The organism is Thiomicrospira cyclica ALM1, from assembly GCF_000214825.1.
GTDB classification, from domain to species: Bacteria; Pseudomonadota; Gammaproteobacteria; order Thiomicrospirales; family Thiomicrospiraceae; genus Thiomicrospira; species Thiomicrospira cyclica.
This window is the reverse complement of record NC_015581.1, coordinates 1-57,671: the sequence shown is the minus strand read 5'-3', so window position 1 is coordinate 57,671 and position 57,671 is coordinate 1. Positions and strand designations below refer to the sequence as shown.

Sequence of the window (57,671 nt, the reverse complement as noted above, 5' to 3'; positions counted from 1 at the left end):
CTGCTGCTCGGCCAAGGCTTGTGCCCAATGGGTCGCCAAATACACATGACTGCCGCGATTATCTAACTCACCCACCTTGCGCCCGGGTGAGCGGTTTTCCTGCAAGAAACGGCTGGTTGCTTGATTTAAGCTATCCACCAACACATTAATACGAGAGTTTTTGGTTTGTTGCGCTAGGTGCTCGAGTGACACCGCCAAGGCCAGGAACTCACCTAAAGAATCCCAGCGCAAAAAGTTTTCTTGCACCAGTTGCTGCACATGCTTGGGTGCTGAACCGCCGGCGCCGGTTTCAAATAATCCGCCACCAGCCAGCAAGGGCACAATAGATAGCATCTTCGCACTAGTGCCAAGCTCTAAAATCGGGAACAGATCGGTTAAGTAATCACGCAGCACGTTGCCGGTAACCGAAATAGTATCCATGCCGGCCTTGGCCCGTGCGAGCGTTTTGGCGGTGGCATCGACCGGGCTTAAGATTTCTAAATCCAGGCCTTCAATATCCAACATACCTAGGGCATTTTCGACCTTTTTAATCAAGTTAGCATCATGCGGACGTTGCGCATCGAGCCAAAAAATAGCAGGGGTATTGGTTAAACGTGCTCGTGTTACGGCTAATTTCACCCAATCTTGAATGGCAATATCTTTGGTTTGGCACATGCGCCAGATATCGCCTTTGGCTACTTGATGCGCAAAAATCACCACACCGGCTTCGTTAATGACTTGCACCGAACCGGCGCTCGGCATCTCAAAGGTTTTATCGTGCGAACCATATTCTTCGGCCTTTTGAGCCATTAAACCGACGTTAGGTACCGTACCCATAGTCGCTGGATCAAAGGCGCCATTAGCCTTACAAAACTCAATGGTTTGTTGATAAACCCCGGCATAACAGCGGTCCGGAATAATCGCTTTCATATCTTGGAGCTGACCTTGTGCATTCCACATTTGCCCAGAACTGCGAATCGCTGCGGGCATTGATGCATCAATAATCACATCACTGGGTACATGTAAATTGCTAATACCTTTATCAGAGTCAACCATCGCCAAAGCGGGTCCTTGCGCCATCGCATCGGCTAAAGCTTGATCAATCTCAACTCGTTCAGCGGCCGGCAGTGCTTGAATTTTTTGATACACATCGCCTAAGCCATTGCGGGTAGATACTCCCAATTTGCTGAAGGTATCGGAAAAGCGTTCAAATACCTGCGCAAAATAGACTTCAACAGCATGACCAAACATAATCGGGTCGGATACTTTCATCATGGTGGCTTTTAGATGCAATGAAAACAACACACCTTGTGCCTTGGCGTCGGCGACTTGTTCGGCCAAGAATGCCCGCAAAGCTGCGACACGCATGACCGAGGCATCAATCACCTCACCTGCTTGCAAGCGGGTTTTTGCTTTTAATACTGTAATTTGTCCATCTTCACCATGAAATTCAATGCGAACCGAATCCTCGGTAGGCGAAACATAAGAGAGCTCTGAACCATAAAAGTCATCGGCTTGCATATGCGCTACATGAGATTTAGAGTCTTTTGACCAAACCCCCATGCTATGCGGATGAGCTTTGGCATAAGCTTTAACAGGTCCTGCAACACGACGGTCCGAATTACCCTCACGCAATACGGGATTCACGGCAGAACCCAACACCTTTGCATAACGGGCTTTTATATCGCGCTCTTGATCATTCTGAGGAGTAGCGGGATAGTTTGGAATTGCATAACCCTGGGCTTGTAGCTCAGCAATAGCACCGGTCAACTGCGGAATTGAGGCTGAAATATTCGGCAGCTTAATAATATTGGCTGCGGGCTTTTTCGCCAACTCACCAAGTTCGGTTAAAGCATCAACGGTTTGCTGTTCAGCGGTTAGATATTCGTTAAAATTCGCCAAAATGCGGCCAGCCAAAGAAATGTCACGAGTAGTCACTTCCACTCCAGCAGCCGCTGTAAAGGCTTGAATAATAGGAAGAAATGAATAGGTAGCTAAAGCGGGCGCTTCATCAGTATGCGTATAGATTAGAGTAGACGATTGGGTCATTGCAGATCCTTTTTAAATTTTTATAAATTCGGCTAGAAACTAGACTCATAGGCGCTAGATTAGATAATACAGACGCGGTTACAAGCACAATGGGATTACTCTTCAAAACTGCAAGCACCGGATTCTGCCGTTAATAAATCGGATCCATCGGCTAGGTTCCCGTTAATTCAATCTTGGTCTGCGTGATTGCGATGACTCACTAGCAGATCCTCAAACACTTGGGGATTTTTAATCATGGTCATTTCCCCTTTTCTTGGCATGATGGCATCTTTTAAGCGTGACAAATAAAAACGCAACGCCGCCATCCGCAATGCCGCTGGCCAGCAGGCTAATTCTTGCGGTGTTAATTGACGTATCTGCTGGTAGGCAAATAACGTCTTGCTCACAAACTCTGGCTTCAACTGATGCATTTCATCTCGACACCAATCATTAACCATAACCGCCAAGTCATACAAGCAGGCTCCTTGACAAGCATAATATAAATCAATGATACCAGTAAGGGTTTCGCCGTCAAACATAGCATTATCGGTAAACAGGTCAGCATGAATGACACTTTGCGGAAGTGCCTGCCAATCAATGGCTTGTTGGTACGCTATTTCATCGGCAATCAAGCTATATTGATCTGCTGTCAACCGTTGGCTGATGAGTTTGAAAGTTTCTTCTGCCCAAAGAATGTCTCGATCGTTAGGTCTAAATTCGGCAAATTTTGATCCCACCTTATGAAATCTTGCCAAGGTTGCTGCCATAACTTGGCACTGTGGTAAGGTGGGAAACGTGAGCGTCTGACCCGATAGGCGTGCGACTAAGGTGGCCGGCTTGCCACACAGCTCACCAAGAAAGCCGCCTGAATTATTGGGTTGAGGCAAGGCTGTTGGTATACCATTATCCGCCATAAACGCCATAATATTCAGGAAATACCCTAGCTCGCTGGGCTGGTGGTGTTCAAAAATCGTTAACACAAAGCGAGACTGATCCGTATCAACAAAATAGTTGGTATTCTCAATACCGGCACTAATTCCTTTGTAACTAACTAACTGACCTACCGAGTAGTGTTTTAAAAACTCGACCAGCTGCTCCGACGCAACCTTTGTATAAACAGACATTGACAGGCTATTCCTAAACACGAATTAGCATTATTTTAGCACAGTTGTTTGACAGGGTTATTAGCAGGGGAAGGCTATTACAAAAGAAAAGCCCGCTGTTCGGGGCGGGCTTTCTTGCTAGAGAGGTGTTATAAAATATAACGATATTACGTAAGAATGTTGCTATTACATTCCGTGATGACCAACACCTGGTGCATCAACACCAATACGTTGTTCAACGTTGTACTGTGGCGTACCATCAGGTAGACGGTTAGCTGTACGGTAACTGGTGATATCACCTCTACCATCACCCACCATATAATCTGGGCAGTCACTCATACAACGATCGTTCGCGATTACTGGACGGTGATCACAGAAGAAGTTACCTGCATTAGGCATATACTTGTTAGCCTGCATTAACATTTCTGCATTAAAGAAATCATCGTCTTCAATACGCGTACCTTGGTCATCTAATGGAATATCGTTCATTTGAAGGATATAACCGGTGATACCCATATAACCTGCGTCACCAATAGCTGGCATATTAGGCGTCCAGAATGGCATAGCACGACGGTTGTAATCAAACAAAGTTGTGGCATATGGCCAGTAGTTACCTACAGTTTTGATTGGAGCTGGATCGTTGAAGTCAGAAGTTACCAATGGTAACGGATCCCCTTCAGACAATGGCAAGTAACCGCGAGCACCTTCACCGAACTCACCATGACATACCGCACAGAACTGGATGTACATATCACCACCCTGCTGTACTGTCATACCTACATCAAGTGATGGCAAGCCATTACCACTGGCATCAACATGGATTTTCCACACATCTAAAGCGTCTTCAGCGATCGGCGTACCAAAGCCATAAGCTACGAACGTCGTATCATTGTAATAATTCTCTTCAGCACGCGCCCAAACGTCTACGAATGCTTCAGGAATCTTACACTGCATGTTACCGTGCGGACCACCATCGATTGAGTCATCAACTTCAAACGAGTAAGGGTTGGCAGGGTCCATTTTCTCAACCAAACGCTGTCGTGTGTTTTCACCTAAGATAGTACGAACAACTTGTGCGTCAAGGTAACGACCATCAGCCTCGTCTACAATCTCACGCCAGTTTTCTGGGAAACCACGAACACTCGTCAATTCTGGATTAGCGTTTGCGTCAGGAGTAACAAAAGCACCAACTTGAGCACCTTCGCCTGGCTTGTCAGACATGGCAATTGCCACGCCTGACATTAATAAAGCACCAGTAACCGCTGATGCAACAAGGGTCTTTTTAGAATTGAACATTTTCAATCATGCCTCCAAATTCGCTGTTATGGGCGTGGATTTTCCAAGTAACCATCGCAGTACGGTGGTAAACGTTGTTAGTACCTTCAATTTCACGCATTTGCGGCATGTTTGGCTGTACATAACCTGTTTCATCCGTAGTACGACTCATCATGAGCAACTCACTACCATCCCAGTCAAACTCAAGCTCAAAACGTGTCCAAGCTTTTGGTAGAACTGCTGAAGTTAATTTCGCCTCAGTCCAGTTACGACCACCGTCGAAGGTGATGTCAACGTGATCAACTTTACCACGACCTGACCATGCAATACCTTTCGCTACATAACGACCTGGGCCTTGCATTTTGAAGTCTGGCGATGGGTAAGTAATTACCGAGTTCGCTTCCATGTAGAAAGACATATTCTGAACGGTACCGTCAGGCATCAACTCAGTGTACTTAGAGGTTTCTTCACGGTGCTGTAATGGCTTGTCAGTTACCTGGATACGACGAATGTGTTTAACCCACATGTTGGCTTCACAACCAGGAACCACTAAACGAATTGGATAACCGTTTTCTGGACGTAGCGCTTCACCGTTCTGAGCATAAGCAATCATACAGTCGTCCATGCCTAGTTCTACTGGAATAGAACGAGCCATACCAGATGCATCAGCACCCTCTGGAATCAACCAAGTACCTTCAGGACGGATACCCGCTTCTTTCAATAGCGTTGATAGACGTACACCAGTCCACTCAACACATGACATCATACCGTGGGTCCACTGAACAGAGTTCAACTGCACACCTTTCCATTCCATCGCGCCATTAGCAGGACACTCAGCGAATAGAACACGTGACTCAGCTGGGAAACGCTTTAGGTCATCCATAGTGAAAATCAATGGACGCTCAACCAAACCATGAATAACTAAACGGTGCTCATCTGGGTTGATGTTGATACCGCCACCATGGTAACGTTCGAAGTGAAGACCGTTTGGCGTGATCATACCGTGCAAGCTTTGTAGCGGCGTCATAGTGATCGAAGCCATTGAGTCAGGCGTTAACCACTCAAGCGTACGACGCTGTACTTCTTTTTCAAATGGCGAAGGCATACCGTATGGGTATTGACGTACACCCCAACCTAATGCTTTACGCGCGCTTTGATCTTGTAAAACAGTGGTAATTTCTTCACGACCCGCGTAAGGTGCCACAGCACGCTTTGGATCAAATTGGATTTCACGAGCGCTAGCAGCTTGGGTAAATAAAACACCCCCTGCAACAGCAGCACCCCCTTTTAAGAAAGCACGACGGCTTTGTGAACGACTTTCTTCAGTCTGAACCGCGACTTTTTCTACTACTTTATCTGTCATTTTATATGCTCCTTGATTGGCATTTCTAAATGTAACAACACCACAGATTCAAGAGTTATTGTTATTCCAATTGTTAGTTTAAATCGAGCAAGATGACCAACAACGAAAAAATATTGTATTTGACCGCTACCGACTGCTCAAACTTACAATGTTGGTCAGCTATAATAAACCCGTTTGCTTTGCAACATCAAGCAAAAGCGTCGCATAAATTAGTCTTTTCTTATATAAATTTTTTATAACGCTCACTAAATTTTCTATGTAGCATCCATCTGGAGTGAAACTATTTATTTTTAAGTCATGAAGACGTATCATCAATACACATTCAATGGAACATCGCCAATGCGTTATTTTATGCATGGTTTCAGCACGAGGTTTTACATGATTTCACGCCAATTCCCGATTACCCGTATGCGTCGTATGCGGGCCGATAACTTTTCGCGCCGCCTGATGAGAGAAAACACCCTGACCACCAACGATTTAATCTACCCGATGTTTGTGATTGAGGGTTTTAACCTGCGTGAACCGGTTGAGTCGATGCCGGGTGTTGAACGCCTGACCATTGATCTATTGGTTGAAGAAGCCGAAGAGTTGGTTGAACTCGGTATTCCGATGATCGCGATTTTTCCGGTAGTGCCACAAGAAGGCAAAAGCCTCGATGCGGCCGAAGCCTATAATCCCGAAGGCTTGGCGCAACGTGCCGTGCGCGCGGTGAAAGCCGCTTACCCCGAATTGGGGGTCATGACCGATGTGGCGCTTGACCCTTTTACCACTCACGGTCAAGACGGCATTATTGACGACAAGGGTTATGTGCTGAATGACGACACAATTGATGTGCTAATGAAACAAGCCTTGTCGCACGCCGAAGCCGGTGCCGATGTGATTGGGCCATCCGATATGATGGACGGACGGATTATAGAAATTCGTGAGCTGCTTGAAGAACAAGGTCATATCAATACCCGCATTATGGCCTATTCGGCTAAGTATGCTTCCGCCTATTACGGGCCATTCCGTGATGCCGTCGGTTCCGCCGCCAATCTGGGCAAAAGCGACAAAGCTAACTATCAAATGGATCCGGCCAATTCAAATGAAGCTTTACATGAAGTCGCACTGGATATTAACGAAGGTGCTGATATGGTGATGGTTAAGCCCGGTCTGCCTTATTTAGATGTTGTGCAGCGGATTAAAAGTGAATTTAAAGTCCCTACCTATGCTTACCATGTCAGTGGTGAATACGCGATGCTCAAGGCGGCCGCCCAAAATGGCTGGCTGGATGAACGTAAAGTGGCGATGGAAACCCTGCTGTGTTTTAAACGTGCCGGGGCGGATGGCATTTTGACCTACTATGCCAAACAGGTTGCCCTTTGGCTTGCAGAAGATGCCGCATTATGACCCTAGACCGCTACGCCGTGGTCGGCGACCCGATTAGTCATTCTAAATCACCGCTGATCCACCAACTCTTTGCCGAACAAACTGGTCAAACGATGCAGTATGAAGCCATTCGTATTGACGCGGAGGACGCCAATTTTGTCGATGAAATCCGCGCCATTCAGCAGGCCGGTTATAAAGGCTTAAACATTACCGTGCCCTATAAACTCGATGCGTTTGAATTAACTGACCAGCTGACACCCCGCGCCGAGGTCGCCCATGCCGTCAATACCTTTGAGTTTTTGGAGAATGACCAAATTCTAGGTGACAATACTGATGGCGCAGGCCTGGTGATGGATATTGAACTCAATGGCCAATGCCCTTTTATAGATAAAAAGGTGCTGATTATTGGCGCCGGCGGTGCGGTGCAAGGCATCCTACAACCTCTACTTGCCAAACAACCGGGCCTGGTGCATATCGCCAACCGCACCGCCAAACGCGCGCAGGTATTAGGCCAGCGTTTTGATACCCAAGTGCCGATTCACGGCAGTGGTTGGGATGAGATCCCACTCGAACCCTTTGACATTATTATTAACGGCACGTCAGCCAGCTTAGAAGGTAAATTACCGCCGGTATCCGCTGAGGTCATCGGGCCAAACAGCTTGGTCTATGACATGATGTATGGGGCTGAACCCACGGTGTTTTTAAACTGGGCCCAACAGCATCAGCCGCAATGCCAACGTATGGATGGTTTGGGGATGCTGGTCGGCCAAGCAGCGGAAAGTTTTTATCTCTGGCGCGGTGTGATGCCAAAAACTAAATCGGTGATTGAACAGGTACGACACTTGATTCAGCAGCAAACTCATTTTTGAGTTTGACATAGTGCGCCGCGGAATATTTAAAAAAGGCCTTCTCGTCATCAGTTAGCGGACGAATCTGCTTAACCGGTGACCCTAAATACAAATAGCCACTATCCAACACCTTGCCGGCAGGCACTAAACTATTGGCACCCACCAACACATGCTTTTGCACCACGGCATTATCAAGCACTATCGCACCCATACCGATTAAGCATTCATCTTCTAAAATGCAACCATGCAAAACCACGTTATGCCCCACGGTAACATCACAACCGACTCGCGTCATCGAGCCACGCGTACGCTCAGACACATGGGTCGCATGAACCACGGCACCATCCTGAATATTGGAACGCGCGCCAATCTCAATCGCACTGACATCACCACGCAGCACGGCGCAGGGCCAAATACTGACATCCTCAGCTAAATGACAAGGTCCAATAACCTGAGCCGACGGATCAACCCAAGCCGACTTGGCCAACTCAGGCCCTATGCCCTTATAACTGCGCAGGGTCATTTTGAAGCCTCGCTTACCAATTCAGCTGAAGCGAGCGGCGCCGCGGTGGCCTGAATATGCACATCCATCTGCGGATAAGGAATCACAATACCTTGTTCGTCAAAGGTGAGCTTAACCTTTTCGATAAAATCAAAGCGAACCGGCCAATAATCGCCGGCATCCGCCCAGATACGCACGGTGAAGTTCACACTACTATCGGCTAATTCAGACACCACAACCAATGGCGCTGGATCGGTGTGCGCGCGAGGCTCGGCGACAATTAAATCGAGCAGAATTTGTTTGGCTTTGCGTAAATCACTGTCATAACTGATACCAAACACCAAATCAATACGACGTGTCGGGCGCGCCGAATAGTTAACCAATTTATCGCGATAAATTTGTCCGTTAGGGACGGTAATTTCACGATTATCACCGGTGCGCATCACGGTATTTAACAGGGTGATTTTTTCAGCTACCCCCATTTGACCGGCTACTTCAACAAAATCACCCACCTTAAACGGCTGGGTAAGAATCAACATCACCCCAGAGGCAAAATTATTCAACGAATCTTTTAAGGCTAAACCAACCGCCAGGCCTGCTGCCGCCAATAACGCAATCACCGAGGTCGTATCAAAGCCTAAATAGCCCAATACCGCTAAAGTCAGCAGAACATACAATAAAACCCGCGCCACCGACTTCACAAACTCTAGCAAAATCAGTTCTACCTTGAAGGTCTCCAGCGTTTTTTGCAGCAATTGCATCGCGTATTTAATCAACTTATGACCAATATAAAACGCAATCAACGCTACTAAAATTTTGATACTAAACGGCACGACATATTGATAAATGAGTAACTCTAAATCCATTTTTCCCCCAGCTAGGGTGGTTAACATACAAAGTAAATCTAATATACCTTATAATATGTTGTTATGTTTTTACTAAATACTTAAAAAGGATACTACTATGGCTCGCGTAACTGTCGAAGACTGCTTACAAAATGTTGAAAACCGCTTTGAACTTGTTTTAGTTAGCGCTAAACGTGCTCGTCAACTGGGCAATGGTGCCGATGCTTGTGTGGCATGGGAAAATGACAAGCCAACCGTTGTCGCTTTACGTGAGCTGGCTGAAAATCTGGTAGAACCCGCTGTGATCCTAGCCGACCCAGATACCCCACCCTTCTTCAGCTAATCGTAGGGTTTTATGGCCACACCTCGCTCGCTCGATGGGCTGATTAGTAAAGCGGAAGCCTACCTCAAACCGGCACAAGTTAAGCAAATTATTGCTGCGTTTGAGTTTGGTGATTTGGCGCATGCTGGGCAAACCCGTAAAGCTGGCGGTGCCTATATTTGGCATCCTGTTGCGGTGGCTGAAATCCTCGCTGAAATCCAACTCGACCACGAAAGTTTGATTGCAGCAATTCTGCACGACGTGATCGAAGACACACCCTATACCAAACAAGACATCATTGATCGCTTTGGTGAAAAAGTCGCCGATATTATTGATGGCGTAACCAAGCTGGGCAAAATCGCCTTCGACAACCCGCAAGAAGCCCAAGCCGAAAGCTTTCGCAAAATGATGCTAGCCATGTCACGCGATATTCGGGTGATCTTAATCAAACTTGCTGACCGTTTGCATAACATGCGAACACTAGGGGTGATGCGTCCAGATAAACAACGCCGCATCGCTCGAGAAACGCTCGATATTTACGCGCCCATCGCCGCACGTTTAGGCATTAACTCCTTTCGTATTGAACTTGAAGATCTTGGCTTTAAAGCCATGTATCCCAAACGCTATGCCGCACTGGAAAAGGCGATTAAAAAGGCCCGCGGCAATCGTAAAGAAGTCGTTGAACAAATCAGTGATGCACTGACTGCTCGCCTAAATCAAGAGGGCTATGAGGCTGAAGTTATTGGACGCGAAAAACATCTATTTAGTCTTTATAAGAAAATGCGCCAAAAACGCCTGACTTTTGTTGAAGTGCTGGATATTTTTGCCTTCCGCATTATCGTCAAAAGTGTTGATGAATGTTATCGCGCCCTCGGGTTAGTTCATTCATTGTACAAGCCCTTACCAGGCAAATTTAAAGACTATATCGCGATCCCCAAAGGTAATGGCTACCAATCACTCCACACGCTGTTGTTCGGCCCTTATGGTGTGCACATTGAAGTGCAAATTCGGACCGAAGCCATGCATGAAGTCTCCGAACATGGCATTGCCGCACATTGGCACTATAAACTCAGCGGTGACGGTGCCAACCAAACCCATGCCATTGACGAACGCGCACAAGAATGGGTGCGTAACCTGCTTGAAATACAACAAAGTGCGGGAAACTCTTTGGATTTCTTGGAAAACGTAAAAATCGACCTTTTCCCAGACGTAACCTATGTGTTTACCCCTCAAGGCGATATCGTCACCTTGCCACGCAACGCAACTGCTGTGGATTTCGCCTATGCCGTGCACACCAATCTGGGCCATGCCTGTGTCGGCTGTCGTATTGATCGCCAGTTGGTGCCATTACGGACGCCGCTAGAAAGTGGCCAAACGGTTGAAATCATCAAATCGAAAGAAACCCAGCCCAACCCGAATTGGCTCAACTTTGTGACTACGGCCAAAGCTCGCGCGCAAATCCGCTCATTCCTTAAGAATCAGCATGATCAATCAGCTGAAGAATTAGGTCAAAAACTGCTTACTAAAGCATTGCTCACCCACGGCCTGAGCTACAATCAGTTAACCGAACAACATTTGATTACTTTAAAAGTGCAACTGCACCTCGAAAATTGGTCACAACTGCTTAATGACATTGGGCTAGGTCGTCGCATGGCTGGCCTGGTGGCAAAACAAATTGCCGACAGCTTGCCGGTCAAAACAGACGCTGACCTCAAGCCGGACAATGAAACCAAGCAGGCAATTCATGCATCAGCCGGCGCGCAACAACCCTTAGCAATTTCCGGCACCGAAGGTCTGGTCGTAAACTACGCGCAATGTTGCCACCCGATTCCGGGTGATGACATTATTGGTTTTATGTCATCCGGTAAAGGCTTAGTGATTCATCGTCAAGACTGTAAAAATGTGCGCCACTATCAAAATCAGCCAGACAAATGGCTTGATGTGGAATGGTCACCCGCATCCGAGCAACTCTTTTCGGTCGACGTGCAAATTGAAGCGAAGAACCAACGCGGCACATTGGCAATGGTCGCCTCTGAAATTGCCAATACTAAAACCGATATTCAGCGTGTACGCTCCGAGGATAAGGACGAAACTTACAGTGTGATGCACTTTGTATTGAGCGTGCGTAACCGCGAACATCTTGATGACTTGTTGCGCCACTTACGCCGGATTCCGCTGATCGAAAAGGCCTTTAGGGTCGATTCTCACTAAATTATTGACTGCTTATTATAAAGGGAAAGACCATGCGCCAAACCATTCATACCGATAAAGCCCCAGCCGCGATTGGCACCTATTCACAAGCGATTCGTGTTGCTGATACCGTTTATTTATCGGGTCAAATTGGCTTGATTCCAGACACCATGACCCTCGCTGAAGGCGATATCAGTAATCGCATTCACCAAGTGTTTAAAAACCTCAGTGCGGTTTGTGAAGCGGCCGGCGGCAATTTACAAGATATTGCCAAACTCAATATCTTCCTAACCGATATGAGCCATTTTGCGACCGTTAATGACATTATGGCGCAGTACTTCCAACAACCTTACCCCGCGCGCGCCGCTGTTGCCGTCAAACAACTACCGAAAGACACGGATGTTGAAATGGACGGCGTGATGGTTCTGTCGCACTACTAAGTCAAAGGGAAATCATGTCCGCCCCACTCAGTGAACTCAAAGTTAGTGGTTTAAAAGGGGTGGGACCCAAGCTGGCCGAGAAACTGGCCAAACTGCATTTGCATAGCCTGCTTGACCTGTTGTTGCATTTACCGCTGCGCTATCAAGACAAAACCCAACTGACCGAACTAAGCCAGTGCTTGCCTGGCACCGAAGCCTTGATTGAGGCTGATATTCTGCAAAGCCGCTTTGTTGGCGGACGCGCTCCCGGTCTTTGGGTGGATTGTTTAAGCCACGACCAAACCCCCATTAGCCTGCGTTTTTTTCATGTCAACGCCAACCAAGCACGCTTCTATCAACGCGGCAAACGCCTACGCGCCTTTGGCGAATGTCGCCTGGGTATGCAGGGCTGGGAAATGATGCACCCGGATTGCGAGGTATTTAGTGCCGCAGCACCGGCCTTATCCCCGTTTCTGACGCCGATTTATCCCACCACAGAAGGACTGGGGCAAAAGACGTTACAAAAACTCATTAACCAGGCCTGCGTGCAACTCGAACAGTATCCACTAGACGAACACCTACCCCTAGCCTTGCGTGAACAATGGCAACTGCCGGGGATTAATCAGGCACTGCGCACCTTGCATCAGCCACCTGCCGGCAGTGACATCGGTGCCCTAAGCCGTTTTGAAACACCGGCGCAACAGCGCCTGATTGTTGAAGAGCTGTTTACCCATCAACTGAGTCTGCAGCGCTTGCGTCAAAGCCAACAAGCCACACCGGCACCCGCTTTTAATGCGGCACAGAGCCGGGGCTTAACCCAGTTAATTTATAGCCTGCCTTTTCAGCTAACCCAGGCACAACAGCGAGTTTGGCAAGAAATTAGCCAAGATTTAGCCCAACCCAAACCGATGCAGCGCTTAGTACAAGGTGATGTTGGCTCAGGTAAAACCGTGATTGCGGCCATGGCGGCGCAGATCTGTGCCGAACAAGGCTATCAAGTCGCGATTATGGCTCCTACCGAAATCCTCGCCGAACAACACCGTCAAGCGATGCAGGACTGGTTAAGTCCGCTCGGATTACAACTTACTAGCCTGAGTGGTCGACACAAGCCCAGCGAACGCCAACAAATTCTGGCGGCGATTGCATCAGGTGAATCACAAGTGATTGTCGGCACTCATGCGCTCTTCCAAGACAGTGTGACCTTCAAACAACTCGGCTTAGTGATTATTGATGAGCAACATCGATTTGGGGTGCATCAACGCCTGGCGCTGACCCAAAAAGTGAACGCCGCAAACACAGCGCAAACCTGGCAACCCCATCAACTCACCATGACCGCCACGCCGATTCCACGTACCCTCGCGATGGCCGCTTATGGTGATTTAGATTTATCGGTCATTGATGAACTGCCACCCGGACGACAAGCGATTGACACCGCGGTGTTAAGCAATGCCAAACGCTATGAGGTGATGGACCATCTCTACCAGGCCTGCCAAAATGGCGTACAAGCCTACTGGGTTTGCCCGCTAATTGAAGAATCCGAACAACTTAACGCCCAAGCGGCGGCCAGTACCCTCGCTGAATTTCAACAACAATGGTCCGATTTAAAGGTCGGTTTAATCCACGGCAAACTCAAACCCGCCGAAAAAGAACAACTGATGGCTGATTTTAAGGCCCAAAAACTACAAGTATTAGTAGCCACAACCGTGATTGAAGTTGGGGTGAACGTGCCGAATGCTAGCTTAATGATTATTGAGAACGCGGAACGACTAGGATTAGCACAATTGCATCAGCTACGAGGGCGTGTTGGACGAGGCAGTAAAAAAAGCCACTGTGTTCTGCTTTACCAAGCGCCCTTATCCGAAACTGCTAAAGCAAGGCTAAAAATAATGCGAGAAAGCCAAGACGGCTTTGTCATTGCCGAAGAAGACTTAAAAATTCGTGGTCCCGGTGAGGTGCTTGGTACCCGCCAAACCGGCGGATTGAGTTTTCGGATTGCCGATATTAGTCGTGACCAAGTCTGGTTAACCGAATTGCAACCCGCCGCCCACGACTGGCTAACCAGCCTACAACAAAGTGGTGATCTAGCCGGGCTCGAGGCACGCTGGCTTGCTCATCGATTGGACTATCATCATGCCTAATGCTCGCCTTGCCCAACGGCTGTACGAGGCCGTTGACATCTCGCGTTTGACCCAAAACCTGCCGCAGCAGGCCTGGCTATTCGATCGTGCCTCTCTTACCGAAAAATTGCAAGCCCGCTGCCCAACGCTACAAGTCGTGCCTTTATACGAAGGCTGGGGTCATCCCTATCCTTTTGAACAGGCCGCCCTCGCTAGGACGTTCGCTGGCTCGACATCAGATTCAGCATCGAGATTACCATCAGGGTCGCGCGTTTGGATTCGAGAAGTGATACTCGAGTGCCAAGGGCAGGCTTGGATTTTTGCACGCAGTGTGAGCCCAGCTGTTGGCGCCAGACAACCCTGGGCTTTTTTGCGCCAACAAGGTCAGCAACCGCTTGGGCAACGACTGTTTCAAGACCCATCCATAGAACGCGACGCTTTCTTATTTAGCCGCTGGCACTGGCCATCCCCGGTCATAGCGCACAAAATAGCTCATCAGCCAATGCTCGCCCGCCACTGCCTATACCAAAAACACCAAGCACCGCTGTTACTTAGCGAAATCTTTTTAGCCGATTTTTGGGCAAAAAAAACCCCGAATTGAACCTACAATTCGGGGTAGCGGCCCAACGATGGGGCCTAACCTCAACCTACGTTGCGACATCGCTTAACTTGTCACAATAAAATACTACACAGAAGCTATACACCCAGCCAATTAAATATTTATAACCTATTGATAAATCTAAACTATTAATTAATTATTTGCATTATTTGTTACACAATCGCAAACCAAACACTCATCATATAATGTTGCTTCTAATCGAAGATAAAACCAGCTTCGGACTTTCCATCATGCCCAATTTACTCAAACGTCTTTTATTATTGGCTAGCACCAGCACTCTAGCCTTAATAACCGCCTGCGGTGGGGGCGGGGGCGGCGGCAATAATGTACGCCCGGATGCTGAGGATGATTTATTAGCACGCATTATACCGTCAGCAGAAGAACTAGGCGTTATTGACAGCAGTAGCGATAACGGAACTAAAACATTTTTTTCCGCACCCATCAACCCTGTGCCAACTTCAGGCGATTTCTTTTCCTCTCAACAACTTCGGCTCGACATGAACCAGTGGTATAAAAATGATTGGGACGGTCGAGGTCAAACCATTGCGGTGCTAGATACAGGTATCTCGCCAGATGACAATGAAACAATCAGTTATCACCTAGTTGCTCAAGCAAACCTGAGACACGCTATTCAACAAGGTCGTATCATTAAAACAAATGGTGACTCGCTGCGTCTCGGAACACATGGTCATAATGTTGCTCAACTGGCCGCCGGTCAATTAGGCATTGCAATTAATGCCAATATTGCTCATGGGGTTATTACCGACACAGCGGGTTCTGCTAACCGCGCCTCCTTGTTCAAGGGAATTGAATGGGCTACCGATTTAAACACTACAGCACTAAACATGGCCCTTATCAACTTGTCTTTTACCTATGGTGGACTAACGATAGCCAAAGATGAAGTGCGAAATAATCGACTCTCGCTGGCCGAGCGTGAAATCAGACGAATCAGTAACACTGCTATTGAGCAAAATATCGCTATTGTGCATGCAGCAGGAAATGATTCCAATGAAAACTTATCAGAAAAAAATAATTAACGAGCCCAGCTTTGTGGACGCTAGTGCCCATCGTCTTGGCCAACAACTTATTATTGTCGGCTCAACAACTGACAATTTAACTTTGCAATCATCAAGCTTTCCAGGCGCAGACTCGAACATTCAAAACCGTTTTATCGTCGGCCCAGGTGTCAGCCAAATTGACAAGAAGACCTTTGCGGGCACATCAGCTCAATCACTTACAATCTCAACACAACCAACTGGGCTTTAATCAATTTGCCCAATCGCAACAACTCAATCTGCTTATTAGGGCTGTACGAAGGCAATAATGGCTGGCAGGCCAGCGTGGCGCAATCTAACCAAACCCATCAGCAGGCCTGCTTAGTGGCGCGTCAACAAGGTCAGTGGCAAGTCGGTGGTTATCAAACCCATGGAGATAGTTTATTAAATTGGGTAGGATTACAAGAGCGCTCGCAATACGGTGCTTTTGCCATTTGGCAACCTGCTGTTACCCAAAACTGGCTTAGCCTAGGCTATAACTGGCAACAAGGCCAAGAAGATGGCACACAACTGCTCACCCATGTTACCGAAACCCATAGCACCCAATGGGCAAGCCTGCATAATCCGACACGCTGGCTCGGGTTTCAGGCGCAGCTGGACTTGTTTCAACAACAACGCCAGCTCGACTTCACCGCCAATATTGCCGAATCCATTGGCGATGGACGCTTGCGCTTTGGCCAACAGCGCCTAAGCAGCGGGTTTCAAAACCAAGGCGTCAGCCTACAATTACAGCATCCCAACTGGCAAATCAGCTGGCTGCAGGACCGCTTTGACCAGGCCTGGTTAGTTCGCTATCGACAGAATTTCTAATCCTGTGAGAGCAGACCTCGCCACTCTCACCCTTTTTGCACGCTTTTGCGTTAAAATACAAAACTTTTCTTTGAATCCCTTTTTGACACCAATTGATACCAAGTGATGGATAGCTTATGACCCGTGTAGAACGCATTGCCCAATTAAAACAACTTCTTACCGAACGGGTCGTCGTCCTCGACGGTGCAATGGGTACGATGATTCAGGGCCTGCAACTCACTGAAGACGATTTTCGTGGCGAGCTATTTGCCGACTATCACATGGATATCAAAGGCAATAACGATATTTTGGTGATGACTAAGCCAGAGGTCATTCGCGACATCCACCTGGGCTTTTTGCGCCAAGGCGTCGATATTCTCGAGACCAACTCGTTTAACGCCACCACCATCGCCCAAGCCGATTACGATATGCAAGACCAGGTGCGCGCGATTAATATTTGCGCTGCCAAAGTAGCCCGTGAAGCTTGTGATATTGCCGCAGCGGAAGACGGCAAACCCCGTTTTGTAGCTGGCGTGCTTGGCCCAACCAATCGTACCGCGTCGATTTCACCGGATGTCAATGATCCTGGCTTTCGAAATACCAGTTTTGATGAGCTGGTTGGCGCTTATGTGCAGGCCACTGAAGCCCTATTAGAAGGCGGCGCGGATGTCATTTTAATTGAAACCATTTTCGACACCCTCAACGCGAAAGCCGCGATATTTGCGGTCAAACAGGTTGAAGATGCGCTGGGTGAAGAGTTGCCGATTATGATTTCTGGCACCATCACCGACGCTTCCGGTCGTACTTTATCCGGTCAAACCACCGAAGCTTTTTATAATGCGATACGTCACGCCAAGCCTTTATCCGTTGGCCTGAACTGTGCGCTCGGCCCCAAAGAATTACGCCCTTATGTTGAAGAGCTCAGCCGCATTGCCGAATGTTATGTGTCGGTGCATCCGAATGCCGGCCTGCCGAATGAGTTTGGCGAATACGATGAAACCCCTGAGCAAATGGCGGCTGAAGTGCAAACTTGGGCGCAAGCCGGTTGGTTAAACATTATCGGCGGTTGCTGTGGCACCACACCGGATCATGTTGAAGCGATGGCCAAAGCCGCGCTCGCCCATCCGCAACGCATCATACCAACCATTAAAAAAGCCTGTCGTTTGTCTGGCTTAGAGCCGATGACGATTGATGACACCACCTTGTTTGTCAATGTTGGTGAGCGTAACAACGTCACCGGTTCGGCACTGTTTAAACGCTTGATTATCGAAGATAACTACGAACAAGCCGTTGAAATCGCGGTTAAGCAGGTGAATGACGGCGCACAGATTATTGATGTGAACATGGACGAAGGCATGTTGGATGCCAAAGCCTGTATGTCGCGCTTTTTAAATATGATGGCGGGTGAGCCGGATGCCGCGCGGGTACCGGTGATGATTGACTCGTCGAAATGGGAAGCGATTGAAGCCGGGCTCAAATGTATCCAAGGCAAGGGCATTGTGAATTCGATTTCACTAAAAGAGGGCGAAGAAAACTTCCTCGCCCAAGCCAAACTCATTCAACGTTATGGCGCGGCGACCATTGTGATGGCTTTTGATGAGGACGGTCAGGCCGATACCTTTGCACGCAAAAAAGAAATCTGTCAGCGTTCGTATGATTTGTTAGTGGCGAATGGTTTCCCCCCAGAAGACATTATTTTCGACCCTAACATTTTTGCGGTCGCTACTGGTATTGAAGAGCACAACAACTACGCGGTCGATTTTATTGAAGCCACCGGTTGGATAAAACAAAATCTGCCTTACGCCATGATTTCTGGCGGCGTGTCGAACGTATCCTTTTCCTTCCGTGGCAATAATCCGGTACGTGAAGCGATTCACTCGGTATTTTTGTATTACGCGATTCAGCAAGGCATGGACATGGGGATTGTTAACGCTGGTCAAATGGCGATTTATGACGATCTCGACCCTGAGCTGAAACAAGCGGTTGAAGACGTTATTTTGAACAAAGACCCTGAGGCCGCCGACCGTTTGTTGGAAGTGGCGGAAAAGTTCCGTGGCGATGGCTCGGTGCAAGGCAAAGAATCCGATATCAAATGGCGCGAAGCCAGCGTTGAAAAACGGCTCGAACACGCACTGGTGAAAGGGATTACCGACTTTATTGAAGACGATACCGAAGAAGCCCGCACCACGCTTGGCTCGCCGCTGCAAGTGATTGAAGGGCCGTTAATGGACGGCATGAATGTGGTCGGCGATTTATTTGGCGCGGGTAAAATGTTTTTGCCGCAGGTGGTCAAATCCGCCCGGGTGATGAAACGTGCGGTGGCCTATTTACAGCCGTTTTTAGAAGCGGAAAAATCCTCTGGTCAAGCCAAGGGCAAGATTGTGATGGCGACGGTGAAAGGCGATGTGCATGACATCGGCAAAAACATCGTCGGCGTGGTGTTGCAGTGTAATAACTTTGAGGTGATTGACCTTGGGGTGATGGTGCCGGCGGAAAAAATCCTCGACACCGCCCTGCGTGAAGGTGCGAACGTGATTGGCCTGTCTGGGTTGATTACGCCGTCGTTAGAAGAGATGGTGCATGTGGCGAAAGAAATGCAACGTCGCGGCATGAGCATTCCACTGTTAATTGGCGGTGCAACCACCTCGAAAGCCCATACCGCGGTGAAAATCGAACCGCAATATGAGCATCCGGTGGTCTATGTCAAAGATGCCTCGCGCGCGGTGGGTGTCGCGCAGAGTTTGATTTCTAACGACCTCAAAGTCGATTTTGCCATCAAAATTCGCGAAGAATATGTGCAGTTGCGTGAAGAGCGCAAGGCGCGCGCGCAACAAGTGAAACGGGTGCCACTGAATAAAGCCCGTGACAATGCTATCCCGATTGATTGGAGCGACTACACACCACCAAAACCCAAATTCTTGGGCAAAAAAGTGTTCGATAACATTGACTTAGCCGACCTAATGCCACGGATTGACTGGTCGCCGTTTTTCCAGTCCTGGGATTTGCACGGCCTCTATCCGCGTATTTTAGATGACAAGGTGGTCGGCGAAGAAGCGAAAAAAGTGTTTGCCGATGCCCAAGCCATGCTAAAGCAAATCATCGACGAAAAATGGCTCACGGCCCGCGCCGTTATTGGCTTTTATCCGGCCAATGCCGTGGGCGATGATATTGAGCTTTACACCGATGACAAGCGTGCCACGCTGTTAACCCGCTTGCACAACCTGCGTCAACAGGCCGAGAAAAAACCCGGTCAGTATAACCAGTGTTTAAGTGACTATATTGCGCCTAAAGATGTGAAGGAACAACCAGGCCTGGTGATCCCGGATTATATTGGCGCCTTTGCAGTGACTGCGGGGATTGGCATTGATGAACATATTGCTCGGTTTGAAGCGGCGCATGATGACTACAACTCGATTATGGTTAAGGCACTGGCAGACCGTTTGGCCGAAGCCTTAGCCGAGCATATGCACGAATTGGTACGGAAAGAGTTTTGGGGTTATGCCGCAGATGAAGCACTCACCAATGAAGAACTTATTAAAGAAAAATATCAAGGCATTCGCCCAGCACCAGGCTATCCCGCCAACCCAGAACACACCGAAAAAGGTACACTTTGGGAATTGTTACAACCGGATAGCGAAATTGGGTTAGAACTCACATCAAGTTACGCAATGACGCCAACCGCGGCGGTATCGGGTTGGTATTTTGCCCATCCAAAAAGTAAATACTTTGGTGTCGGCTCCATAGGTCGTGATCAAGCCGAAGATTATGCGCACCGTAAAGGCTGGAGCATTGCCGAAGCCGAAAAATGGCTCGCCCCCATCTTGGGTTACGATCCGGAAGATTTTAACTAGCCCTTCACATGTCACAACGCAATCATTTAACCAGCATCAAATTTGGCTATGGCCTGCGCGATTTCGTGCAAAAAGAAGGCTATAACCGCCAACACCTGACCAAAGACATTGTGGCCGGCGTCACGGTGGGCATTTTGGCTATTCCGGTATCAATGGCACTGGCAACGGGTATCGGCATCTCGCCGATTTATGGTTTATATACAGCGATCGTCGCAGGTTTTGTTACCGCACTGTTAGGCGGTTCGCGCTTTAGTGTCGCCGGCCCCACCGCGTCTCTGGTTATCCTGCTTATACCGGTTACCGAAACCTATGGTTTATTGGGCGTTATTACGGTGTCCCTGCTAACCGGTCTGCTGTTAATGATGATGGCTTATTATCGTTTTGGACGCTGGATTGAGTATATTCCCGAAACCATCACCCTCGGCTTCACCACCGGCATTGCGGCGGTAATTATTCTGCTGCAAATCAACTTTTTCTTTGGTTTGGATTTAAGCAATTTACCCAGTAATTTTCTGGAACGCCTCAGCATCATGCTACAGAGCCTAGTCACTCAGATGCATTGGCAATCAGCAGTTATTGGTGGCTTTACGCTCGCGTTTATGACGCTTTGGTTAAAAATTGGCTTTAAATTTCCTGGCCACTTACCAGGCCTGGTAGCCGCGAGTATTCTGACTTTTTTTTGGAACCAGCAGGGCGCTGAGGTCATTACCGTTGGTCAGCTGTTTGGTGAAATCCCCCATCACTTTCCGATATTTCAGGGCTTATTGATGGCTGAACAGCTCGGCGATATGTCAATGCGTGAGCTATGGGATATGCTCAAATTTTTACTGCCGATCGCTTTTGCGCTGTCGATCTTAATTGCTATGGAATCCTTATTTTGTGCCGCCGTATTAGACAGCAAAGCGGGCACACGCCATTCACCCAATAGCGAATTGCTCGGCCAAGGCTTTGGCAATATCGCCTCCGCCTTATTTGGCGGCTTTGCATCCAGTGGTGCGATTGCCCGCTCTATTACCAACTTGCGCGCCGGTGCGGTATCGCCTGTGGCTGCCATTGTGCACGCGATTATCGTACTCTTTGCTATTTTCTTCTTAGCAGGCCTGCTGGTACATCTGCCCTTGCCCGCCATGTCAGCGTTATTGATTTTAGTCGCCTGGCGTATGAGTGAGTTCCCACGCGCCATTGAACTGGTACGCAATTCCGAGCGCGGTGATAAGTTGGTGTATTTAGCTTGCTTTGGCGTCATTATTTTAGTCGATATTGTTTATGCCGTTATTGTCGGCATGGTACTCGCTTCAATTTTATTCATTAAAGAAATCGCCGAAATGACCAAATTACAAAATATTGGTGAAAGTAAACGTTACAAAGCCGAGAATCTGCCAGCTAACTGGTCGATTTACCGGATTCAGGGGCCGTTATTTTTTGCCGCCGCCGACCGCATCTTTGGTGAGTTAGCGACTCATCTGCCACAGCAACAAGGCATAGTCATTCAAATGGATGCGGTGACTATTCTGGATTCCGGTGGACTTTCCGCACTCCGCCGCTTTATTAATAGTGCCCAGGTTCAAGGCGTTGAAATTTATTTAAGTGAATTACAATTCCAACCGTTACGCACCCTGGCGCGCTACGGACTGGATAAATTTGGTGCCCATTTTCAATTATTTGCAAACTTGGATGATGCGCAATTGGCGGCCAGTAAGCTTGCAATAACCCAAACAGAAACTGACCACACGGGGTCTTCTCTACCCCTTACACAATAAATTATTTTTATACCCTACAAAAATCCTCATGCTTTAGTAATACTAGGCATTGAGGCAAAATACTATAAAAATAGTTTATGGAGTAGCATCATGGAAATATCAATATGGAACGGCTACGTCGCAGGGTTTGCGATTGGTATGTTTGTGATTTTGCACTTTTGGTTATTGGGCAAGCCAGCCGGCTGTTCAACCGGTTATGGCAATCTTTGTGGGCTCGCGTTTCCCAAGGTCAAATTTTTTCGGATTGGCGAATATAGCAATTTAAATAACAGCAAACTCTGGTTTCTGATTGGTATTCCGCTAGGTGGTTTAGTCTCGGCACTCAGCTCGATAGATAGCTGGCATTTAAGTTTTGATATGGGACTGTATGAGCAGGTGTTACCGCAAACCTATTCTGCAAAAGCTATTTGGTTAATTTTTGGCGGCATGCTGTTAGGTTTTGGTGCTCGCCTAGCGGGTGCTTGTACCACCGGACACGCCTTAGTGGGCGGAGCCATGCTAAACCCAGCGAGCTTAATTGCAGGTGCGGTATTTTTTACCAGCGCTTTGATTACCACTCATCTTTTATTTGGATTTTAAATCATGTGGCAATTTCTCAAAAATCCTAATTTCTTAGCCTTGGGCATGGGGGCGTTGTTTGGCTTTTTAATGAGTCGTGCCGGCGCAACCACCTATGACTTTCATGTCAAAATGTTTATGTTTGAAGATATGCAACTTATGAAGGTCATTGTCACGGCCGTCGTTGTCGCCATGCTAGGCGTTTACCTACTCAAACGCTTTAATATTCGCTCCGTTACCACCAAAACACCAGTGGACTTTGTTAAAAAGCCCTATCAACAAGGCTTAATTTTAGGCGCCATGTTGTTTGGTGTCGGTTGGGGCATGACCGCCGCCTGCCCAGGCACTATTCCAGCGATGATGGCGGAAGGAAAAATCGGCGCACTGTTTACCTTTCTAGGGCTCATATTGGGTACTTTGGCCTATGGCATTCTAAAAACCTATCTGTTGCATGCCAAAGAAAGCCCATAGCGGTGCGACAGCTTCAACAATAAGCAGGCCTGGTTAATTCACGTTAGCTAGGTCACTGTTTTTGCAACATAATCTCAAGCCAAGCCAAAATTACAGTATAATGCGATTTTTTTAATGTTTCACTGTAAGGCTTATCATGTCCACCGATCATATCCGTAATATCGCCATTATCGCCCACGTTGACCACGGCAAAACCACCCTTGTTGACAAACTCCTACGCCAGTCTGGCACCCTTGACGAACGCAAAGATCAAGGCGAACGCGTCATGGACTCGAACGATCAAGAAAAAGAGCGCGGCATCACTATCTTGTCTAAAAACACGGCAGTAGATTGGAACGGATATCGTATCAATATCGTTGATACACCAGGTCACGCGGATTTTGGTGGTGAAGTAGAACGTATTCTATCGATGGTGGATTCGGTATTATTGTTGGTTGATGCGGTTGAAGGCCCGATGCCACAAACCCGTTTCGTAACCCAGAAAGCCCTGCAACAAGGCTTAAAGCCGATTGTTGTTGTTAACAAGGTTGACCGTGACGCGGCACGTCCTGACTGGGTTGTAGACCAGACCTTTGACTTGTTCGATCGTCTTGGTGCCACCGATGAACAAATGGACTTCCCTATTTTGTTTGCATCAGGGTTCAATGGGTACGCCGGTTATGATGCTGATGTACGTTCTGGTGACATGAACCCCATTTTTGAAACTATTGTTGAAAAAGTGCCGGCACCTGATGTCGATCTAGGCGGTCCCTTCCAGTTGCAATGTATTTCACTCGCTTATGACACCTACAAAGGCGTTATTGGTACTGGCCGTATTAAACGCGGTGCCGTGCAATCTGGTATGTCAGTTGCGGTAGTCGATAAAGATGGTAAGAAACGTAATGCCAAAATTGCTGAGCTGTTTGGCTTTAAAGGTCTTGACCGCGTCAATATTTCTGAAGCGCATGCGGGTGACATCGTCGCGTTTAGTGGCCTTGATCCATTAAATATCTCAGACACGCTTTGTGATCCAAACCACCCAGAAGCCTTGCCAGCGCTAACCGTAGACCAACCTACAGTGAGTATGACTTTCCAAGTTAACACGTCTCCTTTTGTTGGCCAGGAAGGTAAGTTACTAACCTCCCGTCAAATCCGTGAGCGTTTAGATAAAGAGTTGCTCACCAACGTAGCACTAAGAGTTGAGGACACCGAAGATGCCAATAAATTCCGCGTATCTGGCCGAGGAGAATTGCATCTTTCGGTATTGATCGAAAACATGCGCCGCGAAGGTTTTGAATTAGGGGTATCCCGCCCGGAAGTTATCTTCCGTGAAATTGATGGCGAAGTGTGTGAACCCTATGAAACCCTTACCGTAGATGTGCCTGAAGAAAACCAAGGCACTGTTATGGAGCAGCTGGGTATGCGTAAAGCAATCATGTCAGACATGATTCCAGATGGCCAAGGTCGTGTGCGTATCGACTTCACCATTCCGTCACGTGGCTTGATTGGCTATCGCAGTGAATTTTTGACCGCAACACAAGGCAATGGTCTGATTTTTAGCAGCTTTTCACATTATGGCGCCAAATTTATTGGTAGCGTTGGCGAACGTACTCGTGGTGTATTGATTGCGATGAGTACCGGCAAAGCGCTTGGATTTGCTTTGTTTAACTTACAAGAGCGTGGCCGGCTATTTATTGGGCACGGCGATGAAGTATACGAAGGTCAAATCATCGGATTGCATAGCCGAGAAAATGATTTAACTGTTAACCCACTTAAAGGTAAGCAATTAACTAATATGCGTGCCTCTGGTACAGATGAAGCGATTGTCCTTACACCTCCAGTGCGTTTTACCTTAGAACAAGCGCTTGAGTTTATTGATGACGACGAATTGGTAGAGGTCACACCACTCTCCGTGCGTATTCGTAAAAAATATCTCACAGAAAACGATCGTAAGCGTCACAGCCGTAGCAAATCTGACTAACAAAGAATATGAGCTTACGACGGCTCTACCCGCCCATTGAACCTTATCAACAGACATCGCTGTCTGTTGGTGACGGGCACCAGATTTACTATGAGCAATCTGGCAATCCGCAAGGCAAGCCGGTTTTGTTTGTCCACGGTGGTCCTGGCGGCGGTTGCTCGCCCGTCCATCGTCAATTTTTTGATCCCTCGAGTTATCGGATTATCTTATTTGATCAGCGGGGCTCGGGACGGTCGACTCCCCATGCCAGTCTAGCGCACAACACGACCCACCATCTCATTGCGGATATGGACGCTTTGCGTCAACACCTAGGCATTGAACAATGGGTGTTATTTGGCGGCTCTTGGGGCTCGACCTTATCACTGGCTTACGCACAGACTTATCCACAGCATGTACTGGGTTTCATTCTGCGTGGTATCTTCCTATGTCGCAATGAAGACACCCATTGGTTTTACCAACAAGGCGCAAATGCGTTATTCCCAGACTACTGGCAAGACTTTCTTGCACCGATTCCATCAGACCAGCATAACTCACTAATTTCCGCATATTATCAACAACTTACCGGTAATGACGAGTTAGCAAGAATGCGCGCAGCAGAAGCTTGGTCTGTCTGGGAGGGGCGCACCTCAACACTGGTCAGCAACCCAGATATTGTGGCTCACTTTGCCGACCCACACCATGCGCTAGCCATGGCACGCATTGAGTGCCACTACTTTATGCACAAGTCGTTTTTGCGTAAAAATCAACTCCTAGACGATGTTTACAAATTACCTAATGTTCCTGCGTTTTTAATTCATGGACGCTATGACGTGGTGTGTCCCATCGCCCAAGCCTATGCTTTACACCAGGCCTGGCCACAGGCTGAGCTAGTCATCTGCCCACAAAGCGGCCACTCTGCTTTTGAGCCTGAAATAACTCACGCATTAATCACCGCAACAGATAATTTGCGCTAAAAGCTCTTTATTAAAATTTAACCTTTTTAACTAAAAAAAAAATTGAATTCATGACATCATTAAACGGCAATTATTTTGCTATAGCCATGTCCTGGTAGAATTTTTGAAAAATGAAAGAAACCGTGTAGAATCCTTTTAAATTAAAGCCGAAAGGAACTTTACATTGAGTGCGCCTAATATTGAGTCATTTGAAACACTTGACTCCCTTAAGTCTTTGTTAGGAAATGAATTAAAGCCAATATTGGTAAGCTATTGCTATCAAACTCCAAGAACGCTGACTAAGCTCAAACGGGCCGTTAAGACTGGAGATCTTGAAAAAATTCAAAATTTGGCACATTTACTAAAAGGCAGTAGTTCGAATCTAGGTTTTGTAAAGTTTTCTAATGACTGCAATCAGCTTGAACAGGCCGCCAAAAATCAAGCCGATTTCATTGAACTGGAAGCGTTAAATAGTCAACTGATAAAAGACGAAGAATCAATCAACGCACGTATAGAAGAATTTATAATAGAAAATTTTTAGTGATTTACATAACAGGTTGAGGCATATGCAATATCAGGTTCAGGATGATGAAGCGCAACGCGCGAAAAATCCTCATCATATTTATAATCTAAACATCATATTGGTGCATTTATTTTTGTCCTTGTCGATATTAAAAACCACCGGCAATATGCTGATGTTTATTTTGGTACCCCTGGTTTCGATCGCGGTATTAAGTTTTATTCGCTATAAAGCCTATCAAAAAATGCGCGATGACACTTGGTTTGTTAGTGCCCATTGGATGCTGGCATGGCGCCGTGGTCGTTTACTCATTATCAGCTATGCCACAGCTATTTTTGTTGTCTCAATTTATCTGCTTCTAGACTGGATAACGCCTAGCGGCATGACAATGAACAATTTCGCTGAAGACGGTAGCTCGACGCCTATTTTTCAGATCATCACGATGTTCTTTGGAGGTGCGATTGTATTTTTTACCGTTTTAATTACCTTCCTCCAAACCGGTATTTCGGTCTATGACGCAGGCAAAGGAGTTGTGGATAAAAAAATGGCTAACTTTGTACCGCGTAGCGAAACTGCGAATACCGAATTAGGGGAATATAACGATCGTGATCCAGGTCAAAAAAAACCCGATGATAACGAGCAAAAATAGGTCTACGCACCCATGATCAACTGGCTAAAAAACCTCCGCCCGGTCACTTGGGTCATTATTATCTCGGTGGCAATGTTTTTGATATTGCTTAATATCGTTCCGCAAGGGCGTGACTACGATCCCGCTATCTTACCCTGGAATGCTACCGTTAATGAACTGGGCCAGGTGAATGCCCTTGGAATCACCTTGAACGAATCGACGCTTCGTGAGGTTAGCCAACTTTATGGTCGAGATATCGAAGTGAAATTATTTGAACTGCCGAGTGGCAAGCGTTCGGCAGAAGCCTATCTGCACTCGGCCTATGTGGGCACGATTCATACCGCACTGGTCGCAAAACTCAATTTAACCCCAGAACAGCTTGACACCTATTTTGCTCGCGGTGCTCGTATTACCGTATCAAAACAGGGCGCGCGTGAAGTTTTACTTAACAGCCAAGACACCTTAGATTTATTTAATTATCCAATTGGTGAAATCAACATGGTACCGCGCCGTCGTCTAACCGCCGAAGCGATTGAAAAACGCTTTGGCGAGCCAGCGGCGATTCGCACCGATGAGGATGGTATTGCCTATTGGTATTTTCCAGAAAAAGGATTGGAGCTGTTGTTGCTTGAGGGCAGTAATGACATATTACGTTTTAAACCGACCCCAGCTAATAGCTAAAACTGGTAGCTGATTACCGCTAAGCTAGGGTGGTTAATAAACGCGTTACAACTTAATAACGACCTAACTCTAATACCTTCGTAGCGAGTTTTTCCATGCTCACCCCATCAAACTTAACCGCGGTCACTGTCACATAATACTCGTTATTGCGTCCGCCTGAACAAGGCGGCATATAGGCACCGGCAATATCCCAGCTTGGATTACGATGCGGCTCAATTAAGAAGAAGCCTTTCGGTAACTCAAAGCTGTGACCCGGTACATGCTCGACCCAAATATTATCACCCGGCTCGTTTAACGCATAACCAAAACGACCATGGCCACCGTTATCCATTGGTTCAAAGCTACGATCACTGTACTCGAACATAATCAAGTTCGTGTCGGCAGGAATATCACTGAGCATTAAAGCTGGTGAGCGTGGACCTTCGCCACCAAATTTTTGACACTGCATACCTGCCGGAATTTTTTGTCCATCCCAAGTCGGATCGCCCAACTCTACCGTAAACGCCTGAGCAGATAAGCTGGTTGTTACACCCAAGCTCAAGGCCAATAAACCTGTTTTAATCGCTTTCATCCGAGTATCTCCCAAAATAATTATGTGATTTTCAGCAACTGCCAGGCAAGCTGAAAGTCTATTGAAGACTTCAAACACCGCACTGTGCATTTATCTTACGCTTTTTAGGTCAAAATCGGGTATCCTTGGCACTCTTTTCATCGCGGTTTGGTTTGCATGCACTTCAGATCGCTTCAATTATAGGTCTTAAGTATGACATTTGATCAACTCGCTTTGCATCCAGCCTTAGTACAAGCTATTGCGGATGAAGGTTACACCCAACCCACCGCGATTCAACAAGCCGCCATTCCGTTAGTGTTGGCTGGCGAGGACCTCATGGCCGCCGCCCAAACCGGTACCGGTAAAACCGCTGGCTTTACTCTGCCGCTGCTCCATCGCTTACAAAGCGGTGATGCCGCCAAGCCCAATCAAGTGCGCGCCCTCATTTTAACGCCTACTCGTGAACTGGCGGCCCAGGTCCATGAAAGCGTGGTCAACTATGGCCAGCATTTACCTTTGCGCGCTGGCGTGGTCTTTGGTGGCGTAAGTATTAATCCACAAATGATGAAGTTACGTCGTGGACTGGATGTATTGGTCGCGACGCCGGGGCGTTTATTAGACTTGCATCAGCAAAATGCGGTTAAATTTGATCAGCTTGAAGTGTTGGTACTAGATGAAGCCGATCGGATGCTCGACATGGGCTTTATCCACGATTTAAAACGTATCGCCAAGCTATTGCCCAAAAAACGTCAAACCCTGATGTTTTCGGCGACCTTTTCTGACTCAATTAAGCAATTAGCCCAACAGTTTTTAAACGCACCGAAACAAGTTTCAGTTACCCCGCCTAACACCACCACGGAGTTAGTGTTACAAACCGTGATTCCAGTGGATAAAGCCAGAAAAACCGAGTTACTGATTCATTTAGTCGCCTCGCAAAACTGGCAACAGGTCCTAGCCTTCTCAAAAACCAAACACGGCGCCAATCGTATTTGTGAAAAACTGATCAGTGCGGGCATTCCAGCCGCTGCCTTACACGGTAATAAAAGCCAGGGCGCTCGTACCAAAGCATTAGCCGACTTTAAAGCCAATAAAATTCGCGTACTGGTCGCCACCGATATTGCCGCACGTGGCATTGATATCGACCTATTACCCCATGTGATTAATATTGATTTGCCAAATGTGGCTGAAGACTATGTGCACCGTATCGGTCGTACCGGTCGTGCCGGCTCAAAAGGTGAGGCCTTGTCGTTGGTGAGTGCTGATGAAGTCGAATTATTAGCCGCGATTGAACACTTAACGGGCAAGCTGTTACCACGTCGGTTTGAGGATGGTTTTGAACCGAATCACTCTGTGCCTGAAACCTCTTTGGATCGCAAACCAAGACGATCCAAACCTGCCGCCAGCAGCAGGCCTGCTAATGGTCGCACGGGTGCCGGCAAACCTGGCGGTCGAGGTGGACGTTCTGGTAGTCAAGGCAACAAAGGCAGTGACTCGGCTTCGGCCACCAAAGCACCCGCCAAACGCGGGCGTTGGCCAAGTCGCTAATCCGCCGCTCGCAACGAACGGTCTGTTATAAAATACCGGCCGTTACTGTCCCGTAAAGAGGTCGAGCAGATTATTGTGCCGCAACACCTCGCGACTATCAATAAACCAACGCGGGGCCAGCAATGGTCCATCAACCTCAACCGGTAGTTTGGCGCCTTCTAAAAAGCCAAGCGGAGTTGGAGGTTTCCTATAATCCAAAACCAGTTGTCCCCGCATTAGGCTTGTTGGTAAATGAACTTGTGCACGACCGCTGATGTCAAAATTGGTTGAGGCCAGCTTAACCGGCCGTACCGTCATAACACCATCGACTATTCGACCGCTCACCGTGAGCTGCTCAAATACCGTGGTATCGCCAGCTTGCGGAATTTGTGCCATCAGCAAGCGATTTAAATCCAAACCGCGATAGGTGCCGTCAAACAACTGTAATTCAAACTCGCCTTGCGCATTATATTTAAGCGCCTGCTCATTAGAGCCGGCCGTCTGCAAGCGCCCCTCGCCCCCTAGCTTGCCGGATAAGTCTTTATAATCGACCATCGCGCTTAACCAATCACCCAGTGCCACATCTTGCCAGCGCCATTTGAGTGCAAATGCGGGCGTTTCGCCCGTTACATCAATTTGCATATCACCCGCCCAGTAGCCTTGATATAAATCCAAGCGTAATGGGTTTAGATTTACGACACCAGCCTCGCCTTGCAAGCTGGCATAAATTGCATGGTAATCGGCACCCCAAAGAGTGAGTTGCGCTAAATTAAGCTCGCCTTGAAGCGGAGTTTGTCGCAAGGTCGTTACCGGCACCGCAATAGGTAAATAGGTTTCGCCCTCGCGCAAGGTCGAATGGGCTCGATAAAAATCCATACTCAATTGGTCGATATCCAAACCAACCTGGAGATGAATTTGATCTTTAAACGCAATCTGACCCCTTATCTGGGTTTGATCGAGTGTTAACGGGCTCATGGCTAGTGACCAGTCCTGAGCCGAGCCCTGCGTGGCAACCTCACCACTTACCTGCGTAAACGCATCAGCGGCCACAAAATTTGGCCAATGAGCGCCGAACACCTCAGTCAATTCACGCGGATTAAAGTTAATCAGTTGTGCGCTGAGGTCCCAATGAAACTCTGACTGCCAGCTAAACGCAGCTTGCGCCGTCATAACGTTTTCCGCTTGATGGTCTTGTTGCCAAATAAGTTCTCGCCAACTTAGCGTCTGAGCATCAAGGTCATACACCAAAGGATTAATCTGCATCTGCTGTAGCTTGCTCGCCAAATAAAATTGCATCTCGACCAACCAGGCCTGGTTATGCTGTTGGCTAATACCGGCGCTACCCTGCCACTGCGTTATTTCGGCGATGGATTGCTCTTGGCCGAGCACACCCCAACGTAAGCCACTGACCTGCCAATTAATACCCACAGGATTGGCTTGTTGCTGACGCACCAAATCACCCAGTGACAATTTGATGGTCACCGATTCAATATCCGCTTGCCACCAATAATCTTGCCACTCACCCTGCAAAGTCAGCTGTTCGGCCTGCATCGCAAATGGCCATTTTTGTGCACGTATGTCACCGTTAAACTCCGCCTCAATGCCGAATTTTTGCTGTAATTCATTAGCGATTAACGGCTGATACTTATTAAAGTCAATCAAATGCAAGGCAATATAAAACGCGGCCACTACAAACACTATCAAGGTCGCGACCATTATCGCAATGGCTTTTAACCATCGGACAACTGGGTGACGCGATGGCCTTGCTTTCGGTGTCGGCGACTCAGATGATGAAGATGTTGCGTCTGCTACGGACATAGCCTACTCCTTGCCTTAGTGAAACCCATCTAAACCCATTGGGCCAATAAACTGTTCAAATAACGGTTGCCTTGTTCGGTGAGATTTAACCTGCGAGCTGTAATAGCTACGTCTGCCGGTGATAGAGTTAACCACCCCTCTTGCGCCAACTGGTTGAGTTGCGCCTCCCAATGATCCGCCACTAAACCAGTACGCTCGCTGATCAATGACAGATCAAACCCTTGCTGTAATCTTAACCCATTTAGCATAAATTCAAACAGGCGTTCTTCCGGTTCAACTTGCCACCAGCGTCCCAGTTGCTTTGGGTCTTGCATCGCCAGGCCTGCTTGCTGTGCTTGTTCGACATCGCGAATAAAACTCCCTGGCGAACTTGGCATCTGCGAACGCCAAATGGTTTGCTCATTCACAAAGGTGAGCTTTCCATGCGCTCCCGCCCCCAAACCCAAATAGTCACCATATTGCCAATAATTCAGGTTATGTTGGCAGGCCTGTTGCGGCTTGGCATAGGCCGATACTTCATAATGCTGATAACCGGCACCAGCCAACTTGGCTTGACAGGCTTCTTGCATGTCCCAGCAATAATCCTCGTCCGGCAAAGGCGGTGGTTGGCGATAAAAGGGAGTGTTGGGTTCTAAGGTTAATTGATAGTGTGAAATATGCCCCGTGTCAGCCGCTAAGGCCTGATCCAAATCATCGAGGGCTTGGGCGAGGGTTTGATGAGGCAAGCCATACATTAAATCGAGATTAATCCGCTCAAAACCGACCGACTTCGCTGTCTCAATCGCCGACCAGGCCTGCTGCTCGTCGTGAATACGACCCAGCGCCACCAGGTGCTCTGGGTTAAAACTTTGAATGCCGATGGATAAACGATTAACACCCGCCGCAAAAAACGCTGCAAACTTCGCTTGATCAACCGTACCCGGATTAGCCTCAAGGGTGATTTCACAACCAGCGGTCAGTGGCAAAAGTTGGCGAATCTGAGCCATTAAGTGCGTAAAGCCTTGCGCCGACATTAAACTCGGTGTACCGCCACCAAAAAAAATCGACTGGATGGGGCGTCCCCATATCAGTGGCAAGCTGGCGGTTAACTGGGCAATCACCGCGTCTAAATAAAGCCGCTCTTGTGCGACCAAGTCTGTTTTCGCTTGGTGGGAATTAAAATCGCAATAGGGACACTTTTGCACACACCAGGGATAATGAATATACAGACTTAACGGGATATGTGGGCTAAAAACCCATGCACCTGAAGCAGCGATTGGGTAGTCTGCCACGCTATCCATGACGACATACGCTCCGTTATTCAACCGAAAGCTGAGTAACGAGGGCTTTTAACGCTTGGGCGCGATGACTATGCTGGTTTTTGACCTCGGCTGACAATTGCGCCGCGGTACACTGCCATTTCGGCAAATAGAACACCGGATCATAACCAAAGCCACCCGTGCCTTCTGGCCGGCGTAAAATTTCACCGTGCCAGCGACCTAGACCAATCAAAGGCGTCGGGTCTTGCGCATGACGTACCACGACCATCGCACAAAAATAACTCGCTTGGCGCTCGCCATCGGGTACATCATGCATCATCTCAAGTAGCTTATAGAGATTTTGGGTATCATTTGCGCCCCGACCCGCATAACGCGCCGAGAAAATCCCCGGTTCGCCGTTCAATGCTGTGACTTCTAAACCCGAATCATCGGCAATCGCGGGTAAACCGGTACGGCTTGCGGCATAACGTGCTTTGATAAGTGCATTTTCAATGAAGCTATGGCCGGTTTCCACCGCCTCTTCACTAAAATAGTCCCCTTGCGGGCGCACATCTCGCCCAGGTAATAAAGCGGTCAGTTCGGCAATTTTACCGGCATTATTGGAGGCTAAAACCAAGGTGCTCATCATAGGCCTGCCTGTTGACGCCATTGGGCAAGCGCGGTTTGTTGGGCCGTAGCAATCTGCTCAATCGCCTGCTGGCCTAGTGTTAACATCGCATTAAGTTGCGGCAGATTAAAAGGTTGTTGTTCGGCGGTACCTTGTACTTCAATGCATTCACCACTTGCCGTCATCACTAAATTCATATCCGTATCGGCTTGCGAATCTTCAGCATAATCTAAATCCACCACGGCTTCGCCTTGCACAACACCGACCGAAATTGCCGCAATGGCATGACGAATTGGGTTAGTTACCAACTCGCCACGCGCTTGTAAACGGGCCAGTGCCATAACCAGTGCCACATAAGCACCACTAATCGCCGCCGTACGCGTGCCACCATCGGCCTGCAACACATCGCAATCAATCGTGAGCGTGCGCTCGCCTAAAGCGGTTAAATCCACGCTCGCGCGCAAACTTCGTCCAATCAAGCGTTGAATCTCTTGGGTACGCCCTGACGCCTTACCCGCGGTCACTTCTCGGCGCATTCTGGTATGAGTTGAACGCGGCAACATCCCGTATTCCGCGGTAATCCAACCCTGGCCCTGACCTTTCAAAAAAGGCGGCACTGAATTTTCCACACTGACATTACACAGCACCTGAGTATTACCACAGGCTACTAACACTGAACCTTCAGCATGACAGGTAAAATCAGGGGTAAATGAAATGTTACGCATAACATGAGCGGCTCGTCCACTGGGTCGCATGCCAATCCTTTAGCAAGGTCAATTTTGCATTAATTAAAATGGCGCTATTATAAACGAAATCAATGGTCCTACAGGACAAACCGGTCGATTTTTCGAATTAGCGATAAAATGCTTTTATTTGTAAGTTATTAAAAATGGCGGTATATTGCATCAAAATTTATACATTAGTGTTCGAAAACACTTTGAGACCGACTTACATACTAAAATTTCGAGGCAACAATGAAAGACTCTACAACTAAAAATATCATTAATTTCCTAATCGGATTTGTCGTCATGTTTGTAATGCCATTCGCTATCTTTATGGGCATTTATTTCAACATTTTGCCACAATCTTTGCTAATTGGCATCGGTGTATTTGGTGTTCTTGCTGCGGCAGCTTTTATCATCGGCGGCAACCTATTTATGATGTATAGCGATATCAAAACCGGTCGGTACAAAAAGCGCTCTTAATCTTAATCGTATTTTTTGCTGTACCTGAAAGTAAAACGGGGAGTCTTTTCTTAAGACTTCCCGTTTTTTGTTATCTAGTATCCGGTTATAATATACGACCGTATTAATTTTTTTTATAAGATAGCGCTCAGACTGTTATGTCAAGACCGATTGCAAAACGCCCCGCTCCTACCCCTCTGCCGAAAAGGCGCTGGCTAAGGCGTTTATTTTTATGGCCAATCTATGCCGGCTTGTTACTAACGCTACTGGTAGCTACCTATGCAGGCTATCTCTACCAAAAACTGCCTGACCCGAATAGTTTAAAAAATGTCAGCTATCAGGTTCCGTTACGCATTGAAACCAGCGATGGCAAAGTCATCACTGAAATTGGCGAAAAGCGCCGCATTCCGCTGGAATACCCCGAAATTCCTATTCGTATGATTCAAGCGATTATTTCTGCTGAGGATGACCGTTTTTATCAACATTTTGGCATCGATTTCAAAGGCATTGCACGTGCAACCTACGAACTAATATCAACCGGAAGCATTCAATCCGGCGGCTCAACCATTACCATGCAAGTGGCTCGTAATTTCTTCTTAACCCGTGACCGCTCCTTTGAACGTAAGTTTCATGAAATTATCCTTTCGCTCAAAATTGAACAAACCCTCACTAAACAAGAAATTATGGCCTTGTATCTCAACCAAATTTTCTTGGGTCATCGCTCCTATGGCGTAGCCGCTGCGGCACAAACTTATTATGGCAAACCAATCCATGAGCTTGATATTCATGAGTTTGCGATGATAGCAGGCCTGCCTAAAGCCCCTTCGGCATTTAACCCAATTGCGAATCCGGCCCGTGCTACCCTTCGCCGTAACTATGTTCTGCGCCGTATGCACGAACTTGGCTATATTACTCAAGACCAATTTACTACCGCCCTTGCACAACCTATTGAAGTGACCTTAACCGGTGTACGCATTGAAACCGAAGCCGGTTATATTGCTGAAATGGCACGTCAATTTGCTTTAGAACGCTTTGGTGAAACCGCTCTTGAACAAGGCCTGACCATTCGAACCACAATTCGCAGTAACCATCAAGATCACGCCAATGCGGCGTTACGTTCCGGCTTGCTAGAATACGATCGACGCCATGGTTATCGAGGTCATGTCGCTCAGCTCGACCCTAGCCTGCTCGATGACGCGGACGCTATCCAGGCCCTGATGCGCGAATACCCTCAGCCCGGAGGCTTACGCCTTGGCTTAGTCATGGCGGTCAATGACAGCGAAGCAAAACTGCAACTACGTAATGGCGATGTGATTGCACTTACGTTTAACCAAGCTAACTGGGCTCGAGCGGATCGCGGCTTGGACCGACTGGGCCCCGCCCCTACTCAGCTGGATCAAATTTTTCAAGCGGGTGACTTGGTCTATCTAACTCAAAGCTCAGACAATCAATGGCTGTTAGCGCAAAACCCGCGTGCCGAGGCCGCACTGGTGTCAATCAACCCGCGTAATGGCGAAATTATCGCGCTGGTCGGTGGTTTTGATTTCTTCAAAAGTCGCTTTAACCGCGTCACACAAGCCAAACGTCAGCTGGGTTCGGCCTATAAACCCTTCCTTTATTCCGGGGCGTTTGAGCTGGGTATTACCGCTGCCACCGTGATTAATGACGCGCCGGTGGTGTTTCACGATGCCGCGCTAGAAGATATATGGCGCCCAGAAAACTATACCGGTCGGTTCTATGGCCCCACTCGCGTTCGTGAAGCCTTAATCCACTCACGTAATTTGGTACCTATTCGACTGTTACAAGAAGTCGGTGTTGCACCGATTATTAACCACTCACAGCGATTTGGTTTTGATTTGGCGGAACTCAACCGTCACCGCAATTTGTCACTGGCATTGGGTTCCGCTCAATTTACGCCACTCGAAGCCGCCCGTGCCTATGCGGTATTTGCCAATGGTGGCTCGCTTATCGAGCCCTATTTTGTGCGTGAAGTACGCGATTTTAATGGTCAGGTCATTTACCAAGCTAACCCTTTGCAAGCCTGTGGTCTACAATGTGATGAACGTGATCCCGGCATTGCCCCGCGCGCGATTAGCAAGCAAAACGCCTTTATGATTACTTCGATTCTGCAAGATGTCATTGCCCAGGGCACCGGCCGCCAAGCCGCCGCCCTTAATCGTAAGGACCTAGCCGGCAAAACCGGTACTACCAACCAACAATTTGATGCCTGGTTTGTGGGCTATAACCCGGACGTTGTCACCAGTGTCTGGGTCGGTAACGATCAACCCTCCGGCTTAGGCCGTCGTGAAACCGCCGGTCGCGCGGCATTGCCCATTTGGATTGACTATATGCGTCACGCCGTGGCCGATTCACCCAATATTCCCTTTTTACAACCCGAAGGCTTAGTATATGTGCCGATCGACCGCAGTACTGGTCAAACGGTGCCCGCCGACACCCCTGGCGCATACTTTGAGCTATTTTATCCCGACCAAGCACCGGAGATCCCGGTCATACGTCCCAACAATTTACGGGACTTAACCCGAGAATTATTCCAATAATTAATTAGGACAAAACCATGAAGTTAATTTTATTAGGCGCACCCGGTGCCGGCAAAGGTACCCAAGCACAGTTTTTAACCCAACACTTCAGCATTCCACAAATTTCAACCGGAGATATGTTACGTGCGGCCATTGCGCAAGGAACTGAGTTGGGTAAGTTGGCAAAATCTTTTATGGATCAAGGCAAGCTGGTTACCGACGAGGTTATTATTGGCCTAGTTAAAGAGCGCATTACCCAAGCGGATTGTGCCAATGGCTTTTTATTGGATGGTTTTCCACGCACCGTACCGCAAGCCGATGCACTTGCGGAAGCCGGTGTGGCCATTGATGCGGTAGTTGAAATTGATGTCGCCGATGAGATTATTGTTGAACGTATGTCAGGTCGTCGCTGTCATGCACCGTCAGGTCGCACCTACCATATCGTTTATAACCCACCGAAAGTGGTCGACTGTGATGACCAAACCGGCGAACCCTTAATTCAGCGCGATGACGATAAGCCAAAGGTGGTACTAGACCGCTTAAAAGTCTATCATCAGCAAACGGCACCCTTGGTTGATTACTACCAAGCTGCTGCCGTCAAAAACGAGGCATTGCACTATATTAAAGTCGATGGCACCCAGCCGATTGACCAGGTTCAAAATAAAATTTTAAGCCAGTTAGCTTAAAATAATCGCCCACCTCAAACCGAGGAAACCCAGCTCACTCTCGAGCTGGGTAGCCGCCTCTGGCAATTAAACCACCATCGACCGTTAATACCGAACCGGTCATCCAAGCCGCCGAATCGCTGATTAAAAATGCCGTCGCCCAACCCATATCATCAACATGACCAAAACGCTGCAGCGGCATAGTTTTGGTCCAGGTAGCGGCCATTTTAGGTTCGGCTAAAATTTTCGCAGTACGTTCAACTGGCACCACCCCCGGCGCCAAACTATTGACTCGAATACCCTTTGGCCCCCACTCAACCGCCATAACTTTCATCATCGCATCCAAACCGGCTTTTGAGGCGGCATAGGCACTAAACCACTCACAGGTTTGCTGACCATGAATACTGGAGTTATTAATAATTACGCCCGGTTGCTTGGCGTCGATACAGGCTTTGGCAAACGCGGTACTCAATCGATAAGGGGCTTGTAAGTTAATCGCTATCGTGCGGTTAAAGGCCGCGCCGGTGTTATCATTTAATGCGGTGGATTTCGTAACAATACCAGCGTTATTAATTAATACATCCAAGCCATCAAACGCCGACCAGGCCTGGTGAAATACGTTTTCTAAACTGGCATAGTCAGCAAAATCACCCCACACCACTTCCACCTCGGCGCCCAATTCCGCCACAGTTTGTAAGGTTTGCTGTACGCCGGTTTCATTTCGGCAGTAGTGCAACACCAGCTTACACCCTTGTTGTGCCAGTATTTTCGCCATTCCGGCACCAATGCCACTGGACGAACCAGTTATCCATACCCGCTTACCTGCGAGCTCTGGGTATCGTGTTTGATTCATAGCACATCCTTATACAATTGAGCAAACGCTTGTCGCAGTTGTAAGCAGGCATGCTCTAGCGTCGCTGGTGGTACGGCAAGATTAATGCGCATAAAGCCACGCCCTACCTCACCATAGTTTAAGCCATCATTCAAACCCAGCCTAGCATCGTTAATTAACCAGGCCTGCAACGCGGCATGATCAGCAAAAACCTGCGGTATCAAAGGATTAAAATCTAACCATACCAAATAAGAGGCTTGCGGTTGCACAACCCGCACCGCCGGAGCCATCTCGGCAAAAACATGAGTAATGTGCGCAATATTATTTTGAATATGCTGACATAGGGCATCACGCCAAATCAAACCGTCCTTGCTATAAGCCGCTTGGGTAGCCACCATCGCAAATAGATTCAACTCATCAATTTTGACCCTTGCCGCTGCCGCTTGTAGCGCCGATCGGTGCGCTGGGTTAGCCGCAATCACATAACCAATTTGCAGGCCTGCTAGATTAAAAGTTTTACCGGGTGAACTTAGCGTCACGGTGTGTTGTGCCACCGCAGGACTTAAACTCGCCAAAGGGCAATGCGAATTCGGCGGCAAAGTTAAATCGCCGTGAATTTCATCAGACACCAGTATTACATTATGCGCTAGCGCTAACTCGGCCAATTGCGTTAACTCGGTTCGGGTCCAAACCCGACCACTGGGATTATGCGGGTGACACAACAAACATAAGCGCACATCCTCGCGCTTAAAAGCTTGTGCCAGGCCTGCTAAGTCAAAACGATAATCCGTTGCGCCAGGTTGATACAACAAAGGTACAGCAACAACATGGCGGTTGTTGCGGCTTATCGCTTGCGCAAACGGGGGATAAATCGGCGGCATAATCACCACACCCTCACCCTCTCGACTGAGCGCTTGCACCGCTAAAAACAGGCCATTCGCCACGTTGTGGGTAAACACCAAATCCTCAGGTTGACACTGATAGCCATATTGCCCTTGCCAATTCACCACGCTGGCGCACAAAGCATCGGAGGTGTGGGTGTAGCCTAAGATCGGATGACGCAAGCGCCGCTCTAAAGCTGCAATCACAAACGGCGGCGTTGGCAAATCCTGGTCGGCCACCCACATAGGCAACACGTCTGCGCGCCCAAACAAGCTTTCACACAACTCGTACTTTTCTGCTCCCGTGCCGGTTCGATCAATCGACTGGGTAAAAAAGTCCCGAATATAGTTCGCTATTAAATCTGCCCTTAATTCGGCGTTTAGACTTTCTTCTTCCACAGGGTCACTTGGCTCACAGTATGTTGATATTTACGCGCGGTTTCGCGAATCACAAACGGCAAGTCTTGTGGCGCACCGACTGGTTCAAAGGATTCCGCCAACAAGGCGTGCAGAGTTTCCAGCGTAGTCACGTTTTCACCCGATTGCGCATCTTTATAGCCGCCAAGCCAATGGGCTTTTTGGGTAAATTCTTCTAGCCAAGTATAGGGTGAACCCAGCATTAATAAACCACCGTTATTTAAACGCCCGGCTACATCATTTAAAAACCGCTTTGGCTCATACAAGCGATCTATCAGATTCATGGCCACAATCATGTCATAGCCACTAAAAATCGACTTCATGTTGGTGGCATCCTGCTGTAAAAATTCACAACGCCCCGCAACGTCCGCTAAACCTAATTGTGCCAAGGTCGTTTCTTTAAAGTCCATAATCTCACCCTCAATCGGGATGGTATAACGCAACTGCCCAGTGGTTTGGAATTGGTTAGCCACATTAATAAACCGGGCCGAAAAGTCCAAACCGACCACCTGCTCAAAGTGCTTGGCCAGCTCAAAACTGGCACGACCAACAGAACAACCCACCTCTAATACCTTTAGATTGCTACGCTGGGCTAAATCCGGATCGGTTTGAGCATAACCTATGGCTAAATCGGCATAAGCTTTGGCAAAATTGGCCACGCCAAAATACTCGTCACCAAAATGGAATTCGCAATACTGAGCCACCGCACTATCGGTTTCATAGGTGGAAAATACTTTTTGCACCGGCGCATCTGATGCAATATAACGGAAACCCGCGTGCTGGAAAAAATGGCGGCGGAAAGCATAGCGCGAGCTGCCGTTAATTTCATTGCCGGTCGAAATCCACGAGCCGCCTTTAATAATGTTGTGCTTGTTATCAAAAGTGGGGGTGGTGAAATCGTCATAAAGCGGATGCACCTTAAAGCCTTCAAACGGGTGAATCGGCGTTTCGGTCCACTGCCACACATTACCAATCACATCATAAAACTCACCCTGCTGACAGCGCGTTACCGGGCAAGAAGACGCCGCTAACTGTAAATTAATATTGGCTTGTTCAAGGCGTTGTTGCGCATGGGTATGATCGCGCAAGCGCAGGTATTCATCTTCCGACGGCAAACGAATCGGCAAACCGGTTTGGGCCGCTTTCCAACGGCAAAAAGCCGCGGCCTCTAAATGATTCACTTCGGCTGGCCAAGACCAAGGCATTGGAATTTCATTGGTCATGCAGCGTAAATACCAGGCCTGCTGTTTGCCTTCGGTTTTGCGCATCCAAAAACTGGGATGTTTTACCGGACTAAACCGGCGCCAACGATCGCCCTCTTCATCCCAAAACTCGGCAGTTTCGTAGCCACCGGCTTCAACAAACTCTAGGAATTCCAAGTTAGAAACCAGGTATTCACTGGCTTTAAATGCAGTTACATCCGCCTGATGCTGACCATATTCATTATCCCAACCATAGTGTGGTGCTGGGTCTTGGTGTTGCACCTTCACCAGACCTGCTGGCACATTAAGCAGCCGATTATGAGGCGCATCGACGCTTTGATCCTGACACACTGGAAACAGCGGATGTGGCTTAACCTGCTCAATCGGTAACTGGCGAATCAACACCGACGAGGTTTCTAAATGAATGCGCTCATGCTCAATACCCATCATAATTGGCCACATCGGGCTTTGCCAATCAATTGGCAGACTAAAAGCCACCGTGTCAATTAAGTGATTCACCGCAGCTTTGACCTGATTCCGGTATTCTCGCACCGCGGACACACTCGGCCAGTCGTAATGGGCATCGTTTAAATCATCCCACGACATTTCATCAACACCAATCGCACACATGGATTCAATGGTCGGATTAATGCGCTGGGGTAATAGTTTGGCTAGCACCAGTTTGTTGGTAAAAAAGGTCGCGGTATGGCCAAAATAGAAAATCAATGGATGGCGCAAAGAGCAAGGGCGTAAATAGAAAGTATCATCGCTGACCAGGGTTTCGAATAGTGTTTCGTAATTTTCCCAGGTTTGGTTGAAATAGGCTTTAATTTCGGCACGCTTTTCTTCCACGTCACCCTGATTAAGAAAAACCGGTTGGCTGATTAGGCTGTTAGACATCTGCATTACAGTATTTCCTTATATACGAAATTTTTGTTATTGTAACGATGAAGTTATACAAAATCTATACAGGGTAGCGCAATGAGCAGGATTCCCGGTTAGATTGCACAAATTTTGCATGGATGACCGATCATAGCAAAGTTTGCGTAGTTCATGGGCAATAAAAAACCCCGCGTGCCGAAACAAGCAGGGTTGAAGATCGTTATCAGCTTTATCGTTTTTTTTGATTCAAAGTTTTAAACCCACTTTAGCTCCCTGTCTCATCAAGTAAGGCCACTAAGCGCGCCTGATCTAGATCGATGGATTTGGGCTCTATCGCAGGTAATGACTTTTGTACTTTAGTCGATAACTGACTAAAACGTGCTACTTTGCCATACAAGCCCTGGTTACCGGCTAAAGCCGTGACGGTACTGTTGTAATGGTTGCTGGCCGCGCTTAGGCTGGTACCTAATTTATTGAGCCGGTCGGCAATCATACTGACTTGTTGATAAATCTCACCGGCTTTTTCACCTAACTCTTGAGCTTCATCTTGACTTTGCGCCAGCGTCCATAAATTTGCAACGGTACGCAAAATCGGCAATAACGTAGTGTGAGATACTAGAATAACTCCTTGATTATAACCGTCATCAAACAGGGTTGCGTCACCTTGCAGGGCCGCAATATACGCGGGTTCAATCGGCATAAACATCAGCACAAAACTAGGGCTTTTTAGACCAATTAACTGGGTGTAATCCTTGCTGGCAAGGTCCTTCATATGACGTCGAACGGCTTGGCAATGCTCTTGCAGAGCGGCAGATTTTGCCGGCTCATCCTCAGCCGACATCCAACGGTCATAGGCAATAAGCGACACTTTAGAGTCTAAAATGAGATGTTTCGCATCGGGAAGCTTAATCACAAAATCAGTACGTTTATCTTTATGCTGCCCATCCTTATAGGATTCCTGTGCGCTAAAATGGGTCGACTCAATTAATCCACTCATTTCAAGGGTGCGACGCAATTGCGCCTCACCCCACGCGCCTCGCTGCTGGGCATCGCCTTTTAACGCTTTGGTTAGGTTATGCGCCTCTTGGCTCATGCTAATGCCTAACTCCATCACTTTACGCAATTCCGCTTGCAGGCCTGCCTGGCCACGAGTTGCCGCATCGTGTACTTCATTCACCCGCTGCTGAAAACTAGACACCTGCTCACGAAAAGGTTGTAGCAGTTGACTTAATTGAGTTTGATTGTGTTGTGAGAATTGCTGCCCCTGCTGTTCAAAAATTCGTTGCGCCAGACTTTCAAATTCGTGGGTTAACGCCGCTTTCGTGCTGCTAAATTGTTCGCGCTCTTGCGCAAAATGGGTTTGGGCAGCTTCATAGCGACTTTCCAACACACGGTAATCTTCGCTAAGTTGCTGAAATTGTTGTTGATAAGTCTCTAGTGTCGCTACTTTTGCGTGCTCATCAGCATATTTAACTTTCAACAACGCCCACTGATGCCAGAGTAGTCCGATAATAAGCAACAGAAACGCCACGGCCAGCCCAAATATAATCCGTTCATCCATATAGATCTAACCCCCCTTTATAAAACTTAAACCATAGCCTACAGATCAACCTATTATGATACTGGCAGATAGGAATCTGGAACACAGAATGCGCAGCTATATGCGACATGATGCGTCGCAATAAATCGTTGTTATAATCGCTACTTAGAAAGCTAACTGTCATTAAATTTTTCACCTGCACAATTTCGACATTTTTTTGAAATACCATTTGACACCCGTAAGGCCCGTATCTATAATACGCCGACTTGTTATTTGGCTGCATAGCTCAGTTGGTAGAGCAACGGATTGAAAATCCGTGTGTCCCTGGTTCGATTCCAGGTGCAGCCACCACTCAAATTCTGAATAATGCTGATTCAGCCTTATTCGAAACGCATTGCGAGCGTGGTGGAATTGGTAGACACGCCAGATTTAGGTTCTGGTGCCTTTGGTGTGAGAGTTCGAGTCTCTCCGCTCGCACATTACAATAAACCCTCTTAATTGAGGGTTTTTTTCATCTGCAAAAACATCCACACTATAAATACAGATAGCTGACCACCGCGGCAGATAAAAACGCCAAACCAAAAAAGGCTACAAAGCCGCGTACAAGTTTCCCTTTTTCACGGTCATAAAGGCTGTAACCCAGCAAAAAACCGCCTACCGCTAATAAAAACAATGTTTCAAATCCCATCATATCTCCTTAATAACTTGCACTCATTTAGGCTAGTTTATACGCATTTCGACAAACTGACCAAGATTCATCACCCAAAAGCGGTGCATTTGTTAAAATCGTAGTTTTATTGGAGAAGATTTATGCCATTACTTGATAGCTTCCGAGTTGACCACACCATTATGCCTGCGCCCGCTGTGCGAGTTGCCAAAACCATGACATCGCCTAAAGGTGACACTATTACCGTATTCGATTTACGTTTTTGTCGTCCCAACAAAGAGATTTTAGGCGAGCGTGGTATTCATACACTGGAACACTTGTTTGCCGGTTTTATTCGTCAGCATTTAAATGGCGATGGGGTCGAAATTATCGATGTGTCACCCATGGGTTGCCGCACCGGCTTCTACATGAGCTTGATTGGTGAACCGGACGAGCAACGAGTTGCCCAGGCCTGGTTAGCGGCAATGCAAGACGTGTTGGCGGTAAAAACCGAAGCGGATATCCCGGAATTAAATGTGTATCAGTGCGGCACCTGCACCATGCATTCTTTGGATGAAGCAAAAGCCATTGCGCAAGCAATAATTGATCAAAACATCGGTGTTATGAAAAATGAAGATTTACTGCTATCGGCCGATCAATTACGCGAGCTAGGCAACGCCGTATGAGTCAACCAGCGAGTTTGCATCAAACAGCACCTATTGCTGTTATCGCGGCGATGGAAGAAGAAATTATCTTATTGCGTGAACAACTCGTTGATCGTGAAACCATCAAAATTGCTGGTTTTGAGTTTTACCAAGGCCGCATAGCGGATCGTGACGTGGTGTTGTTACGTTCGGGCATTGGTAAAGTGAATGCGGCTATGAGCACGGCTATTTTAATTGACCGTTTTGCACCACAAGCGGTCATTAATACCGGCTCGGCAGGGGGCTTTCATACCGATTTAGAGGTCGGTGATATTGTCATCAGCAGCTCGGTTTGCCATCACGATGTCGATGTCACACCCTTTGGCTATGTGCATGGGCAGTTACCAGGCCTGCCAGCCTGTTTTATTCCGGACGAAATGCTGATTGCCAAAGCCAAACTAGCGATTGAAAGTTTGGGCGAGGTCACCCATATGCACGGCTTAATTGCTACCGGTGATCGCTTTGTGCATCTTCTTGAAGACGTGGCTCATACCCGTACTAAATTTCCAGAAATGATTGCCTGTGAAATGGAAGCGGCGGCCGTTGCGCAAGTCTGCCATCAGTTTGAAATGCCATTTGTGATTATTCGTGCGCTGTCGGATATTGCGGGGAAGGAAAATGTTATCGCATTTGATGCCTTTTTAGCCCAGGCGGCAGATCACTCAACACGCGTCGTGGTCGCGATGATTAAACAATTTGAAGGATAAGTTATGGTTACACTAGGCACGCCATTTTCGGCCACAGCGACGCGAGTTATGTTGTGCGGTTCCGGCGAGTTAGGTAAGGAAGTCGTCATTGAATTACAACGCTTGGGCGTGGAAGTGATTGCGGTGGATCGTTATGCCAATGCGCCTGCAATGCAGGTTGCTGATCGCAGCCACGTGATTAGTATGCTGGATGGGGCCGCCTTACGCCAGGTTATCGAACAAGAACAACCTCATTATATCGTGCCTGAAATTGAAGCGATTGCGACGGATACGCTTGCCGAATTAGAAGCGGAAGGTTTTCAGGTAATTCCTACCGCAAAAGCGACGCAATTGACCATGAACCGCGAGGGAATTCGACGTTTAGCGGCAGAAACACTGAGGCTAACAACCTCCGCTTATGCCTTTGCGCAAACCTTTGCGGAATTTGAACAAGCCATCGCGGATATTGGCTTGCCCTGTGTGGTAAAACCAATTATGAGTTCATCCGGTAAAGGCCAAAGTGTGATTAAAAGCCAGGATCAGATTCACCAGGCCTGGCAATATGCACAAGAAGGTGGGCGCGCAGGGCAAGGTAAGGTGATTGTAGAAGGCTTCGTTGATTTCGACTATGAAATCACCCTGCTCACCATTCGTCATCGCGACGGTACGGCCTTCTGTCAACCGATTGGACATATTCAAATTGATGGCGATTATCGTCAATCTTGGCAACCACATCCGATGAGTTCAACCGCGTTAGCGGCGGCACAACAGATGGCTGAAGCGGTGACTTCGTCCTTGGGTGGGCGCGGGTTATTTGGGGTGGAATTGTTTGTGAAAGGCGATGAGGTTATTTTTAGCGAAGTATCACCACGTCCGCATGATACTGGCTTGGTTACTTTAATTTCACAAGACCTGTCCGAATTTGCCTTGCACGTACGGGCTATTTTAGGCTTGCCGATTCCCAATATTGCACAGCATGGCCCATCGGCATCGAGCGTAATTTTGCCAGAAGGCCACTCAACCCAAACGGCGTTCAGTGACTTGGATACCGCTTTAGCGGCGCCGGATACCCAATTGCGTTTATTTGGTAAGCCTGAAATTGCCGGGCGCCGTCGGATGGGTGTGGCTTTAGCCCGTGGGAACTCGATTGAGGAAGCCATTGCCAAAGCGAATGCCGTAGCGCAAAGTGTTAAGGTTCATTTTTAAACCCATCATAATCAAGTGATAATGTTTAACCGAATAGAGGAGCATGAATATGCAAATAAATGTGGGTGGTATTGATCGTATGTTACGAATTGGCGGCGGCGCATTATTAATTGTACTGGCCGCTACCGGCGTGATTGGCATCATCGGTTATATTGGCATTGTGCCGTTATTAACCGGGATATTCCGCTTTTGTCCTGCGTATTTACCGTTTGGATTAAATAGCTGTAAGACTAAATAGTTCATATCTCGGTCAACCAGGCTTGGTTTTACCATCTGGCGGCATTGGCTAGACTAGCTTTGCCAGCTTAACGCTGCCAATGCCCGCTTTTACCGCCAATCTTTTCTAGCAATTGCAGTTGATCTATCACCATGCCTTTATCAACCGCTTTGCACATATCATAAAGCGTTAGAGCCGCGACACTCGCAGCGGTTAAAGCCTCCATTTCAACCCCAGTTTGCCCCACCAGTTTACAAGTAGCCATAATGTCGATGGCACTGTCCTGCTGATTGGGAGTTAGTTCGACCTTAACCGAGGTGAGTAGCAGCGGGTGACACATCGGAATGAGGTCTGGCGTGCGCTTGGCCGCCATAATCCCGGCGATACGCGCCGTCGCCAGCACATCCCCTTTTTTATGCTTGCCCGCCACAATCATCGCAAGCGTTTCCGGTTGCATCACAATCCGGGCTTGTGCCCGTGCAATCCGTTCGGTTTGCGCTTTATCACTAACATCCACCATTCTGGCTTGGCCACGCTCATCTAAATGGGTTAATTCGTTCATAGGATCTCTCCGTTAAATTTAATGAAATTGGCTGAAGGGTAGGTATTCAATCCAATCACCGATATGCACCTGCTGGTTTTCAGCAATAATCGCAAAACCATCCGCCCATACCGTTGAGGTGAGTACACCCGAACCTTGTTTTGGAAACAAGCTTACCCAACTGCCTTGGCCATTGGTTTGTAATTGCACGCGGACATACTCTCGCCGTGCATCGGGTTTTAGCCAATTAAAATCCGCTTGCACCCAGATGGTTTGTGCTGCGACCTGTTGTTGTCCTTGCATCCGCAGTAAATAGGGGCGGGCAAATAAAGAAAAGGTGGCAAAGGCCGACACGGGATTACCCGGTAAGCCAAGAAATGGCGTATCGCCAACGCGTCCATAGGCTAGGGGTTTGCCGGGTTTCATTTGTACTCGCCATAAATCCAGTTCACCCAAACTTTGTACGGCAGCTTTAATATGATCTTCTTCACCCACCGAAACCCCACCGGTAGTTATAATCACATCCGCTTGCGCTGCGGCCTGCGCTAATGCGGTTTTCGTGGCCTCTAGATTATCAGCCACTTGACCTAAATCGACCAGTTCCAGACCATGTTGTTTTAGTAGGGTTACCAAGTTGGTGTGATTCGCGTTATAGATTTTACCCGGCTGTGGAGGGGTACCTGGGGCTAAGAGTTCATCACCCGTAGTAAAGGTGGCCACGCGTAACGGTTTATAAACGGTCAGTTGATCACGCCCTACAGAGGCAGCTAAAGCTAAGGCTTGCGGCGTTAGTCGCGTACCAGGCGCTAAAATAACATCACCTGCTGTAATATCTTCGCCGGTTTGACGAATGTATTGACCGGCGGTGATTGGCTGGGTAAACCTCACCTGCGCTGCCGATTGTTCGTCATCAGTGGTTATTAGCTCAGCAGCTTCTTGCATAACCACCGCATTCGCCCCGGCCGGAATCGGCGCACCAGTAAAGATTCGCGCGACGGTATGGGGTGTTAGTGGAGCGGGCGCCGTACCTGCCGGAATCCGCTGACTAATTAACCAGGCCTGCTGATCATTAGGGAAAGTGTCTTCAACATATAGGGCATAACCATCCATCATGGCGTTATCGTGTGGCGGCACATTGACCGGCGACACAATCGCTTCCGCTAAGACCAAACCGAGCGCATCGGCCAGTGGGCGGGTTTCCGTGGCCGTTTGAGGCTTCACTTGGGCCAACAGGTGTTCTAACGCTTGTTCTACCGTTTTCATAATCAGGTTTCACTCTTAAAAAATGGCGTTATCTGGCCAAAAAAATTCCCCGCAAGCGGGGAAAAGACAGATAAAGCAGTAGTAAATAAATAACAGAAAACTTAACTTAACCAACGCTGCATGGCTTGTTCGTCACTGAGTCGGGCATCAACCCAACGTTCACCATCAGGAGTCCATTCTTTCTTCCAAAAGGGTGCATTGGTTTTTAAATAATCCATAATAAAATGCGCCGCATGAAACGCATTTTCACGATGGCGACTGGCGACAGCAACCAATACAATTTGGTCTTTCGGCTGCATTTTGCCAATGCGGTGAATAATCAAACTCGATTCCAAATGCCAACGTTGGTGGGCCTGTTGACGAATCGCTTCAAGTGCTTTTTCCGTCATACCAGGATAGTGCTCCAACTCCAGTTGATTCACCTCATCACCCTGGTTGATATCGCGCACAGTACCAATAAAACTGACCACCGCACCGACATCGCTGTGTTGCGCGCGCAACCAGTTCACTTCCGTGGTCAAATCAAAATCGGCCTCTTGAACACGAACGAAGGGATTACTCACAACTTAACCCCCGGTTACTGGTGGAAAAAGCGCCACTTCATCACCCGCTTTTAGCGGAGTATCCGCATTGGCCATGTCTTGGTTGACGGCAATTTGTACCCGCCCTTGTTCAATCAAGGTTTCGCGCCACTCATCACCGCGTTGCGCGAGTTTGTTAAGTAGTTCACCAACCGTACCAAATTCGGCCGGCAAGCGTTCTTGTGCCTGGCCAAACTTTTCCCGAAAACTAGCAAAATATAAAATGTTTACACCGCTCATCATCATTCCTTGTCTCAGTGCATCTCGGCTCAACCACCCAGAGATACCATTTGTCTAAATTCGATATTGTGAACATTCTCACGGAAAAAGTGTCGCTCTGGCTTCATGGTAATCGCTTTAACAATCAAGGCTTCTAACTCATCGTCCGTGGCACCATTGCGCAGGGGCGAGCGTAAATCCATACCATCTTCTTGCCCTAAACACAGGGCTAAAAACCCACGTGCGGTTAATCTTACCCGGTTACAACTAGCACAAAAGTGATCGGAGACTGCGGAGATAACACCGATTTTGGCATCAGTACCCGCGATTTTAAAATTGCGCGCCGGGCCATCATGCGAGCGACTTTGGCATGGGATCAAATCGGTGCCGACATGATCTTTGACCCGTTTTAAGATGGCATCCGCCGCATAATGTTGATCCATCATCGACACACCAGCTGGGCCAATCGGCATGGTTTCAATAAAGCGCACTTCAACCCCTTTTTGAATGCCAAAATCGACCATCGCTTCGATTTCATCATCGTTGGTGCCTTTCATCACCACCATATTTATTTTGACCGGGCGCATGTCGTGCGCCAACGCGGCATCAATACCGTTCATAACTTTGGCAAGGTCGCCGCCACGGGTAATGTGCTGAAACTTGTTCGCGTCCAGTGAATCCATCGAAATATTCACCCGATCAATCGCCGCTGCTAATTGGGGCGCATGCTTGTCTAGATAATGGGCATTGGTCGATAAAGCTAAATCCACCAGGCCTGGTAAGCGTTTTAATTCTTGAGCGAACTCGGCCAGTCCCTTGCGCACTAAAGGTTCACCGCCGGTTAAGCGAATTTTTTTCACACCCAAGCGCGTAAACGCCGCAATTATTCGCGTTAACTCTTCAAATGACAAGTATTCGGTATGCTTGCCTTCCGGATGCACGCCTTGCTCAGGCATACAATACCCGCAACGATAATTACAACGATCCGTCACTGATACGCGCAAATATTCAATTTTGCGCTGGAATGGATCGATTAATTCTCCGGTATTACTCATCTTAACTCCTAAGTCAGGCTTGGCTTAAAGCTGGATCTGCCTGTTTTAAAAGCGTTGTGCACGCTTGGCTATAACGCGTAATATAATAAAAACCCGACCTAAACTCAAGGTCTAGACCGGGTTATTTATAACAAGCAGATAGAAATTCACATTGTTTGACGTAAAGAAGCTCTAATGTTTATTCCACTGTTACCGATTTTGCGAGATTACGGGGTTGGTCAACATCAGTACCCCGTATTAGAGCTACGTGATAAGCCAACAACTGCAACGGAATATTAAACGTAATCGGTGCGGTAATACGACCGACGTTACTAGTAGTTTTAAGCACTTTAAATGAGCCATCCGATTGAATGTTAGACGCCTCATCTTCAAATACAATCATTTGACCACCGCGTGCATTCACCTCTTGCAAATTAGATTTCAGCTTTTCGAGCAAATCATCATGCGGCGCAATCGCAACAACTGGAATCATTTCATCAACTAGGGCTAGTGGGCCATGTTTCAGCTCACCCGCCGGGTAGGCTTCCGCATGAATATAGCTAATTTCTTTGAGTTTCAATGCGCCTTCAAGCGCAATCGGAAACATAGTGCCGCGTCCTAAAAACAGAGCATTATGCTTATCAGCAAAGCTATTGGCCAATTGCTGAATCGACGCCTCATGCGTGAGTGCATTTTGAATCAAGCCGGGTAATTTTTTTAAGCCCGCCACAATTGCCGCCTCACGTTTGACACTCAGCGTTTTATGACGTTTACCCAACACCATCATCAATAGCGCCAGCGCAACCAATTGAGTGGTAAAGGCTTTGGTACTGGCAACACCGATTTCTGGTCCGGCATGGGTTAAAAAGGTCATATCCGATTCACGAGTTAGGCTCGACTCGGCGACATTACAGATACACAGAGTCGCTATCTGGGTAAATTGACGTTGCTTAGCCTGCTGCTTAATCAATTGTAAAGCGGCAAGGGTGTCGGCGGTTTCACCCGACTGGGATAGAGTCACAAACAGCGTCTTATCTTGTAACACGGGGTTCCGATATCGATACTCACTGGCTACCTCAACTTGACAAGGTAGACGAATAATATCTTCTAACCAGTATTTTGCAACCAGGCCGGCATGGTAACTGGTACCGCAAGCCACAATTTGCACCTGGGTTATCTGATCGAATAGGTCAGCTGCCTGGAACCCAAAAGCTTCGGTAATCACTTCTTGGTCAGTAATTCGGCCTTGCAACGTATCAATCACCGCCTGCGGCTGTTCAAAAATTTCCTTATGCATAAAGTGGCGATGATTACCCAATTCAACCGCTGCTGGATTTAGGCTGGACTGCACCATCGGGCGCTCTACCACCTCACCAGATGCGTTGTAAATAACAAACCGATCGCGGTAAATATCCGCGATATCGCCTTCCTGCAAAAAGATAAAGTTTTGTGTGACCGGTAACAGCGCGGTAACATCCGATGCAATGAAATGCTCACCTATACCAACGCCTATCACCAAGGGACTGCCTTTACGGGTCGCAATTAAACGACCCGGCTGATCTTTGGCAACAATCCCAAGTGCATAAGCACCATCAAACTGAGCGACAGTCTGAGTAACCGCATCTTTTAAGTCCAGGTCTGACTGATAGGCTAAATAAACGCTATGTGCGATAACTTCACTATCCGTCTCCGACGCAAAGGTGATGTTTTGTGCCATTAGTTGCGCTTTTAAGGCCTGGTAGTTCTCAATGATACCGTTATGAACCACTGAAATAAGATCATGACTAGTATGAGGGTGAGCATTTCGCTCGGCCGGACGACCATGAGTGGCCCAGCGCGTATGTGCAATACCGGTTTGCCCATATAAATTGGGCGCTTGTTGCGCAATGGTCTGTTCAAGTGCCTGGATTTTTCCTTCAGCACGGTAGCGGAGTAATGTTTGACTTTCATCAATCACCGCAAGTCCTGATGAATCGTAACCCCGATACTCTAACCGCTTCAGACCGGCTAATAAAATTGGGACTAAATTTCGTTCAGCCACCCCGCCAACAATTCCGCACATAACCCAATTATTCCTCGATGAAAATTGCTTTTAGTTTACCACGCGCACCTAAACTTAGCAGTCGGTCGACGTAATAGTTAAGCAAAAAAAACCGCAGATTAACTGCGGTTTATTAACCCTAACGTGGGGAGCATAAGAATTAGCTCCAGACCTCGTCAGTAATACTACGATACCAACCACGCGTGTAGTTTGCTTCAGTTCGGCGGTATTCTGCATCAGCATCGCCCGGTGAAACTCCTCCAGCACCCTGTACAGCAGCAATCTTTCCATCAACGATGTCATAGATTGCCGCAACAGAAATGGCATAGTCTGGTGTTACAAGTGAGTAACACGTATTGACATTTTTCGCCCAAATAGGCTCTTCGCCTTGCATTGCTAAAACAATATTGGCCGCAGTAGCCTTAGCTTGGCTTACAGCGGAATGGCCAGATTTTGGCATTGGGCTGGCAATAGAAGCATCCCCAATCACATGGATATTTTTATGAATAGTTGATTCAAAAGTAATCTGATTAACCGGACAGAAACCAGAGTCATTAGTCAAGCCGGTCGTTTGAGCAAGCTTGCCTGCACGCTGTGGTGGGATATAGTTAACGACATCACCTTTAACTTTTCCATAAGCAGCATCGATGGTTTTACCAGCTACATCAATGCTATTCAAACGACCGCCATCATCCATTGATACCCATTCAATCATCTGACCGTAGTTAAGCTCCCAACCCTTTTGGAATAAACCCTGTTTAGAGAAGGCATTTTTTTGGTCTAGGATTAGAATTTTAGACTTAGGCTTATTATTTTTAAGATAATGCGCAACCATCGCTGCACGCTCGTAAGGTCCTGGTGGGCAACGGAATGGATTTGGTGGCGGTACCATTACAAATGTACCACCGTCTGGCATGGCACGCAGTTGATCACGTAATAGTAACGTTTGCGGACCGGCTTTGTAGGCATGAGGCATAGCTGTTTCAGCGGCTTGCGAAATGCCCGCATGTACGTCCCATTTGAAGTCAATACCTGGTGACATAACTAAACGGTCATAACTCATGGTTTTACCACTCGCAAGGGTTACCGTCTGTTTGGCCGGATCAACATTGGCCACCATTTCATGAACCACATTAATACCATTTTTCTTAGCGGCATCATAGTTGTGGGTGATTTCATTCATTTCAGTGAAACCCGCCAAAACCCAGTTAGAGCCAGGGCACGTTACATAGGTGGTATTAGGTTCGATCATTGTTACATTTAATTCTGGATTATAACGCTTTAAATATTTTGCGGTTGCACCACCACCAAAGCCACCACCAATGACGACAACATGTCCAGCACCTTTACGACCTGTCGTTTCACAACCTGACAAGGCAAATGCTGTTGGCATAGCAACACCTGCCGCCGCCAATTGGATGGCCTGACGACGCGATAATTTTAATTTTTTCATAATATGCTCCTTATTGTCCTTGTAAACCAATGTAATTTGCCATTAATTCGATTTCTTCATCGGTGTAACCACGGGCATGACGATTCATAATCGTGCCCTGACGTGTACCATCACGATAGGCTTTCATTTGGCTGATTATAAGGGAAGCGGGGTAGTTAGCCAGCGGAATGATTTCTGCGTTATCTAATCGACCATCATAGCCATGGCATGAAAAACAACTATTAGCTAGGAGTTCACCGCGATCGACCGCATGGGCGCTAGGAATTACAAATAAACCTATAAGTAGACCAGCAAGAGGTAGGAGTTTCTTATTCATTTTTATTCCTCTGTATTAAATTCAGGCTCGCTATTTGAATATACCTTTAACCATCTAGCTAAGCCAATTAGTATTTTAATCCATGGCTATAAGCATAGCTTATAGCCATGGATTAACTATAGTCGCATTGGCATAACAACATGTTGTGCCGTAATTAGACCGTCAGCGGTCGAAATTAAACACGAACTGCTATTATCTTTTAAACTTAGAACAATATGATCATCTTTCACCGCTTGAATAACATCCAAGAGGTAACTTACATTAAAGCCAATTTCAATTTTATCGCCAAGATAGTCTATTGCCATATCCTCATTAGATTCATCTTGCTCGGTATTTTGCGCATGAACCGTCAATAAGTTGTTATCAATAACCATTCTTACGCCTTTAAAGCGTTCATTAGACAAAATGGCCGCACGTTGTAATATGGCACGCAACAACTCTCGGTCAGTTTGTACGGCAACTTCATTATTCTGCGGAATAACTCGACGAAAATCGGGATAACGCCCTTCAATCAACTTACAAGTAAACACTATGTCGGCTAACTTTACAGTAAGGTAGTTTTTCGCAAAAGCCAGCTCAACTAAATCATCAGATGCTTGTAGTAATTTACCAAGCTCAACAATACCCTTACGCGGCACAATCACTTGCATGGGTGTTAAGCTTGCAAAGTCGGCCTCTAAGGCGGTGGTTGACAGACGATGACCATCCGTTGCTACTAAACGCAAAGCCTGTGGGCTGACATCAAACAGCATCCCATTTAAATAAAAACGCACATCTTGCGATGCCATAGCAAAACTGGTTTGCGCTAACATTTGCTTTAATTGGGCTTGGCTCATTTGCAAGGCAAGCTCAACCCGCGATAAATCCAAGTGCGGGTAGTCTGCAGCGGGCAAAGTCGATAATTTAAATGAGGAGCGTCCTGCTGTGAGCGTACAACGTTGTGCTTCAAAAGTGAGATTAACACTAACCCCCTCAGGTAAGGAGCGCACAATCGTTAATAGCTTTTGTGCCGGTAGTGTTATGTCAAAGGCATCGCCCTCAAGCTGATCAATGACCACTTGTGCGCGACTTTCAATTTCTAAGTCTGAGCCAGTCAAGGTGAGGTGCTGACCATTAATCTGTAGCAGAAAATTGCCTAAAACCGGCATAGTTTGGCGCTTTTCTACAACGCCAGCGACTGTTTGTAAGCCTTTTAAAAATTGTTCGCGATTTAAAGTTAGTTTCATTGATAGCGCCTCAAGAGGTAATAATTCTGACTAGTTTACTAAAATCTTCATCGATCACATGATCCGTGTCACGCATACTTTTGATGGTTCGCACAGCGTGCAACACCGTCGTATGGTCACGACCACCAAATGCATCACCTATTTCAGGCAAACTATGGTGAGTTAACTCTTTGGCTAAGGCCATAGCTACCTGCCTTGGACGAGCGATATTACGTGAACGTCGTTTCGATAACAAATCCGCTACCCGCAATTTATAGTAGTCTGCAACGGTTTTTTGAATATTGTCCAGAGTAATCATTTTTTGCTGTAACGCCAACAAATCTTTCAACGCCTCTTTAACCAACTCAACTGTAATAGTTTGTTGAGTAAACTGGGCATAAGCCACAATGCGTTTTAATGCCCCTTCGAGTTCACGCACGTTACCGCGCAGACGCTTGGCAACAAAAAAGGCGACATCTTCAGGTAGAGCATAATTGGCCTGTGCCGCTTTTTTCATCAAAATCGCCACACGCATTTCAAACTCCGGCGGCTCAACCGCGATTGTCAACCCCCAACCAAAGCGGGATTTAAGGCGATCTTCAAGACCATCTACCTCTTTGGGGAATCGATCCGAGGTCAAGATAACCTGCTTATTTCCTTCTAATAAGGTGTTGAAGGTATGAAAAAACTCTTCTTGCGATTGTTCTTTGTTGGCAAAAAACTGAATATCGTCAATCAATAACGCATCCAAGGAGCGATAAAACCGCTTAAATTCTTCAATTTTATTATGACGCAGCGCATTAACCATATCGGCCACAAAACTTTCCGAATGCAGGTAGGCAACACGGGCGTTGGGATTCTTCTCTAACAAGGCATTTCCAATGGCATGCATTAAGTGGGTTTTACCTAAGCCAACACCACCGTAAATAAAAAATGGGTTATAACTGCCACCCGGATTTTCAGCGACTTGACGAGCCGCCGCCGCCGCCAACTGGTTGGCCTTACCTTCAACAAAATTATCAAAAATATAATTTACGTTCAGCTTATGTTTGATCGTTTTTTTATTGGTATCAACACGCAGCTGAGCAGCTGGTTGAGCCGGAGCGATCGCTATTGGCGTTGGCATAGTTTGAGTCACAGGCTCATCAAAATCATAATCACCAATTTCCAGTTTCACCTGTGGCGTATCCTGTGGCGCGACCTGAGCAACAGCTCGTTGAATATTAGGCATCAGCTTGCGATTTACCCAATCAAGAATAAATGGAGTGGGTGCTAGCAATCGAATAACGCTCTCATCTTCGATCACTTTAAGTGGCCGAATCCAACTATGAAACTGCTGCTCATTTAGATCTTGCTCTAAGAATTTTAAACTTTGTGTCCAGACGTGACTCAAATCATCGGCTCCTTTTATTGTGTTCATTGACCGATTTAGGGGATAATTGCGCTATGGATTTAATTGTAACTGTGAATAACTTTAA

53 protein-coding genes and 2 tRNA genes (1 of these 55 running past the window's edge) are annotated in these 57,671 nt (G+C 47.5%); 29 read left to right on the top strand and 26 right to left on the bottom strand.

Annotated features, from left to right (window positions below):
• The 4 genes from THICY_RS00275 to soxC form a co-directional block, all read right to left on the bottom strand.
• Window positions 1-2,028, bottom strand: the 5' portion of a protein-coding gene (locus THICY_RS00275) for an NADP-dependent isocitrate dehydrogenase (RefSeq protein WP_013834617.1). The gene continues 222 nt to the left of window position 1, outside the view; only the first 2,028 of its 2,250 coding nucleotides appear in the window; its start codon is at window positions 2,026-2,028; its stop codon lies beyond the left edge, outside the window.
• 167 nt (window positions 2,029-2,195) lie between these two features.
• Window positions 2,196-3,131, bottom strand: coding sequence for a homoserine kinase (locus tag THICY_RS00270; RefSeq protein ID WP_013834616.1), 936 nt, complete (start codon window positions 3,129-3,131; stop codon window positions 2,196-2,198).
• A 165-nt stretch (window positions 3,132-3,296) separates the two neighbouring features.
• Entirely contained in the window at window positions 3,297-4,406 is a 1,110-nt protein-coding gene (locus THICY_RS00265; protein ID WP_013834615.1) for a c-type cytochrome, read from the bottom strand.
• A complete protein-coding gene (gene soxC / locus THICY_RS00260; RefSeq protein WP_006459690.1) occupies window positions 4,393-5,748 on the bottom strand; it encodes a sulfite dehydrogenase in 1,356 nt (451 codons plus the stop codon). The genes THICY_RS00265 and soxC overlap by 14 nt, the downstream gene beginning before the upstream one ends.
• Window positions 5,749-6,126: 378 nt before the next feature.
• On the opposite strand from soxC, the gene hemB reads away from it, so the two are divergent.
• Together hemB and aroE are read left to right on the top strand one after the other, a co-directional pair.
• A complete protein-coding gene (hemB, locus tag THICY_RS00255) occupies window positions 6,127-7,137 on the top strand; it encodes a porphobilinogen synthase (RefSeq protein ID WP_013834614.1) in 1,011 nt (336 codons plus the stop codon).
• On the top strand, window positions 7,134-7,985 hold the full coding sequence (gene aroE, locus THICY_RS00250) for a shikimate dehydrogenase (protein ID WP_013834613.1): 852 nt from the start codon (window positions 7,134-7,136) through the stop codon (window positions 7,983-7,985). The genes hemB and aroE overlap by 4 nt, the downstream gene beginning before the upstream one ends.
• Here the strand turns inward: aroE and THICY_RS00245 are convergent.
• Window positions 7,930-8,487 carry a gamma carbonic anhydrase family protein gene (locus THICY_RS00245; RefSeq protein WP_013834612.1) on the bottom strand — a complete coding sequence of 186 codons (558 nt, stop codon included), beginning with the start codon at window positions 8,485-8,487 and terminating at the stop codon, window positions 7,930-7,932. The genes aroE and THICY_RS00245 overlap by 56 nt on opposite strands.
• A complete protein-coding gene (locus tag THICY_RS00240) occupies window positions 8,484-9,332 on the bottom strand; it encodes a mechanosensitive ion channel family protein (protein ID WP_049778978.1) in 849 nt (282 codons plus the stop codon). Before THICY_RS00240 ends, THICY_RS00245 begins: the two co-directional genes overlap by 4 nt.
• Window positions 9,333-9,429: 97 nt before the next feature.
• On the opposite strand from THICY_RS00240, the gene rpoZ reads away from it, so the two are divergent.
• The 17 genes from rpoZ (at window position 9,430) to THICY_RS00155 (ending at window position 28,183) form a co-directional block, all read left to right on the top strand.
• A complete protein-coding gene (rpoZ, locus tag THICY_RS00235) occupies window positions 9,430-9,654 on the top strand; it encodes a DNA-directed RNA polymerase subunit omega (RefSeq protein WP_013834610.1) in 225 nt (74 codons plus the stop codon).
• A 12-nt stretch (window positions 9,655-9,666) separates the two neighbouring features.
• Window positions 9,667-11,844, top strand: a complete 2,178-nt coding sequence (locus THICY_RS00230; protein ID WP_013834609.1) for a RelA/SpoT family protein — start codon at window positions 9,667-9,669, stop codon at window positions 11,842-11,844.
• Between the two features lie 32 nt (window positions 11,845-11,876).
• A complete protein-coding gene (locus THICY_RS00225) occupies window positions 11,877-12,263 on the top strand; it encodes a RidA family protein (RefSeq protein ID WP_013834608.1) in 387 nt (128 codons plus the stop codon).
• Between the two features lie 14 nt (window positions 12,264-12,277).
• On the top strand, window positions 12,278-14,380 hold the full coding sequence (gene recG / locus THICY_RS00220) for an ATP-dependent DNA helicase RecG (RefSeq protein WP_013834607.1): 2,103 nt from the start codon (window positions 12,278-12,280) through the stop codon (window positions 14,378-14,380).
• On the top strand, window positions 14,373-14,960 hold the full coding sequence (locus THICY_RS00215; RefSeq protein WP_157862703.1) for a chorismate--pyruvate lyase family protein: 588 nt from the start codon (window positions 14,373-14,375) through the stop codon (window positions 14,958-14,960). Before recG ends, THICY_RS00215 begins: the two co-directional genes overlap by 8 nt.
• Window positions 14,961-15,208: 248 nt before the next feature.
• Window positions 15,209-16,015: a S8 family serine peptidase gene (locus tag THICY_RS00210; protein WP_013834605.1), complete on the top strand. Its 807-nt coding sequence runs from the start codon at window positions 15,209-15,211 to the stop codon at window positions 16,013-16,015.
• Window positions 15,987-16,244 carry a hypothetical protein gene (locus tag THICY_RS00205; protein ID WP_013834604.1) on the top strand — a complete coding sequence of 86 codons (258 nt, stop codon included), beginning with the start codon at window positions 15,987-15,989 and terminating at the stop codon, window positions 16,242-16,244. Before THICY_RS00210 ends, THICY_RS00205 begins: the two co-directional genes overlap by 29 nt.
• Before the next feature lie 5 nt (window positions 16,245-16,249).
• A complete protein-coding gene (locus THICY_RS00200; RefSeq protein ID WP_041435223.1) occupies window positions 16,250-16,843 on the top strand; it encodes a hypothetical protein in 594 nt (197 codons plus the stop codon).
• A 116-nt stretch (window positions 16,844-16,959) separates the two neighbouring features.
• Window positions 16,960-20,673, top strand: a complete 3,714-nt coding sequence (gene metH / locus THICY_RS00195; RefSeq protein WP_013834602.1) for a methionine synthase — start codon at window positions 16,960-16,962, stop codon at window positions 20,671-20,673.
• A gap of 8 nt (window positions 20,674-20,681) precedes the next feature.
• Window positions 20,682-22,433: a C4-dicarboxylic acid transporter DauA gene (gene dauA, locus THICY_RS00190; RefSeq protein WP_013834601.1), complete on the top strand. Its 1,752-nt coding sequence runs from the start codon at window positions 20,682-20,684 to the stop codon at window positions 22,431-22,433.
• Between the two features lie 90 nt (window positions 22,434-22,523).
• The gene (locus tag THICY_RS00185) at window positions 22,524-23,012 is read left to right on the top strand and encodes a YeeE/YedE family protein (protein ID WP_013834600.1); all 489 of its coding nucleotides are present in this window, start codon (window positions 22,524-22,526) and stop codon (window positions 23,010-23,012) included.
• Between the two features lie 3 nt (window positions 23,013-23,015).
• Window positions 23,016-23,462, top strand: coding sequence for a DUF6691 family protein (locus THICY_RS00180; RefSeq protein WP_013834599.1), 447 nt, complete (start codon window positions 23,016-23,018; stop codon window positions 23,460-23,462).
• Window positions 23,463-23,598: 136 nt separating this feature from the next.
• Window positions 23,599-25,422 (top strand): translational GTPase TypA, encoded by a 1,824-nt coding sequence (gene typA / locus THICY_RS00175; RefSeq protein WP_013834598.1) that lies wholly within the window; start codon window positions 23,599-23,601, stop codon window positions 25,420-25,422.
• Between the two features lie 8 nt (window positions 25,423-25,430).
• Entirely contained in the window at window positions 25,431-26,375 is a 945-nt protein-coding gene (pip, locus tag THICY_RS00170; RefSeq protein WP_013834597.1) for a prolyl aminopeptidase, read from the top strand.
• 163 nt (window positions 26,376-26,538) lie between these two features.
• Window positions 26,539-26,895 (top strand): Hpt domain-containing protein, encoded by a 357-nt coding sequence (locus THICY_RS00165; RefSeq protein WP_013834596.1) that lies wholly within the window; start codon window positions 26,539-26,541, stop codon window positions 26,893-26,895.
• A gap of 25 nt (window positions 26,896-26,920) precedes the next feature.
• On the top strand, window positions 26,921-27,523 hold the full coding sequence (locus THICY_RS00160) for a hypothetical protein (protein ID WP_013834595.1): 603 nt from the start codon (window positions 26,921-26,923) through the stop codon (window positions 27,521-27,523).
• A gap of 12 nt (window positions 27,524-27,535) precedes the next feature.
• Entirely contained in the window at window positions 27,536-28,183 is a 648-nt protein-coding gene (locus THICY_RS00155; RefSeq protein ID WP_013834594.1) for a hypothetical protein, read from the top strand.
• Window positions 28,184-28,235: 52 nt separating this feature from the next.
• On the opposite strand, the gene THICY_RS00150 is transcribed toward THICY_RS00155, so the two are convergent.
• Window positions 28,236-28,754 (bottom strand): hypothetical protein, encoded by a 519-nt coding sequence (locus THICY_RS00150; RefSeq protein WP_013834593.1) that lies wholly within the window; start codon window positions 28,752-28,754, stop codon window positions 28,236-28,238.
• Window positions 28,755-28,946: 192 nt separating this feature from the next.
• Between THICY_RS00150 and THICY_RS00145 the strand changes: the two genes are divergently transcribed.
• Window positions 28,947-30,278, top strand: a complete 1,332-nt coding sequence (locus tag THICY_RS00145) for a DEAD/DEAH box helicase (protein WP_013834592.1) — start codon at window positions 28,947-28,949, stop codon at window positions 30,276-30,278.
• 42 nt (window positions 30,279-30,320) lie between these two features.
• On the opposite strand, the gene THICY_RS00140 is transcribed toward THICY_RS00145, so the two are convergent.
• Genes THICY_RS00140 through rph form a run of 4 tightly spaced genes read right to left on the bottom strand, consistent with a single transcriptional unit; the run spans window position 30,321 to window position 34,696 of the window.
• Entirely contained in the window at window positions 30,321-32,075 is a 1,755-nt protein-coding gene (locus THICY_RS00140) for an AsmA family protein (RefSeq protein WP_013834591.1), read from the bottom strand.
• Between the two features lie 29 nt (window positions 32,076-32,104).
• Window positions 32,105-33,355, bottom strand: coding sequence for a radical SAM family heme chaperone HemW (gene hemW, locus THICY_RS00135; RefSeq protein WP_013834590.1), 1,251 nt, complete (start codon window positions 33,353-33,355; stop codon window positions 32,105-32,107).
• A gap of 16 nt (window positions 33,356-33,371) precedes the next feature.
• The gene (gene rdgB / locus THICY_RS00130) at window positions 33,372-33,962 is read right to left on the bottom strand and encodes an RdgB/HAM1 family non-canonical purine NTP pyrophosphatase (RefSeq protein ID WP_013834589.1); all 591 of its coding nucleotides are present in this window, start codon (window positions 33,960-33,962) and stop codon (window positions 33,372-33,374) included.
• Window positions 33,959-34,696, bottom strand: coding sequence for a ribonuclease PH (rph, locus tag THICY_RS00125; RefSeq protein WP_013834588.1), 738 nt, complete (start codon window positions 34,694-34,696; stop codon window positions 33,959-33,961). Before rph ends, rdgB begins: the two co-directional genes overlap by 4 nt.
• 219 nt (window positions 34,697-34,915) lie before the next feature.
• Between rph and THICY_RS00120 the strand changes: the two genes are divergently transcribed.
• From THICY_RS00120 to adk, 3 genes are all read left to right on the top strand, one after another.
• Window positions 34,916-35,146, top strand: a complete 231-nt coding sequence (locus THICY_RS00120) for a hypothetical protein (RefSeq protein ID WP_013834587.1) — start codon at window positions 34,916-34,918, stop codon at window positions 35,144-35,146.
• 137 nt (window positions 35,147-35,283) lie between these two features.
• Window positions 35,284-37,683 (top strand): penicillin-binding protein 1A, encoded by a 2,400-nt coding sequence (locus tag THICY_RS00115; protein WP_013834586.1) that lies wholly within the window; start codon window positions 35,284-35,286, stop codon window positions 37,681-37,683.
• Between the two features lie 17 nt (window positions 37,684-37,700).
• Window positions 37,701-38,348, top strand: coding sequence for an adenylate kinase (gene adk, locus THICY_RS00110; protein ID WP_013834585.1), 648 nt, complete (start codon window positions 37,701-37,703; stop codon window positions 38,346-38,348).
• 34 nt (window positions 38,349-38,382) lie between these two features.
• Here adk and THICY_RS00105 read toward each other — a convergent pair whose 3' ends face one another.
• The 4 genes from THICY_RS00105 to THICY_RS00090 all read right to left on the bottom strand — a co-directional run bounded on the left by THICY_RS00105 (window position 38,383) and on the right by THICY_RS00090 (window position 44,102).
• Window positions 38,383-39,180, bottom strand: a complete 798-nt coding sequence (locus THICY_RS00105; protein WP_013834584.1) for an SDR family NAD(P)-dependent oxidoreductase — start codon at window positions 39,178-39,180, stop codon at window positions 38,383-38,385.
• A complete protein-coding gene (locus THICY_RS00100; protein ID WP_013834583.1) occupies window positions 39,177-40,439 on the bottom strand; it encodes a pyridoxal phosphate-dependent aminotransferase in 1,263 nt (420 codons plus the stop codon). Before THICY_RS00100 ends, THICY_RS00105 begins: the two co-directional genes overlap by 4 nt.
• Window positions 40,421-42,565 carry a 5-histidylcysteine sulfoxide synthase gene (ovoA, locus tag THICY_RS00095; RefSeq protein WP_013834582.1) on the bottom strand — a complete coding sequence of 715 codons (2,145 nt, stop codon included), beginning with the start codon at window positions 42,563-42,565 and terminating at the stop codon, window positions 40,421-40,423. The genes THICY_RS00100 and ovoA overlap by 19 nt, the downstream gene beginning before the upstream one ends.
• Window positions 42,566-42,806: 241 nt before the next feature.
• The gene (locus THICY_RS00090) at window positions 42,807-44,102 is read right to left on the bottom strand and encodes a DNA recombination protein RmuC (protein WP_013834581.1); all 1,296 of its coding nucleotides are present in this window, start codon (window positions 44,100-44,102) and stop codon (window positions 42,807-42,809) included.
• A 254-nt stretch (window positions 44,103-44,356) separates the two neighbouring features.
• On the opposite strand from THICY_RS00090, the gene THICY_RS00080 reads away from it, so the two are divergent.
• Both THICY_RS00080 and THICY_RS00075 read left to right on the top strand, forming a co-directional pair.
• A tRNA-Phe gene (locus THICY_RS00080) sits at window positions 44,357-44,432 on the top strand.
• Between the two features lie 45 nt (window positions 44,433-44,477).
• A tRNA-Leu gene (locus tag THICY_RS00075) sits at window positions 44,478-44,558 on the top strand.
• Window positions 44,559-44,613: 55 nt separating this feature from the next.
• On the opposite strand, the gene THICY_RS08735 is transcribed toward THICY_RS00075, so the two are convergent.
• Entirely contained in the window at window positions 44,614-44,772 is a 159-nt protein-coding gene (locus tag THICY_RS08735) for a hypothetical protein (RefSeq protein WP_157862702.1), read from the bottom strand.
• A 119-nt stretch (window positions 44,773-44,891) separates the two neighbouring features.
• On the opposite strand from THICY_RS08735, the gene luxS reads away from it, so the two are divergent.
• From luxS to THICY_RS00055, 4 genes are read left to right on the top strand one after another with little or no spacing between them, the layout of a single operon-like run.
• Window positions 44,892-45,413, top strand: coding sequence for an S-ribosylhomocysteine lyase (luxS, locus tag THICY_RS00070; protein WP_013834579.1), 522 nt, complete (start codon window positions 44,892-44,894; stop codon window positions 45,411-45,413).
• Window positions 45,410-46,138: a 5'-methylthioadenosine/S-adenosylhomocysteine nucleosidase gene (mtnN, locus tag THICY_RS00065; protein WP_013834578.1), complete on the top strand. Its 729-nt coding sequence runs from the start codon at window positions 45,410-45,412 to the stop codon at window positions 46,136-46,138. The genes luxS and mtnN overlap by 4 nt, the downstream gene beginning before the upstream one ends.
• A 3-nt stretch (window positions 46,139-46,141) precedes the next feature.
• Entirely contained in the window at window positions 46,142-47,323 is a 1,182-nt protein-coding gene (purT, locus tag THICY_RS00060) for a formate-dependent phosphoribosylglycinamide formyltransferase (protein ID WP_013834577.1), read from the top strand.
• A 49-nt stretch (window positions 47,324-47,372) separates the two neighbouring features.
• Window positions 47,373-47,561 (top strand): YgaP family membrane protein, encoded by a 189-nt coding sequence (locus tag THICY_RS00055; RefSeq protein ID WP_013834576.1) that lies wholly within the window; start codon window positions 47,373-47,375, stop codon window positions 47,559-47,561.
• Window positions 47,562-47,628: 67 nt separating this feature from the next.
• On the opposite strand, the gene moaC is transcribed toward THICY_RS00055, so the two are convergent.
• The 10 genes from moaC to dnaA form a co-directional block, all read right to left on the bottom strand.
• Entirely contained in the window at window positions 47,629-48,102 is a 474-nt protein-coding gene (gene moaC, locus THICY_RS00050; RefSeq protein WP_013834575.1) for a cyclic pyranopterin monophosphate synthase MoaC, read from the bottom strand.
• An 18-nt stretch (window positions 48,103-48,120) separates the two neighbouring features.
• Window positions 48,121-49,344 (bottom strand): molybdopterin molybdotransferase MoeA, encoded by a 1,224-nt coding sequence (locus THICY_RS00045; protein ID WP_013834574.1) that lies wholly within the window; start codon window positions 49,342-49,344, stop codon window positions 48,121-48,123.
• A 101-nt stretch (window positions 49,345-49,445) separates the two neighbouring features.
• On the bottom strand, window positions 49,446-49,907 hold the full coding sequence (moaE, locus tag THICY_RS00040) for a molybdopterin synthase catalytic subunit MoaE (protein WP_013834573.1): 462 nt from the start codon (window positions 49,905-49,907) through the stop codon (window positions 49,446-49,448).
• Between the two features lie 3 nt (window positions 49,908-49,910).
• Complete coding sequence (moaD, locus tag THICY_RS00035) at window positions 49,911-50,165, bottom strand: molybdopterin converting factor subunit 1 (RefSeq protein ID WP_013834572.1); 255 nt, start codon at window positions 50,163-50,165, stop codon at window positions 49,911-49,913.
• A 29-nt stretch (window positions 50,166-50,194) separates the two neighbouring features.
• Entirely contained in the window at window positions 50,195-51,199 is a 1,005-nt protein-coding gene (gene moaA, locus THICY_RS00030) for a GTP 3',8-cyclase MoaA (RefSeq protein WP_013834571.1), read from the bottom strand.
• Between the two features lie 178 nt (window positions 51,200-51,377).
• Entirely contained in the window at window positions 51,378-53,240 is a 1,863-nt protein-coding gene (gene glmS, locus THICY_RS00025) for a glutamine--fructose-6-phosphate transaminase (isomerizing) (RefSeq protein WP_013834570.1), read from the bottom strand.
• Between the two features lie 139 nt (window positions 53,241-53,379).
• On the bottom strand, window positions 53,380-54,672 hold the full coding sequence (locus THICY_RS00020; RefSeq protein ID WP_013834569.1) for an NAD(P)/FAD-dependent oxidoreductase: 1,293 nt from the start codon (window positions 54,670-54,672) through the stop codon (window positions 53,380-53,382).
• Between the two features lie 10 nt (window positions 54,673-54,682).
• Complete coding sequence (locus THICY_RS00015) at window positions 54,683-54,988, bottom strand: c-type cytochrome (RefSeq protein ID WP_013834568.1); 306 nt, start codon at window positions 54,986-54,988, stop codon at window positions 54,683-54,685.
• A gap of 116 nt (window positions 54,989-55,104) precedes the next feature.
• Window positions 55,105-56,214: a DNA polymerase III subunit beta gene (gene dnaN, locus THICY_RS00010; RefSeq protein WP_013834567.1), complete on the bottom strand. Its 1,110-nt coding sequence runs from the start codon at window positions 56,212-56,214 to the stop codon at window positions 55,105-55,107.
• Window positions 56,215-56,224: 10 nt separating this feature from the next.
• Window positions 56,225-57,586 (bottom strand): chromosomal replication initiator protein DnaA, encoded by a 1,362-nt coding sequence (gene dnaA, locus THICY_RS00005; protein ID WP_013834566.1) that lies wholly within the window; start codon window positions 57,584-57,586, stop codon window positions 56,225-56,227.
• Window positions 57,587-57,671: the final 85 nt, after the last annotated feature.

Coding starts and splice junctions, on each gene's coding strand:
- THICY_RS00270 (WP_013834616.1), bottom strand. CDS start 3,131: ATGTCTGTTTATACAAAGGTTGCGTCGGAGCAGCTGGTCGAGTTTTTA.
- THICY_RS00265 (WP_013834615.1), bottom strand. CDS start 4,406: ATGTTCAATTCTAAAAAGACCCTTGTTGCATCAGCGGTTACTGGTGCT.
- soxC (WP_006459690.1), bottom strand. CDS start 5,748: ATGACAGATAAAGTAGTAGAAAAAGTCGCGGTTCAGACTGAAGAAAGT.
- hemB (WP_013834614.1), top strand. CDS start 6,127: ATGATTTCACGCCAATTCCCGATTACCCGTATGCGTCGTATGCGGGCC.
- aroE (WP_013834613.1), top strand. CDS start 7,134: ATGACCCTAGACCGCTACGCCGTGGTCGGCGACCCGATTAGTCATTCT.
- THICY_RS00245 (WP_013834612.1), bottom strand. CDS start 8,487: ATGACCCTGCGCAGTTATAAGGGCATAGGGCCTGAGTTGGCCAAGTCG.
- THICY_RS00240 (WP_049778978.1), bottom strand. CDS start 9,332: ATGGATTTAGAGTTACTCATTTATCAATATGTCGTGCCGTTTAGTATC.
- rpoZ (WP_013834610.1), top strand. CDS start 9,430: ATGGCTCGCGTAACTGTCGAAGACTGCTTACAAAATGTTGAAAACCGC.
- THICY_RS00230 (WP_013834609.1), top strand. CDS start 9,667: ATGGCCACACCTCGCTCGCTCGATGGGCTGATTAGTAAAGCGGAAGCC.
- THICY_RS00225 (WP_013834608.1), top strand. CDS start 11,877: ATGCGCCAAACCATTCATACCGATAAAGCCCCAGCCGCGATTGGCACC.
- recG (WP_013834607.1), top strand. CDS start 12,278: ATGTCCGCCCCACTCAGTGAACTCAAAGTTAGTGGTTTAAAAGGGGTG.
- THICY_RS00215 (WP_157862703.1), top strand. CDS start 14,373: ATGCCTAATGCTCGCCTTGCCCAACGGCTGTACGAGGCCGTTGACATC.
- THICY_RS00210 (WP_013834605.1), top strand. CDS start 15,209: ATGCCCAATTTACTCAAACGTCTTTTATTATTGGCTAGCACCAGCACT.
- THICY_RS00205 (WP_013834604.1), top strand. CDS start 15,987: ATGAAAACTTATCAGAAAAAAATAATTAACGAGCCCAGCTTTGTGGAC.
- metH (WP_013834602.1), top strand. CDS start 16,960: ATGACCCGTGTAGAACGCATTGCCCAATTAAAACAACTTCTTACCGAA.
- dauA (WP_013834601.1), top strand. CDS start 20,682: ATGTCACAACGCAATCATTTAACCAGCATCAAATTTGGCTATGGCCTG.
- THICY_RS00185 (WP_013834600.1), top strand. CDS start 22,524: ATGGAAATATCAATATGGAACGGCTACGTCGCAGGGTTTGCGATTGGT.
- THICY_RS00180 (WP_013834599.1), top strand. CDS start 23,016: ATGTGGCAATTTCTCAAAAATCCTAATTTCTTAGCCTTGGGCATGGGG.
- typA (WP_013834598.1), top strand. CDS start 23,599: ATGTCCACCGATCATATCCGTAATATCGCCATTATCGCCCACGTTGAC.
- pip (WP_013834597.1), top strand. CDS start 25,431: ATGAGCTTACGACGGCTCTACCCGCCCATTGAACCTTATCAACAGACA.
- THICY_RS00160 (WP_013834595.1), top strand. CDS start 26,921: ATGCAATATCAGGTTCAGGATGATGAAGCGCAACGCGCGAAAAATCCT.
- THICY_RS00155 (WP_013834594.1), top strand. CDS start 27,536: ATGATCAACTGGCTAAAAAACCTCCGCCCGGTCACTTGGGTCATTATT.
- THICY_RS00150 (WP_013834593.1), bottom strand. CDS start 28,754: ATGAAAGCGATTAAAACAGGTTTATTGGCCTTGAGCTTGGGTGTAACA.
- THICY_RS00145 (WP_013834592.1), top strand. CDS start 28,947: ATGACATTTGATCAACTCGCTTTGCATCCAGCCTTAGTACAAGCTATT.
- THICY_RS00140 (WP_013834591.1), bottom strand. CDS start 32,075: ATGTCCGTAGCAGACGCAACATCTTCATCATCTGAGTCGCCGACACCG.
- hemW (WP_013834590.1), bottom strand. CDS start 33,355: ATGGATAGCGTGGCAGACTACCCAATCGCTGCTTCAGGTGCATGGGTT.
- rdgB (WP_013834589.1), bottom strand. CDS start 33,962: ATGATGAGCACCTTGGTTTTAGCCTCCAATAATGCCGGTAAAATTGCC.
- rph (WP_013834588.1), bottom strand. CDS start 34,696: ATGCGACCCAGTGGACGAGCCGCTCATGTTATGCGTAACATTTCATTT.
- THICY_RS00120 (WP_013834587.1), top strand. CDS start 34,916: ATGAAAGACTCTACAACTAAAAATATCATTAATTTCCTAATCGGATTT.
- THICY_RS00115 (WP_013834586.1), top strand. CDS start 35,284: ATGTCAAGACCGATTGCAAAACGCCCCGCTCCTACCCCTCTGCCGAAA.
- adk (WP_013834585.1), top strand. CDS start 37,701: ATGAAGTTAATTTTATTAGGCGCACCCGGTGCCGGCAAAGGTACCCAA.
- THICY_RS00105 (WP_013834584.1), bottom strand. CDS start 39,180: ATGAATCAAACACGATACCCAGAGCTCGCAGGTAAGCGGGTATGGATA.
- ovoA (WP_013834582.1), bottom strand. CDS start 42,565: ATGCAGATGTCTAACAGCCTAATCAGCCAACCGGTTTTTCTTAATCAG.
- THICY_RS00090 (WP_013834581.1), bottom strand. CDS start 44,102: ATGGATGAACGGATTATATTTGGGCTGGCCGTGGCGTTTCTGTTGCTT.
- THICY_RS08735 (WP_157862702.1), bottom strand. CDS start 44,772: ATGATGGGATTTGAAACATTGTTTTTATTAGCGGTAGGCGGTTTTTTG.
- luxS (WP_013834579.1), top strand. CDS start 44,892: ATGCCATTACTTGATAGCTTCCGAGTTGACCACACCATTATGCCTGCG.
- mtnN (WP_013834578.1), top strand. CDS start 45,410: ATGAGTCAACCAGCGAGTTTGCATCAAACAGCACCTATTGCTGTTATC.
- purT (WP_013834577.1), top strand. CDS start 46,142: ATGGTTACACTAGGCACGCCATTTTCGGCCACAGCGACGCGAGTTATG.
- THICY_RS00055 (WP_013834576.1), top strand. CDS start 47,373: ATGCAAATAAATGTGGGTGGTATTGATCGTATGTTACGAATTGGCGGC.
- moaC (WP_013834575.1), bottom strand. CDS start 48,102: ATGAACGAATTAACCCATTTAGATGAGCGTGGCCAAGCCAGAATGGTG.
- THICY_RS00045 (WP_013834574.1), bottom strand. CDS start 49,344: ATGAAAACGGTAGAACAAGCGTTAGAACACCTGTTGGCCCAAGTGAAG.
- moaD (WP_013834572.1), bottom strand. CDS start 50,165: ATGAGCGGTGTAAACATTTTATATTTTGCTAGTTTTCGGGAAAAGTTT.
- moaA (WP_013834571.1), bottom strand. CDS start 51,199: ATGAGTAATACCGGAGAATTAATCGATCCATTCCAGCGCAAAATTGAA.
- glmS (WP_013834570.1), bottom strand. CDS start 53,240: ATGTGCGGAATTGTTGGCGGGGTGGCTGAACGAAATTTAGTCCCAATT.
- THICY_RS00020 (WP_013834569.1), bottom strand. CDS start 54,672: ATGAAAAAATTAAAATTATCGCGTCGTCAGGCCATCCAATTGGCGGCG.
- THICY_RS00015 (WP_013834568.1), bottom strand. CDS start 54,988: ATGAATAAGAAACTCCTACCTCTTGCTGGTCTACTTATAGGTTTATTT.
- dnaN (WP_013834567.1), bottom strand. CDS start 56,214: ATGAAACTAACTTTAAATCGCGAACAATTTTTAAAAGGCTTACAAACA.